Raw genomic sequence first — 50,932 nt, 5'->3', positions numbered from 1 at the left:
TTTGTTTCTTTTGAAATCTTAGTCATAAAAAATACCTCCAAAGCTAAAGTTTTTACTTTAACTTTGGGGGTATAGGTCAGTCGAAGATAACAAGGAAATCCCAGAAACGTGGGGGAATTACGAGGTGATGACTAGCGATGGAGAACCGAATTTCCTTAATAAGGCCCAGTACTTTCCATATATCATTGACGGCAAGACAGTTTACTTCCACCCAGACAATAGTGATGACTACGATGGTGGAATTGAAACCATTTTCGTCGATAATACCGGTAACCTCTGGAAGATCCATACTGATGACGAGTCACAGGACAAAACACTAGTCAAACTCAATGAAACCGAAACAACTGAATTCAACACAAATGTTCCTGATAAGTTCCGACAAACCACCTACCTAGAGAATTCTGAAGGTACACCTTCAAATGTTGAACTAACACCTGAACAGCAAGCAATTAAAGAGGCACTTGGAAAAGAGATTGGCGTAGATCAAACAAGATTTGTTCAAATAGGCGATGAATTATACATTGTAAAGAAGGATGGCACAAGTCTACCTGCCAACACCGCAGTCTATACACTCGTCAAGCCTCTCATAAAACCCAAAACCACAATTCCCGACCCCACCAAGAGTCTTCAGCAAGTTACGGAAGTGACAAACCCTGGAATCAATATCACATTAACAGATTACACTGTAACGGGTACAAGTGATGGAGATAATGGAGTTGGAAAAGATGGCTTAGCCGATAGGGAAGTCCGGGATGCCGGAATCAATAAAGACAAAAAATTAAAATTCTCTGATGGTGGATCAACCAAATCAGGGGTTGCAGCATACAATAAGAGCAATCCTAATGGATACCCTAAGATCGTTGCTTCTGAACTAAGTAATGGGTATCCAACGGTTGACGGGGAATCATTAGCATACCTATTCGATGGAAGCAGTACTACTGGTTCTAGTAACAATTACGTAACCAACCAGCCACTTAAGATGTTCATTAGTGATGGTCACGGCGGCTATTCATTCGATAGTAGTAAATACCATACCGTATTCGATGACAAAGCAGATGATCCGAACAATTTAGGGGATATGTTAGTTTATAACAAAGCTAATAAGGCGAATGATAACAGTGGTGGCCAATTCTTTCCCTTGGACAAAGACTTCAAATTCTTCAATGGAAACAATGCTCAAGGCTATAATCTAAAAGGCAAGAATGCCCCTAACCACTTCTTTGGGATGAAGATGGAGTTTTCTTATATGCACCCTGAAGGTGGTATGGTTGATGACAGTAATTCACTTACGGACAAAAAGATCCCAATGGTGTTCAATTTCAGTGGTGACGATGACTTTTGGTTATTCATCGATGGAAAACTTGTGCTTGATATTGGTGGAATCCATTCAAAACTAGATGGAGCAATTAATTTTAGTAATGGGGAAGTATCCGTAGGAAAAAGAAAGAAAGAACATTTGGATAATTTGTTAGGCCAAGGATGGGGCAATGCCGGCGATTCTCATGAGATCAAGATTTTCTACTTGGAAAGAGGGCACGGCCACTCTAATCTCAAAATGAGTTTCAACCTCCAAATTCCAGAAGACTATCATGCTGAGAAAACTAGCTATGGTGTACAAAAAATCCAAGGTGAAACTCAGTACGTCTATGGCGAACATGAAAACTATGCAAAAATTGAAAATTCTCTTTACACTTACGCAGAAAATGAGCGATTTGGCATTCGTACGATTGAAGATGAAATCACTCCTCCTGATCCCGGACCGGGTCCAGGCCCATCCACACCGGATCCAGATCCAACCCCTGATCCAGAGGTAACGCCACCAACTCCGGAAGCCCCAACACCAGAAACGCCAACTCCAGAAACCCCAACAACTCCTGAAGATGACATTGAGCTTCCACAAGCCTTGCCATCTGATGACAAGAAAGGTAACGACAAAAAGAAAACCAGTTCAAGCAACAAGACTGGCAAGGCTTCAACTAGCAAAAAGGACGGCGTGCTCTACCTCAAGAGTAACCCCGGTTCTGGTGCAAATGGTTCCGGCTCAACTGGCACTGGCCTTCAAGCATTGAACGCTAAGGGTGGCAGCACCTTCAAGTACAGTAGCAATGATGCTGTTAAACCAGCGTCCGCTTCTACTAATGCCACTCAAAAGGATCAAGAACTCAAGACAGCGTCCATGCTGCCACAAACTGGTGACACGCACACCGCAAACTGGTTAGCAGTCCTTGGATTGTCTATGTTAGGATTGCTTGGCTTGGCGAAATTCAGACGTCGTCGCAACTAAATGCTCGTACAAAAGGCTGAGACATGTGTTAATTTTCAATCAGTGATCATCATTTGGATTACCACTGATACTCAGATAAAAGCTGCGACAAACGACCGATTCGGGCCATTTAACAAGAAAAACCAGCTATTCCAGCCTCAGGAATAACTGGTTTTTTCTTGTTGGATTCTGGGTTCAAAATACTTATTATCCCAGTCTATGTGCTTAGTAATATTGCTTCATTGGTTTCACAAACTGCCAACCCGTCTGCTTATAGGCTTGATCCCAGAACCGCCACTCCATTTCACAGCTCTTGAGGAATTCTTCCTTAACAATGTCCAAACGGTGCTGGTCGTACTTCACGGCTTCTCGGTCGATCAAATCATACATTTGCTGGAGAATACTGTCCTCGCTATCGCCCATATCTGCGTAAAAATCAATCCACGGTTTGAAGACATTATCGTCAGTATTCTTCCCTTGCTTCACAAACCGGTTTGCGATTTCCAAATACGTCCATGGACACGGCGTCATGGCGGCCACAATATCGATCAGGTCGCCAGTTCGCGCTGCCCGATACATATGCTCATTGTACAAATAAGTGCCGGGTGCTTGGGGCTCGTGCTGCAAAGTTTCGTATTTCACCCCGGCAACGTTACAGAAATTGTGATGGGGGTGAATTTCACTATTTAGGATAAAATCAATTTGTTTGGCAAAGATCGCCATGTCCGCGCGAGTTTCCGACTTTTCAATGGCCGCCGCGTAGACCTTGATAAAGGCATTCAGGTAGTTATAATCCTGACCGACATAAAATGTCAGGGCCTCTTTAGGCAAATTACCATTGCCGATACCTTCGACAAATGGATGTTGGTAGATTGCCTGCAAAATTGGTTGACCAGCTGCCAGTAACTGTTGTGAAAATTTCATTGGATGAAACTCCTCTTGCAAAAATTTTCAAATAAACCGTTACCGGATTTGGTACCTGTCATTCTCAATTCTGTCACTTCCCTACGTTGGTATTAACCAAATCAGGTTCAAAGGGATTGGCACTGCGCCATCTCAGCATATAGCACCCCTAGTGGTCTCATTTGAATACCCAAAGTGTACCACGGTTGCGGCGTTTGCAACAATCTGGTTATTCATGATACGCTGTTAACAACTATTTTGAGGGGTTGGGGAAATTTTTTACAGAGAGGTTCAGTGTTATGAAATTCGATTTAAAATATGCCCTAATCACGAACTATTTATTGTATGTCATTTTAATCTTATACCCGATTATCCAGTTATTCGGGATCAACGACCTGATCAACCTGGTCATTCTGATTGCCGCTACCACTATTATTGAAGTGATCATTAGCAAATCGTTTGGCCAACAATACCTCAAGCAGCATTCCGAATACGATCGAACAAATCGAACGTTCACGTTGGCCGCCAACTTCAGCCTAATCGTTGGGGCGATCATTTTGGCGGTTCTCGTTTCGTTTTCACTGCTTCAAAACGGCGAATTGTTCTTTCTAGTCTTCACGATCATGATGATTTTCGTGGAAGGGTTTAAAGCACCCGTTAGAAAGAAGGGAAACGCATGAGAGTGGCTTGGAAATACAGCCTTCTCCGCAACATCCCTGTCCTCATCATTTTTGGCATCCTAAATGTCCAAGAATGGGCCAACCAGACTTTTCCCGGTGTTGAGGGTCTCCAAACGCTAACCAATATATCTAGTATTTTGCTCTTAATTGCCATTATGATCTGGCCAATTCATTACTTCAGCTTCAAATATTGGTACCAAAAACATCTCAGTTATGACCCCGACCACCACCAAATCACCAAAATAGGTGCTGGCCTCACCGCAGTCGGCATTCTGGTTTCCTTTTACTTATTTTTCGGCATCGTTCCCCAAACCTACTGGCCGGGAACCATTGCGATTGTTATCACGTTTTTTGTGAAGGATGCCTTTACCACCACATCCTGAATAGAGAGGAGTAGCTTTAATGCCTTACAGCTATCTTGACGTCAAATTACCCAACCCCCAATCTGAAGGAAAACTGCAAGCCGCCCTATATCAAGTAACAGTTGGACTAGGCAGCCTGGTTGATGAAATCCAACCCGAAAAGCTCCAATTCAATCGACCCGGGTTCTTCATCGAAAATCTCCATTTAACGAAGGCAGAACACCAAACCCTAACGATCTTTTTTAACAACCACCATCACGACAACCTAATTACTAATCAATCTTGGCTTAACAATTGGCTCAAAGACAACATTTATGAAATGCCAGCTGACTTTGTTTTCCGAATGACCCGTGCTTATCGAAAATGGTTCATGCTTAACTATGAGGAGGTCGAATTCATGCCTAATCACTGGCAAGAGATTCAGTTGCCTAATCCCAAAAGTCAGGCGGCATTGCAAGCAGTTCTATTTCAAATTAATAGCGCTATGGTCGATATCGTTGATCAGCTTAAATCAACTGACTCAGACTTTGAATTGCCTTTCCAGTTAACAATTGGGCTGAGTCAGGACGAAAGTGCCACTATCCTGCAACATTTTCTCTTCCATAAAGAGGCCAGTCCTGATGAAAACACTCAATGGCTGGCGAAGTGGTTGAATCAAAATGGCTACTCGGTGCCTGCCAACGAAATTACCAAAGCAGCCAGTAATATTCAGCGGTCAATTCAGTTGATGGATTAATGCGGTTAAGGTCTCAGCCAAAGAATTCATTCACTTATGAAACATTTTTAATGACTTAACTTCACTACTTATATAGCAACTTTGGTTAAAATCAGCCAAAGAGGTGATAAAGATGGCGGCCAAGAAAACAGAAACCCTTAAAGTCAGAATAAACTCCCACCTAAAAACAGAAACTGAAAAGCTGTTGAGCAATATGGGGTTAACTTACTCAGATGCAGTCACTCTATTTTCAAGAGCGATTGTTAATGAAGGAAAAATCCCTTTCGAAATACAATCGGATCCATTTTACTCGGCAGAAAACCAGGAGAGCTTGCGTAAGTCGATCAATCAATTGGAAAACGGGACAGGAAAACAGCACAATTTAATTGATGAAGATCAATAAGCGACCATCTCTCCATGAAAATAATAAGGATCGAAATCTCGGACAATAAGATTTCGGTCCTTTTATTTTCAGTGTTTTAGCCAACCACCAATTCTCAACCCTTATCCAAATCAGCCAGCGTCGTCTGCTTCAAAGTCGCCAGCATTGCCGTTTCTGCTTGTTTAAGCACTTTGGAACTATTTTCCAACCAATTTTCAACTTTGCCTTGATTAACAAACGCTGTCTTATCTACTTCTGAAGGCAACTTAAATAACGGGGTTGTCCCCTCAATTGCAACTAGAATATCATAAATCGTAATTTCTTGAGGCGCCTTAGCGAGCCGTAACCCACCGTTAACCCCGGTCTTCGATGTCAGAATGCCCGTCTTTTTGAGTGTTGCCGAGATCTTTTTAACGCTGGGAACCGGAATGTTGAGCATTTCAGAAATTTTTTGAATAGCTAAATAATCAAAATGCTCATCCTGTGATTTGGCGTTCACATAGCCAGCAATTTCTAACGCTTGTGAGAAAGCAACCGAAAAGGACATTGAATATACCTCCGATTAATTCATTGTATATATTCTATTATACCAATTATCCGGTTACAATCAGTGCTTTTCTGCCGGTACGATCAATATAACCACTAACACGAGGCCGATAAACGTCAGTCCGGCCCCAATCAGCATTGCTTGGCCGAAGACATCGGCAATTTTGGTCAAATGCGCTGTTGTGGCCGCAAAGATTGCCAGCCCCAAGGCACCACCGAATTGACGGGCGGTATTGTACACACCAGACGCTGCCCCAGAAACTGCCAGGCGAATCCGCGCTAAGCCGGAAGTCGCCAAGGTGGCAAATGCCAGTGCAAACCCAATCGCAAACCCGAGTGTTCCAATCAATAGCAGCCAGTAATTGGTTGTGTGAGCTACCATTGCCAGTTCCACCAAAGATAGCAGTACCACAACAAAGCCAAGAATCATCACAATGGAATTATTCCAGCGCTCAACCAGCTTACCCGCTTTAACGGCAACAATGAACAATAGCACTGCCATTGGTAACATCCCTAAGGCAGTTAAAAACGGACTAAATCCAAATGCCCCCTGCATAAATTGCGGCGTGTAAAACCAGAAACCGATTCCGGCAGCGCTAAATAATAATGAACTAATATAAGAAGCCATTCGTTCTCGATCAGCAAAAATCTCCAATGGCATCGTCGGCAGTGAAACCTTGGCTTGGCTAATAACAAATGCTACCCACAGAAATAATGAAATTAGGATTGTCGGAATTGGCCACGGACTGCCATCCAAACCATAAGAAATTGAATTCATTGCTAAAATTGACAGAATGGTTCCCAACCAATCAATTTTTCCAGCCTGTTGATGAGCCGTCGGTAAGACCCTACCAGCAACAATCACCATGATTAATGCAATCGGCCCATTAACATAGAAGCCAACCCGCCAATCACCAGTCCAACCGCCGCACCGGCCCCAATTACCGAGGCGTAGTACCCAATTGCCTGCTGGCGAGCTTTACCTGTGAAAGTATCCGTCAGCAATGCCAAACAATTTGGGGCCAAAATTGCCGCACCAATTCCCTGAAACGCGCGAAAGCTAATCATCGTCAGCGCATTCGTAGCAGCACCAACCGCTAAACTCCCAATTCCAAAAATAATCAGACTGGTGATAAACAGTCGTTTGCGACCATAGATGTCACCCAGCTTACCACCAACCAGCATGAAACCGGCATAGGTTAAAGCGTATGAAACCTGCACCCAGGATAATGCATTTGAATTTAGCTGTAACTGGGCCGCCATCTTAACGGTCCCAGTATAAACAATTGAGGTGTCGAGAACCCCAAGGAACGCGCCAATCAAGGCGAGGCCAAAGATGATTCTTTGAACATTGGTTGTCTTCGCTGCTTCGGTCGTCACATCTAGCGTTGCTTGAACTGCTTTATCTTCTTCTATGTTTGTAAAACCTTCTTATTTCAGTTTGATTAGTATATAAATAATATACTAATAATGCAATAGAAAATCGCTGATTTTCTGAAAAAACAGCGATCATTTGCATTCTCTTTATCCTATTCGTTCATTCCTGAAACAAAGCCTTGTACAAAATCAATAATTTCTGGAATCAAGATCAACCCCAGCCAAATAGCCCCCCAAATAATCGTCGGCTTGGTTAATGCTTTGTTAAACTCGCGCCACTTAACTGATTTGAGCATGAAGAAGAAACTAACAATAACCGGTATAACCAACCAACTTTCCAGGGTGTTCGCACTGATCCCAACTAGTTGATAACACGTATAACCCACAATGGCAATCACAATGCCAAATAATATGATCTTTGAAACCTTATTGACTCTGTTGTCCTTCTCTAATCTTTCCATTAACTGGACATCTCCTTTAATTAAGTCATCAAGCGAAATTCCAAACAAGTCACTAATTGCCACCACATTTGAAAAGCTCGGTAGGGTTGTCCCATTTTCCCATTTAGAAATCGATTGGCGGGAAATGTGTAGTTCATCAGCCAGGTCCGCTTGGGATAACCCATGAAGTTGACGTTGCCTTTGAAGCTGTTCCGCGATTTTCAAGATGATGCCTCCTTTGTGATGATTTCAGTATAAACATATTATATGATAGACGAGTAGCACTTAATGGTTGCATCAACACTTAATAACTTAATTCTCGATAAAACGCAAACTTTCCAGATGGGTTTGCAGTAACCCAAGCTCTAACTTATTTAGCGGTCTAAGCGGGCCTGTATGAAAAAACAATGCAAACTTTGGCAGACTAGTAACAGGTTTCTAGTGACGATTAACCCAATTCAACGTATATTGGGTGGTGACCAGATCCCCAAAATCATAAAGTGAGAGGCAGAGAGATGAAATTAAATGATTTGTTGAAACAGAAACGATTGGCTTCCAATTTAACCCAGGAACAATTAGCCGAGAAGATTTATGTCTCCCCCAAGACAATTTCTAATTGGGAGCGCGGCAAAACGTTTCCTGATATTGAAAGTTTGATCAATCTGAGTCAGCTCTATCATCTTTCGCTAGATAATTTATTAGTGAAAGGATCTGGTATCGTGAATGATTATAAGGATAAGGAACAACTCGCAGAACTATCGAGGAATAAGCTGTTTCAGTTTTTTGGACCAACGATGTCGAGTACAATATTGTTTATATTTCTATTCTTAAATGAGTTCATCCCCCAAGTTCTGCCGCAACAATTTCAAGTTGGATTGGGCATCCAAATAATCCTATTGGCGGCAATGCTCTTTAATGTCGTATCTGCTGTCTATATCCGCTTAAAAGGCCGCGAAATCAAGGCTAAGATTTCAGCTAATTAGCAAAACAGATTGTTATATTCCCATAAATGCGTTATAACCAGATATTGTGGTTATAGCGTTTTTTAGTATCTCAGCAGGTAACGCAAAGTGGCATTTTGGGGTGCCTAAATCAAAAAAATAAAAAATTTTTAGCCCGCCAAAACCGTGTCGGCTCGCCATTATGCTGGCTACAAGCAATTTGCGGTCAAACACCATATATTGCTTATTGGGAGTGTAGGAGATACTATATATAGTGTTAATTCAAACGAAACGATTTATAATAGGTACTGGAGGAACGCAATATGCAAGCTATGAAACTTTCGTCAGTTTCACTATCTGACGAATTTATAAACAAAATTAAAAATGAAGTTACACCTCACTGGGGAGAGCTTGGTTGGGTGACCTATAAACGGACATACGCACGCTGGATTCCAGAAAAGCAACGAACAGAAAACTGGGATGAAACCGTTAAGCGGGTCGTTGAAGGTAACATTAACCTTGATCCTCGTTTACATGAAGACAATGTTGATCCAGAAGTTATCGACCAATTGACTGAAGAAGCGCAAAAGCTTTACAAGTTAATCTACGGCTTGGGTGCTACCCCATCCGGCCGGAACCTGTGGATTTCTGGCTCAAGTTACCAGGATCGTAATGGTGATGCTCTGAACAACTGTTGGTTTATCGCCGTTCGTCCCCAACCATACGGTGACAGCCACATTGTTCCAGAATACTTGAATGGCCGTCAAAAGGCTGTTTCAATGCCTTACTCCTTCATGTTCGATCAATTGATGAAGGGCGGCGGGGTCGGTTTTTCTGTCACTCGCGATAATGTTGAACAGATTCCTCAAGTTGATTTCAAAATCAATTTGACTATTTTAATTAATAAGACTAGCAAGTCTTACGATGAATCCCTCAAGATGGGCGCTACTGACCGGGAAGACTGGTTAAAGAATCATTCAATCAAAGACGTTCGTTACTATCGACTACCAGATACCCGTGAAGGTTGGGTTATTTCAAACGCGCATTTGATTGACCAACACTTTAATGAAACTAATCCAACGCAACAATTGGATCTTGTCCTTGATATGAGTGACATCCGTCCAAAGGGTGCCAAAATTAAAGGCTTCGGTGGAACGGCTTCAGGCCCAATGCCATTGATCGAAATGCTATTTGATATTAATAACCTATTAAATGACCACGTTGGCCAGAAGTTGTCATCTGTTGACTGTACCGATATTGGTAATTTAATTGGTAAGACAGTTGTTGCCGGTAACGTCCGTCGTTCAGCCGAACTGGCATTGGGTTCAGCCGATGATGAAGCCTTCATTACGATGAAGCAAGACAAAGAGAAGCTCTACCATCACCGTTGGGCATCAAACAACAGTGTTGCCGTTGACTCTTCATTTACCGATTATGGCCCCGTTGCTGATTCTATCCGTCACAATGGTGAACCCGGCATCGTTAACTTGGAACTTTCCAGAAACTACGGCCGGAAGATTGATGGTCGTCAGGAAAATATCGATGGCAGTGTTGAAGGCACCAACCCATGTGGCGAGATTTCCCTTGCCAATGGTGAACCTTGCAACTTGTTCGAAGTCTTTCCAACTGTTGCTGAACAAGAAGGCTGGGACTTACACGAAGCCTTTTCACTGGGAACCCGTTATTCTAAGCGAGTTACCTTCAGCAACTACGATTGGGAAGTTTCCCGTAACGCCATCGAAAAGAACCGTCGAATCGGGATCTCAATGTCAGGAATTCAGGATTGGATTTTGTCACGCTTTGGTAACCGAGTAGTTATTGGTTACGAAGACGCTACTGACCCTGAAACTGGTGCAGCAATCAAGAAGCCAATCTACGACAAGCGTGCTGTTAAAGAATTTGATGGTTTATACAAGGCCGTTGTGAAAGCTGATAAAGATTACTCTGAAACTTTGGGCTGCAACCCATCAATCAAGCACACAACTGTTAAGCCTTCAGGAACGGTTGCCAAATTGGCTGGTGTTTCAGAAGGGATGCATTTCCACTATGCAGGCTACTTGATTCAACGAATCCGCTTCCAAGATACCGATCCATTGTTGCCAGCTCTTAAAGCAGTTGGCTATAACGTTGAACCAGACGTTTATACCAAGAACACGATGGTTGTTGAATTCCCAGTTAGAGCGGCTCACGCTGACAGCAAGGACTTTGCTTCAGCTGGAAACGTCTCAATTGCAGAACAGTTTGCAACTCAAGCATTCTTGCAGACATACTGGTCAGACAACGCCGTTAGTTGTACTGTTACCTTCCAACCAAATGAAGGCGACCAAATTGCCCCATTGATGACCCAGTACCGTCACACAACCAAATCAACCTCATTGCTTCCATACACAGGTGCCGGCTTCAAGCAAGCCCCTAAGGAACCAATTGATCAAAAAGAATACGAAAAGCGCGTTCTCCAAATCTCAGGAGATGTCGCAAAAGTCTTCGCCCAACAAAATGGCAACCATGACAAGAAAGACGTTGAATTGGTTGACCAAACCGATTGTGCGGGTGGAGCGTGCCCAATCCGTTAGTGAGTGGAACCAAGCGGTTAGCAATCGGAGCATAAGTTGCCATTAACAGAAATCCCGGTTTTGGATTTTTGTTAATGGTGCTTATGTGCAGATTGCTGCTTGGTGGAGCGGTCCTAATACAAGTGAGCGGAACCAAGCGGTTAGAAACTGGAATATAAGTCTCCTTTAACGGAAATCCTGGTTTTTAGGATTTGCGTTAAAGGTGCTTATATGGAAGTTTCTGCTTGGTGGAGCGGTCCTAATACAAGTGAGCGAAGCAAAGCGGTTAGGGATCGGAGCATAAGTCGCCCATGTTGAAAATCCTGGTTTTGGATTTACAGCATGGGTGCTTATGTGCAGATCCCTGCTTTGCGGAGCGGTCCTCAGCCATGCAGCCTAGATCCAACTCCCAAGTTCACTAATCCCAACGATCGAGCGCTGACCCCTCATCTCATCTCGATCAATTAAGTTATCACACATTTTAATTCAGCTGGTCATTTTAGCTGACTCCCCCGTTGGCTAAAATGATGGCAGCCATTGTTTCAACGAAATAAAAGCGACCAAAATACCTTTGTTTTTGGCCGCTTTTATTTGTAAAATAGAGTCGAAACTGGAGGAGATAAAAATGGTTAAAATCTATACAAAAGTTGGCGATCACGGTAAGACCAAACAAGTTACCGGTAAGATGGTGCCAAAGTATGACCTACAAATTAGTGCCCTAGGTTCACTTGATGAACTGGAATCATGGATTGGCTACGTGATTTCTGTTCTGTCCCCCAAGACGCAGGAACTAGCGCCTAAATTAAAGCAAATGCAGCGTAATCTGTATGAACTCCAAGCAGACATCACCGTTAAACGGCATCACAATATTACGGCTGAGACAACCAAAGCGCTTGAAGATGAGATTGATGATATTTCAACCAAGTTTCCCCGGATTAAGGCCTTTATTTTACCTGGTGGTATGCAAACAGGTGCAGCTCTCCAATATACCCGCTCACTTGCTCGCAAAGCTGAACGCCAAGTCATCGAATTAAACGACAAGGAACAAGAAATTTCCGATGATAGTCTGAGTTATTTAAACCGACTGTCTGATTACCTATTTATACTGGCAAGGTATGCCAACTTTTTGGATGGGTATGACGAAGAATTGAGTAAGTTAAAATAATAGCGTGGTCAAAAGACGCTCTGATTTCAGAGTTTAAGTAAAGAACGCAATCATTCCGGGTTTGGAGTGGTTGCGCTTTCTGTTTAAATGGCAGGAGTCAGCTTTTTGACCACGTTTCCACGAGGTAATCTTACTCAAACACTGGCGGCTGACCTGTCAACTTCCACCCAGCAATCACTAATGATATTAAAGCTGTGCCAATGCTTATTTACCCACTTGATTCTCAAATGTAGTACGATTCAACTAAACAGCTCTTTAAGGAGGCCATTCTATGACAAAATAAATTATTGGAATTCCCGCTGAGGACCGAATCGTCAATGGACTTCACCGCAATAGTGTCAATCAAGCTGATGTGGCTGCAATCACCACTGCTGGCGGGGTTGCGCTACCAATTCCAACTCGTAACCCGGAATTAATGGCTAACTACATCGGCCTGTGTGATGGCTTAATGTTCCCTGGTGGCCCAGATATCGCTCCCATATTTTACGGCGAGGAACCCATCCCGGAACTTGGCGATACCGATTCACTATTGGATGAAAGCGAAATTCAACTGGCTAAGCTTGCCGTTATTCAGAGCATCCCCATTCTCGGATTATGTCGCGGCATGCAAATTATCAACGTAGCGCTTGGTGGCACCGTCTACCAAGATTTAAAGCAGCAACGGAATCGCCAGACCTTCCAGCATTACCAAAAGGCGCCGGTGGACCAGGGCACCCACAGCGTTTCCGTGACACCAGAAACCCGGTTAGAATCGATCGTCGGTAGTGGCGATCATTTGGTCAACAGCCACCACCACGAAGCCGTCAAAGCCCTTGCATCAGGGCTCAAATTGTCAGCGTTGGCCAAAGATGGCGTCATCGAAGGCATGGAAAGTGAAGATAATGACCTCATTCTAGCCGTTCAGTGGCATCCAGAATTTATGTTTGAAAGCAATGAACAAATGGCCGCCCTGTTCCGCGACTTCCTGCAGCGAGTTGATCATCACCAGAAAGAAGCCGCCAATCAAGATAATGACAATTAATCTCTAGCGGACCATCACCAGTTGTTACAGTTTAACAAGGCTTACAGTAAACGGCTGATCTCGGCCATTTAACAAAAGGACCAACTATTCCAAAATCAGGAATAATTGATCCTTTTCATTAAACTCTGGGATTAAATCGCTTTTCGTCCCAATTTTTTCAATCCACTAAACGGCATTAATGACATGATCACTGGGTTCGCCAGAAATAAGTTTCAGCGTGTCATCCAGCGACTGTTTGACCATATTTTCAACCGCAATGTCCGTATAAAAAGCCACGTGGGGCGTCAAGAAGACGTTATCGAATGACTTTAAAGTTTCATAAGCCTTCAACGGAATGCCAGCCTGTCCTTCAAACGTTTGGTTGAAAATCTTGGTTTCATCTTCGATCACGTCGATACCGGCACCGGCAATTTGCTTATTTTTCAACGCCGTAATCAGTGCATCTGTGTCAACGACTGGCCCTCTTGAACAGTTGATTAGAAATGCGGAAGGCTTCATCAGCGCGAACTGATGCGTGCTGACCATATGGTAATTGTCTTCGCTCATATACACATGCATCGTCACAATGTCTGCGTGCTGATAAATATCTTCCTTAGTGGTGTATTTAACGATCCCTTTCAAATCAGGATTCTGCTTAAAATCATTGCCAAGCACGGTTGCCCCAAACCGGCTAAAGATTCTGGCAACCGTACTGCCGATGCGGCCGACACCGATAATTCCAATCGTCATTTCAGACAATTCACGGGATCTCAAGCCTTCAACAATATAATCATTTTTATGTATTCTCGCTTGGAACTGGGGGATGTGACGGACTAAATTCATTGCGTGAGTGAGCGTCATTTCGGCGACAGCTTCAGGCGAATATGATGGCACGTTGGTAATGGTCAGTCCATATTGTTTGGCCCATTTCAAATTGCAGGAATCCACTCCAGCTGATCGCAATGCCAACTGCTTAATGCCATAATCATGTAACTTTTGGTATAGATCCGGCGTCTCACTGAGCTTGCTGCGCTGACGGTAATCAATCCCATCATAGCCTTCCGCGAGGTGAACCGTGTCATCGTGCAGTTCAATTTGGTTAAAGTCAACCTGAACGTCGGGATGTTCGGCTGCCCATTGACCAACGAATTCTTTTTCGTAATCCAAAATATTAAAAGCTAATATTTTCTTCATCATTTCACCCACATCAATGTATTTTTTCGTCATTTCATTTGGTTGTTTTTTAATAAATTATAAAATGATGAGAATTTGTCAACAATATACCTCATTTATCGTTGGATGTCAAAAACACTTGAGTCCCCATTTAGGTTGACCAGCCACTGATCCCGACCATTCAGACAAAGAAATGCCCTGCATTCCAAAAACCAGCGTGCAGGGCATTTCTTAATTAAATCCTGGGATCAAATTGCCTTTCATCCAATCTCAATACTTTCCAATCACAAATTTCTTATTACTGGTAATCCAATGACCACTAGGAGTATAGAATCTAGTGATCTTCCCATACTTCTTGATTGCCTTAATCTTAATTCGGGTTCCCTTTTTGACATGCATTGTCTTTTGGCGATTGGCGAACTTCTTGTTAACGTGATAATAAATGCCTTTATTGTTAATCACTTTCACGGTCTTAGGCTTAGTCAGGTAATAGAGTGACCGAACATACTTAGGATTTGCGGTAATGTAACCACCTTTCACCTTGTACCGTTTAACCCCATGCATAGTTCGAACATCCCCACGCGAGTAATCCCACTTATTGACCTTGAAAACAGATCGCTGGGTTCGTGGCTTATTCGCATAATGGCCAAGCTTACCGTTCAAGTTAACAGTCTTGTATTGATTGATTGCCTTAATATTGTAAACTTTGTAAGGCGTATATGGTGCTTTAGTTGAAACAAATAGCTTATTGCCAGTGATATAGGACCCATTTGCCAAATAGAACCGGGTAGCAAACTGACCATGACGAACCACTCTGACAATATTTTTCACCGTCGTTCCTTGTTTCAAGAAGGTTGCTTTCTTCCGGTCACTTTGCTTAAAACCCGGTCCCTTGTGTAGGTAGATGCCCTTCGGACTGATAACGGTCACCTTCCGTTGCTTGCCACTGTAATATACTGGGGCAACGAAATCCGGATTAGCGGTAATGTAGCCGCCTTTTACCTTGTACCGCAGCAGGCCATTCTTCGAGTAAGCCACCCCGGTAACTTTGAAGACTGGCGCGTAAATTCTTGGCTTCTTTTGATAGAAGGTGCCCTCACCTTTCTTGAAAGTCGCATTCTTGTGAACCCTGATCGCCTGCTTAGCATAAACTAATTTCACGATCTTCTTTTTAATGGTTGCTGCGGGTTCAACCGCCACAGTCTGGTTGTCAGGAACGGTTGGACTAACTGGCGTGCTTGGCGTCACCGGCGTATCAGGAGTCGGTGGGGTTGGCGGTGTCACAGTCTTCTTATAAACGTAGATAACCGTCCCGCCATCCTTGGTCAAAGTGCCATTAGCTGCTAATCCAGCAGTCGAAATTTTGTCAAATGTGTAGCCGGCAACTGTCATTGGGTTGGTTTCATATTGATGACCCGTATATTGACCATCTGGATAAGTTGCATTTCCAGCTGGGGCAATCGGGTTATGTTGTTCATCAACATAATTGACTTTCACGCCAGCTGAATTTTGATAATAAACGAAGGTGATCGTCCCAGTCACCTCATTTTTGAGGGTTCCAACCACTTGATTGCCACTCATAGTGAAGCTAAGTCCATCACTGCCGTTCACCACTTTGAACGTATATCCAGGAATCGTCAATTGATCAGCCTCATAAGTTTTGCCATCGTATTGGCCGTCCGGATAAGTTGCTTCATTTGGGGTACCGCTTGGAGCGATGTTGTTTCCCTGTTCATCAACGTAAGCAACTTTAATTTGGCCGGCTTTCACGGCGTCAGCGACCGTAATTTTTGCCTGGCTCTTTTGGAGGACAAACTGCAATCCGGTTAACCCTTCTTCGGATCGTTTGTCGTATTCAATGACACTCACCGTATAGGTATGCCCGGCGACCTTATTGGCATTAAAATCAGCTTCGGAAGTAAATACCTTGGTTGGATCGGCGTCATCTGTAATTGCAACTTGAATTTGATCCTTATTTGTCAGGGGATCAGAGTCACTAACCACCGTCACGCCATCCGCATCTTTGGCAGTTAACTGGGAACTATTATCCCCTGAACCGGAGATTGTCCACGTTCCGTTGGCCGTTACTGTCGCATCCCTAATGGTCATTGAAGAGTTATCGTCAACGTAAATAAATGCCAAATTAGAACTAGCATCACCATAGTGGTAAGTGGCCGCAAAATAACGAGGGATTTTGCTACCATTCGTGTCCCTAGCAAATTCTGTGTTGGTTGCATCAGTATAAGTCCAGGTGGTGGCATTATTATTGAAATCATCGGCATCTCTAAACGTTCTAATTGGTCGCGCCGCAACTACTTCGCCATTATTATCATAAACCAGCGTAACTTCTTGTATCGTTACCCCAAGTCCTGGAACAGGTTGACCATTCTGACCGTAATAACTGGTAATCTTCGTTTGATTGGCATCGTTAATGGTTGCCCCATCAAATCCGGAACTCGGATCCCAAACATGGCCTTGGAAAACTTCGGAATTCTTGGCCGAGATTGAAATAATCCCATCATTAACAAAAGTCACATCGGTTGAGGCCACCATCGAATAACCGGTCTGATCTGGATTAACGAAGCCACCCATTGACCCAGTCCCATTACTTGAGCCCCCATCAGGTGCGTTTTGATTGTAACGACCACCGACACTGAAATTCAAACTATAAGTCTTGCCAAGATTACTGCCATCAGGAGACCACTCTCTTGGTAGCAGGATAACATAATAGTAATTTCCCCTACCATCATTCATTCGGGCAACTGTTGCTTGATCTAAATAACTATCGTTTTGAACAACACCATAAGGATCCAGATAGGGATATTCGTTCATTGGCTTACCATCAGGTCCACGAGTCGTGATATAGCCGACAGTTAAGACATCATTGGTTGCACCATACATTCCGCCCCAATAACCATTCCCATAATTCCAGGAATTTTTACTTGGTGCCGTATATTTGCCGGTATGATCAGTTCCATCAGGCCAATTAGTTGGATAATGAACAAATTGTTGCACAATAATCCCATCTGGATCAGTTTGCCCATTTGAAAGATGACCTGGTCCGGTGTAATAATAATCATTTAAGGTAATGAATTGGGAATCGTTAATCTTCTGGTCATCGAGCGGATTTACCAGTTGGCCGCCAGTGATATTGAACTTATTAGAATTATACGTAACCACGTAATGATCTGGGAACTTAATCACCTGACTAAGCACCTGATCCTTAGCTGGATTCCAGCCTGGTAAGACATACGCTTTATTAACCGAATCCCAAATCTCGTTTTGTGGAATTGAATTTTGGTTACGGTAAGTCCCATAGGAAGGATAGTTGGACAGGTAATTATTAAAGTTAACCGAGAAGTTTGGGTTCTTGACCAAGTCGCCAATGGCTGCTGGAATAATCTTAAATTTGTTATTTCCAAGCCGAAGATCAGTTAATTTGGTTAAGGCCGCATAACTTGCGGGCAAATCGACCAAATCATTACCAATCAAATTCAAATGAGTCAAATTAACCAGCTGGCTCCAAGCGTCCGGCACGGCCGTCAAATGATTATAATGTTCAATATCTTTCCAGTTAAAGACATCCGCATAAGCATAAAAACCATTGCCGGTGTTATCAATCAAGGTGAAGTTATTGACTTTTGCGGTTGGGTCATAATTTAAATGAACGTTATTCTCCCCTTGTGGGACAGGATCATAAGGGTCATATTGTTCTGGGTTATTGCCAGTATTCAAATCTGCCCCAAAGCCATTAATCCATTCTGCATAATTAAGGCCGTCGTAACTCCCAACATTCAGCGTTGTCAGGTTAACCAATTTTTCAATTCCTGCCTGGCTCACATCGGTTAACCGGTTATTGTTCAGGTCCAGGGTCGTAATCCCTTGAAGGGCCGACATGTCAGGTAACGTGGTAAAATTGTTACCATTTAAAGCTAAGGTGCCCTTGAGGTTCGTTAACTGATTAATTGAACTAGGTAAGGCAGACAAGAATGGGTTGTTGGTAATTTTGAGCGTTGTTAATTTGGTAAGGCCGCTCAAGTCGCCAATTGAAGTTAGTTTCGTGTTTCTCGTAATTTCCAGCGATTCCAAATTGGTGAGCTGGGTAATTTCGTCAGGAATCGTTGTAAACGAATTATCGGTCAAGATCAAATCTTTAAGGCCGGTAAAATAGCCAATCCCTGTCAGGTCAGCAACTGAATGAGTCTCATCAGCCGTATAAACATCAGGTGATTCGGCACTTTGACCCGTATAAGGATTATGATAGGTCGCTGTTTTATGAGCCCCTAACTGTAATCCGACAATCTGGGCCACATTTTCCTGGGTGATATCATTGACAGTGGCATTGCTTGCCAAAATGTTTTCGGAAATCAACAATGCCAATATCTGTGATTGCATATTTTTGTCAGGCATCCAGCTATTAATGTCAACTGCTGCCATTGAAGAATTGGTCTTTTTTAGTGCCGTTGCTGATTTGGCAACTGGCGTTTGGTCAACTGACTGGCCGATAACAGACTGATCCTCTGGCTGAGATTTGGCCGGTACCGGCTCAGTCGCCTGGTTGCTGGATTGACTTGCCTGATTTGAATTGGTGGCAGTCGCTTCTTCAACGTCACTTGCTTGTGGCTGTTGAGCTGTCGTCGCCCGTTCTGGTTGAGCGGGTGCCTGTTGAGCAGCCTGGGAAGCTGGCTGTTGCACGTGTCTAGAAGCCGATTGGGTTGATTGTGTGCTTGCCGGTTCATCTGCAATCACTTGTTGACCAGAACTCGGCTGAGTTTCGGCCGGCCGCTGGTCAGGTGTTTGACTTTGACTGGTTGCTTGTTCCTGTACCGCTGATGATTGCTCACTGGTTACAGTCGCTGCCGTTTGGTCCGTTGTCTTCGTCTGCTCAACTGATTGCTCATTCGCCACACCAGCATCTTGATCAGCTGAGGAAGGTTCCCCCTGAGAATCTCCAGACTGATTTTCTTGTACCGCTACCGTTGAAATTTGGCCCTGCTGCTCATCAGCACGAACATTTAGCGTCCCAAGACCAAGGGTTAACGCAGTCATCGTCGCTGCAGCGAAAACCCACCTCTTGCCATCTTTATACATTCGCCAATGTGTTTTCATCATTGTCTCCCCCCTCGAATCCAAGTCAATAAGTTTACGCATTAATGGTAGCGCTTACAAAGGAGGAATGCCAATAATTTGACTTACTACAAACGCCGTGATAGCAATCATTACAGTCAATTTACGCGGAGATATTTTACTATAACAAAATAGTTAATTTTCCGATAATTTAAACGTCACTTCTCGAATCTGCTTAATAATTTTTGCTTGGGAAGGACTAAAAACGGTATTTTTCCGAGTCGCTAATCCAAGCTTGAACGTTGGTTGAGGGATATCCGTCAGTTCAAGTAGAACAACATTGGGATTCGTCGCTCTTACGGCATTGCTGAGCAGACCAATGCCGACGTTTTGAGCCACCAAATTAACAATGCTTTGGGTCTCGATTGACCGAAATATCACTTGTGGCCGCATATGGTTTGTTTGCGCCAGCGTGCGGAATACCTGATCGTGAACAAAACTATTTTTAAACAAAATAAATGGCTGCCCCTTTAGTTCTCGAAAGGCAATGGTGGTACGCCTTGCCAATGGATTTTGTTTAGCCACCAAGATTGAAAATGGTTGGCGGTCAAACTCGTCAATCACGATTTCCGGATCGTTAATTTCACCAACATATCCCAAAAAGGAAAGATCGAGTTTACCATATTTGAGGTCCTTCAAGGCCGATAACGATCCTTCTTCCACCGTAGCTAAGTTCTCTAAATAATGACTTGGGAGCCGCTTGGCAATCTGGGGAAAATAGTTAGTCTCAATGATGGGTGGCATCCCCATGACCAAATGCTGCCGGTGACTATTTTGGATCTCAACGGTCGCCAACCGATAGTGATAAAGCATCTCATTAGCGTGGGCCAAGAGTTGTCTCCCAGCTGTGGTCAAGGTGATCGACTGGTGGGGATTACCTCTAACCAGCAATTGACTGGCAAATTGCGTTTCAAGACGTTTAATCGCGGCCGAAACGGTTGGCTGGCTAACATGATATTGCTGAGCAACTTTTGAAAAGTTTTTTTCTTGTGATAATGAGACATAATATTGAAGATCGTTGATATTCACGTAATTCACCCTGCTTTTATCGGATATTTGTTAGTTACTATTACTAATCATAATAAATCATAAGCGTTTTGACTATACAAAGTTGGCAAGATTATCCTTAAGAAAAGTCAAAGGGTGCGATGAGATGACAAATGAAAAATTAACCGATCCATTTACCAATAAGGGTACCGCCTTTACAGCAGCCGAACGCAAACAATTTGGCTTGGTGGGCATGCTGCCACCGAGGATTCAGAGCTTAGCAGAGCAAGCAGATGAAGTCTATCGCCAATACCAGCAACGCTCGACTGCTTTGGAAAAGCGGTTGTTTTTAATGACCATCTTTAATGAGAACCGAGTCCTCTTTTTTAAAGTCTTCAGCCAGCACGTTGCCGAATTGATGCCAATTGTTTACGATCCAACCATTGCAACGACGGTCGAAAATTACAGTCGGTTGTTCGTCCAGCCACAAGGAGCCGCCTTTTTATCAATCGACGACCCCGATTCAATTGAAACGTCCCTCAAAAATGCCGCAAATGGCCGCAAAATTAGTCTCCTCTGTGTGACCGATGGCGAGGGCATTTTAGGAATCGGCGATTGGGGCACCCAAGGCGTTGATATCACTGTCGGCAAGCTGATGGTCTATACTGCTGCTGCCGGCATCGATCCCAGTTCTGTATTGCCCGTCGTGATCGACGCTGGCACCAATAACGAGAAACTCCTGAACGATCCCCTTTATCTGGGAAATCAATTTAAACGAGTCCGTGGGAAACGCTATTATGATTTTATCGATCGGTTTGTGGCCGCCTTTGAAAAAACATTTCCCGACGTCTATCTCCATTTTGAGGACTTTGGCCGTTCCAACGCAGCAACAATTTTGAATCAGTACAAAGAACGCAACCTGGTCTTTAACGATGACATCCAAGGAACTGGAATCATTGTCTTGGCTGGGATCATTGGCGCGCTCAATATTTCCAAGCAACAATTAACCGATCAGCGCTATCTTTGCTTTGGCGCGGGCACAGCCGGGGCTGGTATCACCCGCAAGGTTTACGATGAAATGGTCAGTGCGGGGTTAAGCCCTGCAGAAGCCAAAAAACACTTCTATTTGGTTGATAAACAGGGATTGTTATTTGACGATATGACTAATCTCACCCCTGAGCAGAAGCCCTTCGCCCGTTCACGAACGGAATTTGCCAACGCCGATGAGTTAACCAACTTGCTGGCGGTGGTCAAAGCCGTTCACCCAACCATTATGGTCGGAACTTCTACTCAACCGGGTGCCTTCACCGAAGCGGTTGTGAGGGAAATGGCAGCTCACACTAAGCGGCCAATCATCTTCCCAATTTCGAATCCCACTAAGCTAATTGAAGCCAGCGCAGAAGATCTCATCAAGTGGACAAATGGCCAGGCATTAGTGGCCACTGGAATTCCATCGGCTAACGTTGACTATAGCGGTGTGACTTACCAAATTGGCCAGGCCAACAATGCCCTAATCTATCCAGGACTCGGACTGGGGGCAATCGCCGCTCGGGCTTCAGTCCTCAACGACCAAATGATTTCGGCGGCCGCCCATTCCCTTGGTGGGATTGTCGATGTTAGCCAACCCGGAGCTGCTGTTTTGCCACCAGTCACCAAGCTCAACCAATTTTCGGATACGGTTGCGGCTGCCGTGGCGCAAAGTGCAGTTGGTCAAAAATTGAATCAAAAACCAATTGGGTCAGTCACAGCGGCAATCAATGAGGTAAAATGGGAACCAACCTACTAATAAGGAGCATTCGTCATGACTGAATATCGAATTGAAGCAGATACCTTGGGACAAGTAAAAGTCCCCAAAGATGCATTATGGGGACCGCAAACCGAACGGAGCCGAAATAACTTTCCAACTGGGCCCATCATGCCAGTTCAATTAATTCGTTCACTGATTAATATCAAGCTGGCCGCCGCAACTGTAAACGAAAAGCAGAATGGTCTGCCAACCCAAAAGACTGCCTTGATTGAACAAGCTTGCCGCCAATTGCTCTCGTTGGCTGATCATGACCTCATGGCCGATTTTCCGTTGCACGTTTTTCAAACGGGGTCTGGAACGCAAACCAACATGAACGTTAATGAAGTCATCGCGAACCTGTGTAAACAGCTTAATTCGGATATTGAAATTCTGCCCAACGATGACGTTAACCATTCCCAGAGTTCCAATGACACTTTCCCAACAGCTATGAATATTTCTGCCAGCCAGGCGCTAACCAAGTTGAAGCCGGAAGTCGAACACCTGATTGCGACTTTGCAACAGAAACAAAAACAATACTGGCAGGTCGTCAAAATTGGGCGGACACATCTTCAAGATGCCACGCCGTTGACGTTTGGCCAAGAAATCAGCGGCTGGGTGAGTGCCCTGAAACACGATCTTCATTATATTCAAGAAACCAGTGATACCTTGTTGGAATTGCCAATCGGTGGTACTGCGGTGGGAACTGGTTTGAATACCTTACCCGGCTTTGACATCGAAATGGTCAAAACTTTAACAGCTGAATATTCACTGCCATTTAGAACGCAAAACAAGTTCTTCGGGTTGAGCAGTCATTCTGGGTTGTCGGTTACTCACGGCGCCATTCGAACCCTCGCGGCTGACCTATTAAAAATCGCCAACGATATCCGCTTCTTAGCCAGTGGTCCGCGAGCCGGCTATGGTGAGTTGACCATCCCTGCCAACGAACCCGGTTCCTCGATTATGCCCGGCAAGGTTAATCCGACCCAAGCTGAAGCCATTACGATGGCCGCCACCCGGGTGATGGGTAACGACACGACAATCGAAGTTGCAGCCAGTCAGGGGAATTTTGAAATGAATGTCTACAAACCAGTGATTATCTTTAGCTTTCTTGAATCAACCACGCTATTAACCGGCATTATTCACAACTTCACGGATAAGTTGGTAGCCGGTATTACCGTTAACGCCGATCGCATGCAAGACTTGGTCGACAATTCATTGATGACCGTCACCGCATTATCGCCACACATTGGCTATCACAAGGCCGCTGAAATCGCTCAGTTGGCTAACCAAGATGGCACCAAACTGAAAACGGCTGCCATCAAATTAGGCTATGTGAATGCAAGTGATTTTGATGACTGGATGAAGCCACTTGATATGACGAATATTGATCGAAAAGATTCATAATAATTTGATTTTATGAGCAAACGAAAACCGCAATCATTCCTAATTAAGGAAACGATTGCGGTTTTCAATTACATAAATATATTTAAGTCAATTCTCTTGGTGCGTCTATTTGCGAATCCGTTGCAGGGTTTGTGCAAATGCCGCCTGATTCTTTTGATTCTTCAAAATAAGAAAGACAACGATAAGCTCGATGATTCGGGTGATGATAATAAATTCGACCATATATGGTGACATCCCCCCAGCAAACACGCCGGCGCTCGTCATCGGATACCCAATTAAATCAATCATGGCATGTAGCGTGATGCCAATCCAAATTGTGCCAGTATATAACGTAATAACGCTAAACAGCATCCCAATCCCAAAGGCGGCAAAGATTTGCAACAAGGTTGGAAGCAACCCCTGACCACTCAATAGGTTTGAGGCATGAAACAAGCCAAATGCGCCGGAACTTATTAAAGTGGCCCACACAATCCTTCTTCGATTCGATTGACCTTTAACAGTCAACAATGGCCAGAGAAATAGGTACCTAAAGATAAGTTCTTCTTTAATGCCAACCCAAATAATGGTTGCGGCAATAAAGATGAGTGAATGGGAGCTCAAAACGAGTTGGAACTTCGTAAACAATCGTACCCAACTGCCAGCCGTCATCCCTAGATTTAAAAGGGCAGTTGCCACTGCCAATCCCAGCCACCAATAATTGACGGTTGAATTAATTCGGAATCGAGGGAACCGGTAGTCCCATCGATTCATCCCATCAATCGCAATGCCAAAGGAGCCAAAATATGATAACCATAAAACGGGATTACCTTGATTAACCGGAAAGTTTAAAAATTGCGAATTAAACGCGGCCAAATAAAACGTGACCATCAAGATAACCATCCCAGCGATTTGCCAGCCAATTCTCCGAAGTGAATACAAAACGACCTTCAAGAAAGGAGACAACATGATGCCAAATAAGATCAGCCCAATTACCACGACCAACCAGTTAGAAACTGCCAGCTTAATAACTAATGGTGATCCCAGCAGACAAAGGGCGAGGCCTAACGAAAAGGGAAACAAGCAAACTAATAATAGCTTTAACACGTTATTAATGAACGTCAACCATTGATTATGATCGGCCCCCATCAACAAGCTACCTGCCAACAAGTTGATGCCAACAGGAATTAGCGTACTAGCGTGAAGTGTTAAATAATCTAGTTTCAGTAAATATAACGTCGTAACAATGACTGCGATCAATAGGCACTCCGCCTTAAAGATCAATAAAAGCGATTTCTGTTTCATAATGGGTTCCTCAATTTCTTTGGATGATGTTTGCCGAATTCCAACTGAAGAATAGCCCCGACCAAACTAAAACCGGCCCAAATGACCAGACCGCTTGAGACCTCAAATTAATCTCATTTTAGCTACACCTGGCTAATTGGCTTTCGTAACCGCACCCTGCCAAGCGTTCATCCCACCTTTGACGTTAATAACGTGATAGCCGGATTTACTCAAAATTTTAGCAGCCATTTTACTTCTACGGCCTGAATGGCAGATGAGGTACCAAGGTTGGGGATAGTCTGGTTCATCGATGCCACGGGTAATTTGGGATAACGGCCAGTTCTTGGCGCCTGGAATGTGCCCGGTTTGAAATTCGTTTTCTTCACGAACATCGACAATCGTTGGCGCCGTCGGTGATTCTTTCTGCAATTCAGCGGTTGAAATCTGTTTGAATTTTAAAAATAGCATGATTGTTCCTTCTTCCAAATTAATAGATCAATCACACTTTAACATCTGTGGAAGCTTTTTAAAGGTTTTGATAGAAATATCTATCGTTGGCAAAATCACTTTTCCCTGGAAACAGTCTCATTATCATTCGACCAGGACCGATTACGAACCCGGCATTTCAGTTGAATAGCAACGTCAATCAACATGACCCAACCAACAACGCAACAGGTCGTGTAAAAGCCAAAGCCCATGTGAAAGGCATGCAGCCAGCCACTAATCAGTGCCAAAAATCCAATCGTCATTTCAGCCATAATAAAAGCTAATTGAGATTTGACAATCCACCCGCCGCGCTTAGAGATCAACACCCGCAAGCCAATCGTTGCCAGCAACAGCAAATTCATCCACATTAAGCCTTGGGTGGTTGAAAGCTGCGTAATTCGTTCCACAATAATTACCAAAATCAAAGCATTAATAATCATCACTGACGACCTGTGCTGACCTATCGCCTTAGGCTTGACAGGTACCTTTACAACGCCATTATTGCCCAACAAATCATCCAGTGAGATTTGAAAAATGGCCGCCAATTGTTTTAATGTGTCAATATCTGGTCGATTCCGGCCAGTTTCCCAACTGGAGATTGTTTTCCGTGAAACATGTAATTTGTCTGCCAGTTCTTGTTGTGTAAGAGCGGCCTCACTCCTTCTGACTTTTAATTGTTGTGCAAAATACGTTTCGATCATCGTGATCCTCCTTAAGGTAATGCTAACCCGTCCGGACGGCAAGCTATTCATGCTAGCATCAACACAATGGCTAGTGAATTCAGTGATTATAAATTGAAATATATGTATGATTTAAGATGATTGAAAACCGAAAACTGGTAGTTATCGATCTGACCTCTAAAATATTTTATACACGTAATTATCAGCTACTTCAAGCCAATACTGGATTTTAGCCACTATTTACACATTCTTTACACACGGTTACGCATTCTTTGCACATGTGATTTCAGAAATAGAAGTATGCTTCCTTTTATCACCAAATTTATATTATATGGAAGTATACTTCCATATTTTTACCAACCCATCTATAATAGAACTATATTTCCACAGGAGATGATTTCGTATGATTCAACGCCCAACCTACTTAAAAAAATTGATTCAGTTCAAAGATAACGAAAACATTAAAATAATCACTGGTGTTCGTCGTGCTGGTAAATCCGTCCTTTTGATGCTTTACCGGGATTATCTCATATCACAGGGAATTCCGGAAAAAAATATCGTCTATTTCAATTTTGAAGATTTTTCTCTACTAAAAGTTCAAACAGCTGATCAACTGCAAACGTTACTCGCAAATCGATTAGATAAAAACGTTCGCACCTATCTGCTTTTAGATGAAATCCAAATGGTGGACGGCTGGCAACGCGTCATCAATGCCGTCCGGGTAAGCTATAACAGTGACATCGTGTTAACAGGGTCAAATGCCCATATGCTTTCTGGGGAACTAGCAACCCTCCTCAGTGGCCGTTATGTAGAAATTCCAATTTACCCATTTTCTTTTAAAGAATTCTTGCAGGCCAAGGAGATCGACCCCGACTCCCGAAAAGTTGATTCAGCCTTTAATGAATATGAACAGTATGGCGGTTTTCCCTCAGTCGTATTAGCAGATAACCAAATTAAAGATACAATTTTATCAGGAATATACGACACCATTATTTTGAACGATGTTTCAATGCGAGCTAACGTCCGAGACACCGATATCCTAAAATCGTTAGTAGCGTTCCTCTCAGATAATGTTGGTCAGCTTATTCAACCGGCTAAAGTTGCCAGAACGCTTTCTAGCAAGGGTATTAAGACAAGTAATCACACCGTCGAACGCTATTTATCACTACTGGAAAACGCCTTTCTCTTTTACCGCGCCCGTCAATATGATATTCGTGGGCGTGAGTATCTAAGAACAAGTGGAAAGTACTATATTGTGGATGCGGGATTAAGGCGGAATGCGACCGGCCGGCGCCCTGGAAATTATGGCGGTCAGTTGGAAAATATCGTATATCTGGAATTAATTCGTCGGGGTTACACTGTGAACGTTGGCAAACTGAACACCAAAGAAGTTGATTTTGTTGCTAGAAAAATAGATGAAGTCTTGTATATCCAAGTGACTTATGAGATCCCGCACAATACCCACGAAACTGATAACCTTCTTAATATTAAAGATAATTACCGCAAACTGGTTATCACCCAGCACTACTACGAATTTAAGGAAATCGATGGCATCCCAATCATCAATATTGTTGATTGGTTACTGGAAGATTATTAATATACGCATTGAAGGGAGACCTAATCATGCATAATAGAAAAATTAAAATTTTATCGATTATTTTACTGGCCTTTGGCATTGGCCTAGGATCGCAACAAGTCACATCACACGCTTGGTCATCAACTAACAAATACACTTGGAGTTCTGGAAAGTCCGATGCAGCAATCTACTATACAAACACCAAGAAGAATGCTTATATTTGGAATTATCATTTCACTAAAAAGTTGCATAATTTAAAGCATTATCAATACACAACTTGGTATGTAACCCGGTCTTTCGTTCATAAAAGCCGGGTCTATTATAAAATTAGTAACTTCGGCGGTAAGGCTCAAGGTTATGTCTGGAATCGTTATCTTACCCCGGCAGTTGTCAAAGATATCAACGGGTTTAGTTCCAATAAAGACTACACAAACTATTTAAACACCGATAAATCACAAAAGTTAACTAGAGCATTACTTAAGCTAATTCCCGATGCACAAGTTAGTTTGCGATTATCTCAACAAGCTGCCAACAATCAAATCAACGATTATAAAAACGTCATTGACTTAGGGAAAATTCAGGGAACTGCAACCGAAGGCTTAATTACTCATAAAACGACGGTTCATGATTATTTAATGTCACCAGCAGCAAGTAACGCCAGTAAAGCAGCTATCGTCAAAAGAATGCTTGCAGCTAAAGGATATACAAGCAAAAAATTAGGTAACTTAATAAGTCAGGGCTACCATGTTGGTATTTACATCAATGACGGCGCTGCAACTTCAGTTGATAAGTCTGGTTACCCAAGTACGATCAGCTATACGACTATCCAGAATAATTACGCGCTAGTGCTTGCTCAGCCGAAATAAGTCATTTTGATTTCTTCTTTTAGTATCTTGAATTTACACTTTATTGATAACCAAATTTAGTCTCACAGCCCATCTTTAACAGTTGTCTCAAAATCTTAGCCCACAAACTCATTGTATTCGGGGAACTTTCGGTGTACATTCTGCTTAGCAAGAAGGACTTTCCTACCAGATTGGATTCGACAAACCACACAATCGTCTGATAGTATTATTACTGATTTCTAAACCATCCAGAGATCCACCAGCAAAATTCTGAGGAGCTAATGATCATTATTCGGGGGACAGTATCCTGTTTTAGAAACCACTCGTTGTTGAAAAGGAGACTCACCCATGATCGAATTTAACCACCTGCAAAAAGTTTACAATTCAACCGTAGCCCTAAGAGATTTATCCTTAACAATTCCCGATGGCAAAATTTTCGGCTTTCTTGGCCATAACGGTGCTGGTAAATCGACAACGCTCAAAAGCTTGGTTAGTGTTATCGAACCAACTTCAGGCACCATTAATGTTGATGGAATCAGTTTGGCCGACCACCGCTTGGCAATTAAGAAACGAATCGGTTACGTCCCAGACTCCCCTGATATTTTTCTGGAACTCACTGCTAACGATTATTGGGACCTGATCGCATCAGCTTACCAAATTCCAAAAGAGTTGCGGGCCAAACGACAATCCGAGCTGACTGATCTATTTGACATGACTGCCCACGCTGATTCGCCAATCGGTGATTTTTCCCATGGCATGCGTCAAAAGGCCATCGTCATTGGCGCCCTACTTCCCGACCCAGACATTTGGGTGTTGGACGAACCCATGACCGGTTTGGATCCTCAAGCCATTTACGACCTCAAACAACTCATGCGAAAACACGCTGCTAAAGGCAAGACCGTGGTCTTTTCAACCCACGTTTTGGCAACCGCTCAGGAACTTTGTGACGACTTAGCAATTCTTCGCCACGGTGACCTCATTTATAATGGCTCGGTTAAGCACCTGCTCAGTACGATGCCAAATGCCACCCTTGAAACCATTTACCTCAAGATGGCTGGCAGGGCCGCTGACCAGCAGACGGTTAACGATCCTGAGGGGAGCGATCACAATGATTAATCACCAGTTATGGCAGCTCATGAAGGTCAACCTGCTATACGCAAATCCCCAGCTTACTCGGCGCCAACGGGAGAAGGGCAAGAGCGGTGGTACCCTATACCGCTCGCTGATGTTGCAATATGGCTTAATTGGTATCCTTTTCATACTGATTTTTGGCAGCACCATGCTCGTTGCCAATTTGTATCAAAATGTGGGTATTTTCACTAATCTACTTGCCTTGTTTACGGTTCTTGGCTTGGGACAAACCATCACAGCGCTTGATAACGTCTTCTTTGAAAGTAAGGATCTCAAAGATTATCTACCATTACCGTTAAATCAATGGGCAGTGTTCATTGCCAAGTTTTCGATTGTCGTTTTGATCATTTTGCCAATGGAACTGCCAACGTGGATCCTCTTTGTGATGGGTGGTGTTCATTCAGGCCGCTTTATCGGCATTAGTATCCTAGTCGGCACCTTCATATTCATCCTGTTTTATCTTTGCCTGTTCTTAATTTGTTCCGTTGGGATTTTCAGTTTTGCGCAAACCAAAGTCTATCGAAGCCACCAAAAATTAATGACTTTTTTGATGACTGGCTTATCAATGATTGCGATGTTTGCGGCCATCTTCGTCATGAACACTGGTGATGACAGCCGATCAACCAATTCATTCATCATCCCCGGATTCGCGCAACTTCACCAAACAGTTGCCGACCCATTGAGGATGGAAAGTCTCATCACCATTGCAATTATGCTCGTAATCGTTGTGATATTGGGCTTGTTTATGCAAAAGGTGCTGTTACCAAAAGTGCTCAGCGGGGAAAATGTTCAACAGGTTCGCAAACCAAAACGAAAATCTCATCAGGGAACTGGTATGAACCGCCAATTCATTCGTTATAATTTGGGCCTCTTAGGGAATCCAACCTTGCTCATGCAGTCGTTTTCGATGACCATTTTCCCAGTTTGTATCTTTACCCTGATTTTTGTCTTTCAAGATGGATTGAATTTGTCAGAATTAACGGCTCAAGATGCTGGCGTAACCTTCTTAGCCGGAATTGTTGTCGCCATTATGGCTATCAATCAAGGTTCGTTAGCTGGCATTTTCATTTCCCTAGACCGCCAAAATTTGGCATTCATTAAATCATTGCCCATCGAGTTTAAAAGCTATCTTTGGTTGAAATTTAAGCTGATTACCTGCCTCCAAGGAGCCGTCTTGGTTGTTCTATCAGTGGGACTTGGCCTTTTAACCAAATTGGCCTGGCTTGATATTTTGACACTCGCCCTCGGCGTCATTCTTGGTAATATTCTGGCAAGTTCGTACAACTTTACCCGCGACTGGCGCTTGCTGGACTTAACATGGACCAATGCGACCCAATTATTTAACCGAGGCGGTGGCAATATGCTAATTGGCTTGGTGACCTTTGGCTCGATCGTCGTCGGCGCTAGTTTAATTGCCGCCTACATTTTGCTGGTTCACGCTTACGCACCAATGATTATCAATGCCGTGGCGTTGATCGTGATTGCTATCCCATCAGTTGCTATGTTGTGGCATTACTATCGTTATTGGCAGAAGGTGAGCTTGGCTTTGTAGGTCTGACCCATGCTAAAGTTATAATGGTTCTGATATAGACTATACATCTTCTAAGTTCATTATTTTCATACATTCAATTTTATAAACTTGGTATACTATTAAGGTCGCCTACCTAGCGTCAGTTAGGAGGTGTTCTTATTGATTCATGATTTCCTTGCCCCACTTGCGGTAGCATTGATCACCGCGTGGTTTGTTGACTGGCTGAGTCACAAGCATCGCAAGTAAAGAGAATAGGCGATAATCAGCCCACAAAAAAGCCCTTAACAGTTAACTGGCCAGTCACTGTTAAGGGCTTTGGTGTTCTTATTGACATGATTTCTTTGCAACATCAATATATCATGGAAATCTTGAAATGTAAACTTGAACACTCAGCCAATATTAAGCGCTACTTATGACCTATTATCACTTACATACTCACTGAGCAGTTGATGGTGATATTCTTTCGGCCCCATTGACCGCTTAACCCGACCCCAGAGAATCGCAGCAACTTTCATTTTATTTGGGAATTGCTGACTGGCGGGATCCGCGCAAAAATCCTTCACAAAGTTATTCCACTGATAGGTCTTTTCTTCCTTTGTCTGATTGACCAGATCATCGTTTCGCTGATATTCTCGAATAAGATCGCCAACCGTCATTGTCAAATCATTCTCTGCTTCAGCCTGACGTTTGATCACGGCCATCTTCTTTTTAAACGAGAACTTTGCCACCCCAAAATAGTTAGCGAAGAACTTTCTTGCCTCATCATCAAACACAAACCCTGAACCGACAAGCGGTGTCGCCAGTGAAATGTCTGCTTGGGTCAAGTGCTGCCGTTGGTTGTGTTTCCGAATTTGGTGAATATCGCGCTTGGGGATTCCAGATAAGTACTGCAGGATATAGTGATTTAATTCTGCTTTAGTCCCATAAGTGGGCAGCCCATATTTTCGACATAACTTGATTAAGTCAGTTTTGTAATAATAGTTAGCCTTAAATTTTGCTAAAGTGAGTTTCATATACCCTCCAACAGCAATCGCTTTTTCTTAATTATACCCTTTTCGTCAGCAGGTATTGCCAATTACCTAAAATGGGATATGCTGTTAGTAATTATCTTTAACCGAAGAAGGGGTTGCAGAATGACTATCAGCTTCTGAATCGATAACCTCTAATTGGAAACCGGGGCAACTGGTTTCCGATTTCTCCTATGTAAACTACTGGCTTCTTGTTCAGTAGTCGTTGATATGCTATCGTCAAAATATACTATGATTATTTCTTGACCTCAAAGGAGCATTTCACATCTTGAAGAAGCACCTATTTTGGATCATATTTGCCATTTCGTTTGTTTTCGCAATTATGAGTTGGGGGCTCAGCCAAGTTTGGCTTCATTTATTTCCAGCAGAAGCGCCACTTCTAACCGCCACCACCATTATCATATTTTCACTGATTGCGATTCATATTACCGATTCATTCGAAAACAGTTAGCATTATTGGAGCTGTCGTATGAAACTCTGGGAAGATCCCATCACCAAACGCCCAACCAAATACACCAAGATTAGCGGAATCTTCGGCTGGATCTGGTTAAGCTGCATTCCAATTGTATTAGTCAGCACCTATCTTCATATCGCCCCACTGTCAATTATTTTGAGCTTCATCTGTGGGCTTGCTGCCATTGCTGATAGTGTTTGTATATTCCTAGATCTATGGCAGCGTCACAAAAAGGCCGCTAAAGAGGATCCCCATCATGAAACAAGTAGCCAGGAAAAGCACCCGAGCCGCTAATACGTGGTTTGCAGTTGTGGTTGCTGTCAATATTATCTTTATGCCAATTGATTGGCTATTCCATAAATCAAACAGTTTAGTTGGCTTTATCCAAATGATCATCCAGGCTGTTCGCAACCATCACTTCATGATTTTTGGCGTCATTTTGCTCACCCTATTAGCCTGTTGGTTGGTAATCTTTTTGGTCGCGTTATTTTTTTACTGGCTAAATTACGAAATCGGCAAAAAGGACTATTATCATAAATAAGGCGGTATCATGACTAAACTGCGTCGTTTCCTAATTGAATTTAAAACCCATCCAATCGGTACCTTGGCCTTAATTGCTTGGATTGTCGCCTTGAATTGGACTATTTCTGCCAACAACGTGGTCAGTTGGATCGTTATTTCTCTGCCAGTGCTTTACTGGTTGTTTATCTTTTACGAATTCTGGAGGTCCCAACGGGATGAAAAGAGCAAATAGTCGTCGCCATCGCGCAGCTGAAAAGTCCCATCGCTTCTTGGTTGTTTTTCTCGTCATCTTATTGCTAACAATCGCCTTCTTTTGTGATTACTACAAAGGAACCGTTCGGCAAACACCGTTATTTTATTTATTAACGTTCGTTGAAGTCGGTTGTGAAGCGCTAGCTGGTGGCTACATTGGTTGGCGGATTGTTAACCGGTTTCTTAAATAAGGAGGCCACACTGATGAAAGTAAATCGTTCTCTAAGGCAGCACGCCGATAATTATCGTCAAGCCGTGCTTAACCAACAAAGCATCAAAATTGGCCCCCTTTCGCTTCGACTATCGGTACTTTGCTGGTCGCTAATCATTATCGCATTAATTTTGATCATATTCTCTCAAACGCGGAACTTGGGTTTCTCAGTTGCCGGAATCGCATTTATAGGTTTTATTGATGTGCTAAATGCCTGGTTGGTCAACCATCGGGTGGGGATCATCGTCAGTGTTTTACTGAGTACTTTTACGATATTTATTCTATGCACCATTGCCCTGTTTGTCGTCAGCGCACTCTTTCACCTTTAACGGAGGATTTCCTTATGGAAAGCTATACAAAAAAGTCTTTACTGCTAGATGTCCTTAACGAAGTTTGTGGTCAACTCAACATTAAAGTGAGTTCCCTCATCTTTTTGAACTACGAATTTACAAACGAACAAATCCGAGACCTTTATCAATACCTAACTTTGAAGGACTCATTAGCACTCACCGTCGAAGCCTTCGAACTTTCCCAAGAATTAATCAGTATTAAACCCAATTTGGGTGAGGATCAGGCAGAGGACATGGCAAGCCAATTAATCGACGCCTTACGAAAAGAAGGCCGCTTTGAAAATGCCTGGGTCTAAAAACAATCTAAGGGTAACTTCGACTGGCAACGTGTAAACGTTCAGCCAGAGCTATCCTTAGATTGTTTTATTGTCCTTGCCGTTTTATTGTCCTTGCCGTTTTATTGCCCTTGCCGCTTTATGGATTGCAAGTGGATTAAAATCAGCGTCTTCGAATAACCACCTTGTCGCAGTTGATCATCACTTAGTTGATTAAGCTGGGTGAAAAACCACAAACTAAGCTTAAAGTAGCTTTCGTGAGGAATCGCAAATTCTAATCGGGATAAGCGTTCCGCAGCTTCTCCATACTGGTGGTCAGCAATCAGCTTTTTTAAATCAGCCTGATGAGGTAATTGTTCGGCCTGCTTTTTTGGAAACACAATCTGGGTTGGCCCACCATTCTTACCACTAATGGCCACGCCCAGTCCCTGTCCAATTGCCCGAATTTGTCGAGTTAAAAAGTCTTCATCTTCCTGCATAAGATCACTCCTCATCCTACCTATCCATGCTTGTCACCAAGATATCATGATAAGATAAGGATTAGAAGTGGTCCGACTAACGATATGAGAATTGTAAACGGCTTTTACCACCCGAATAATTCGAATCGAGAACCAACCAGAAACTAAGGAGCTGAGGTTTGCATGTATGTCACAAACCAATTAATTCATTTGCGGAAACAATTTGGTTTCACCCAAACTGATGTTGCTAACAAAATCCACGTTTCAAGGCAAACCGTCTCCCACTGGGAAAATGGGCGCACCTATCCCGACATTCAAAGTCTCCAATTACTTTGTGACTTATATGGGGTGTCATTAGATGATCTAGTAAATGGGGACATTCAATCCATGCGGGGCAAGCTCTTGAAACGTGGCATCCAGTGGCAAATTTTCGGTATCCTGATTTGTGTCCTGTTCACCTATCTTTCGTTAATAAGTATGCGGTGGTTGCCAGCTGGCATTGCAATGATGTTGGTCGCTGTTTTTGCGACGTTGGGGGTTGTCCTGTCGATTACCTTAACCACCAAAACCAGAAATTTTGAGCTCAACACTTACCAGCAAATCCTACACTACTTAAAGACCGGTGAGGTTGCTCCGAATCAAACAGGCACCAAGCAACGCACCGTTGTCATCATTTTCTCGGCGCTGCTTGGTGCTGTCGTTGGACTTATCCTAACCCTATTAATCGGGATCTATCTGCTCGGTTGGTCCTTTTAAGGCTATTTAGTTTGAACAAATGCTAAAGCCAGCTAGTGGATAACCATCCAAAACAGCAGTGGCTGCGAATATTCAGGAATTGACATCTTTAATGCTCGAATCCACCTGATCACGTAATGACTACTTTTGCTGTACTGATTATTGTGAATGGTTCGCAGGGTTATCTTCGATAGGAAGTACAGAATCATGGCAAATGTGATCATTTGCAACAGTCCTGCCAGCAAGCCGCCAATATTGCCATTTATTAAAAAGATGATTGACCCCAGTAAGTCCATCAAAACAACTGGATAGAATAAGAATGTCGGCACCACCAGGATCCATCTTATGGGGATAAGCGAGACCACTAAATAAACGAGGACCAACTTGCCCAAAACCACGACTGGGTCGATCAACGAACCAAGCGAGACGCTAAACGTTAAATGAATGGGCGGTTGAAAGAACTGTTTCCCAACCGCACTCATCAATAACAAGATTACAAACATGCCATAGGCAATCAGGCTAATCATGATCCCCTTTGTCATCTTAATTTTTGGAAACATCCAAACCACCTCTTCAATATGTATTTTGCTGAAGAATCGAGATGATATATATTGTTAAACAAATCGACGAAGACAGAATTAAAAACGGCAAGTATCCCTTAACTGACAATTGATTAAGCTTAAAACGCACCTTTACCAGTAAACCAACCAATGCGGCAACAAGGGTCACAATCACCAACAGCCAAAGCACCAAATTAGCCTCCCTTCTCTATTCAATTAATGTTTTAACCTTATCATAATCGGAAACCCAACAAAAGAACTTCTTGGTTTACATCCGGTTTACGTTTGCGATCTAATTTTTTCTTCGAAAACTTATTAATAAATGCTATATTGTATATAGAAGAATTTAGAAAGGTGGGATTTACATGGAGGATTTAGCCAGACAACTCAAAAAAGCCCGCATCAATCGCGGGTTATCGCAAAACGAAGTCGCAACCATCCTACATATCTCCCGTCAGTCAATCTCTAAATGGGAAAATGGCCGTGGCTACCCAGACATTGACAACCTCGTCTCATTAAGTCGAATCTATCAAACTTCAACGGATCAGCTGCTCCAAAAAAATAACCAACTTAAACAGGAAATTCAGGAACAGCAAACCATCCCCATGGGAGACGACAAACCTAAACCGGTATCAATGGAACTTTATCAAAATAACGATGAGGGCATTATCCTCCTCATCCTCTCGTTGGTGTCCGCACTGGTACCAATAGTAGGGATTTTTCTGCCAATGTACGTGCTTTGGCGGAATAACAAATACAACAGCCGAAACCACAAAACAATTATTGTGGTTTCGGCTGTTGTCATCTTAATTAGTTTAATTAGCGTTTACGTGATTATCAGTGATAATTGGATTCATCCATCTGGAACGAAAATATACAAAATTAATTAGCGGTCACGTGAATTTTATGGTCGGCAACCTTCGTCTTCAAGTATGTGCGATAGACAACGTTGCCGACTTTTCTTGTCATATGTAACGTCACTTTATTGTTGGCGGGTTGGGAAACGTACTTTTTGACGATTGACCCCACTAACCCTTTCGCCTTCACATGAGAAACATCCGTAATCCGATTGCCGTGAGTGGTAACGTCATACTTGGCTTCCCAAGACAGGGCGGATACGTGCGAAACTCGATAGGTCGCCGCATTGACGTGAAGCTCTGCACACATCACTAACATAAAGCAGCCTGCGGCAATAATCAGCTTTTTAATGTGATCCATCTCCTCAATCTAATTGTTGCCTTTAAAGATACCGCAATTAACCAGTTTGCGCAAACTGACTCAGTTTTGAATCTGTTGAAACGTTCCGACATCAAGAACCAACGTGATGGTCACCACCAGAATAATCTGATACAAATCGCTCTCTTGGAACTGACGATTAAAAATTGCCATGATTGGACTCATTAAAAGTAGGAGTGCCGTAATGTTCAAAATTCCGAATATAATTGAAAAGAAAATTCGTTTCAAATTCATGGCAATCACCCTTCTTTAAGCATGTAACGTCAATAAGCAATGGTGTTAGCTAATTGTGAAACATTATCGCTTAACAAACTTTACTTCTATCGTATCACCTGTCGGTTTCAAGCCAAGAAACCATTAGTTTACGTTATCCAATTTCTGGTTTACATGACGAAAATCCTAGTTTCCGATAAGTATAATTTGATGTCGGTTTATGAATTATCTTATATCAAGTCAAGCAATTGGGCTTTTGATTATTTTTTGTGCGTTCAACTAGCTATTGCTTAAACATATTTCGACAAAAACTGGGTTAATAACAAATGACCGCTCATTTGTCTAACCCAGTTGTCATCACTATTTAGTTCTAAACCGCCATTAATCAAGGTTGGAACGGCGCTTTTGCGTTTTAACTTCCTTAATGATCTTCAATGCCCGTTTGCGAGTCTTGATGTTCGGACTTTTTAGTCGCCGGTAGGCACTTGCTAAATCTTGCTTTTCCATTGCTTTCTCCTTATGAATTAGATTGTCGTCGATTACCAGCTGGCCTTGTGAACGCCAGGAATTTGACCAAGGTGGGCATACTTTCTAAAGTTCAATCGCGACATATCAAACTTGCGCATGTAACCTCGGGGACGACCATCTAGATGATCTCGGTTGCGATGCCGGTTCGGGTTGGAATCCTTAGGTAACTTGCGCAAGGCTTCATAGTCGCCCTTTGCCTTTAATTCACGTCTCAATACCGCGTACTTGGAAATCAACTGCTTTTGTTTTTCTGCTTTTGCAATTTTAGACTTTTTTGCCACTACTCATTCCTCCTAATTATTTAACTTCTCGAAAAAGTGCCTTTCGGCGTAATTTTGGTGAATACTTCTTGAGTTCGAGTCGATCTGGATTGTTAGTTAGGTTCTTGCTGGTCAAGTAAATTCGCTCTTTGGTCTCAACGCATTCCAGAACAATATTTTTTCTCATGCCAACCACCTCTCCTTCCATTTTTACATTTTTGTTTAAACAGTAATCATTACGTTTTACAATTATGCCACGATCAGAATTTATGTCAAGGGCATTTAGATAAAAAATAGGACAAAACATTTCTGCTTTGTCCCAAAGTTATTAAACAACCTAAGTTTTCGTTTTGCCATCCGATAACCGATACACTATACTAAAGGAAAAATTTGAAGGTGACCTCATGGAAACTAGTGAAATTAAAATCCGTCCTTTACAATCTAATGAATTGCAGTCCTTTTGGCAATTGGCTTTTAGCAATCCCCATGCTGAATGGACCAAGTGGAATGGACCCTACTTTCATGATCAACTGCCTTCTCAAGCTAAATTTATCACGACCATTGGCCCTAAAAAATGGCTTCATAATGATTTTCACTGGGTAATTACATTTAATGATGAAATAGTTGGCTCTGTTTCAGCTTATTTTGAAGACGGTCGCTTAAAACGATGGCTGGAAGTGGGCATTGTTATTTATCGAGATGACTTATGGGGCAAACACATTGGTCAAATCGCCCTCCAACTCTGGATCAGCCACCTTTTTAATCAGGTCACCAACTTACCACATCTCGGCTTTACCACTTGGTCTGGCAATCAACGGATGATCGCCCTTGGTGATAAGGTAGGCATGAAGCTCGAGGGTCGCATTCGTCAGGTCAGGTTCTGGCAGGGGCGGTATTACGATTCAGTGAAGTACGGCGTTTTGAGGACAGAATGGCACGAACGCACAAAATTATTTTAATTAAATTATCGACTTTAAAACGGTTCTTGAACAAAACTCTGCTCAAGAACCCTTCTTTAACAACCAAACTTAGCTTTCAAAACACTTGTTGTTACTTGTGACAGATTCAGCTCATGCTCACGAGCCAACTGATCCAAGTATGCTGGAATCTTAACAGTAATCTTCGTCACTTCTGGATGTTGCATTCTAAATTCCGTAAGATCAACTGAAACATAAACAACCTGCTCATTAGCTTTCAGCCTAATAGTCCTAATTTCTGAAGGCTTCGGGTAGTTTATTTTATCTTGTAATAAGTTACCGATTAGGTCCATCGCCATTTTAATTGCATCGATCATGTTATCTCCTTGGGTAAAGCCATTAGGAAAATCGGGAGCTTCAACAAAATAATGGCTTGCATCTTCGACTAACACGACGGGATAAATCACGATATCTGACTTCATAGACGGTTCTCCTAAATTCATAATTTCACCTCAGCATTAACTATGCCACAATGCGGCGACTTCTCCTAGCAAACCGCCTCACTTGCCAAGCATTCACTGCCACAATGAAAACGAGCATCGCAATAAATAACCACATTGGCCAATACCACGTGGAAGCGATCGATAACTGGCGGGTGTTTTGGGTATTGATCACAATTTGTTTCACAGTTAAATACAATGGCAAATTGCCCACCACGGCACAAATTAGGAAAGTGCCTGAATAGATCACGCTTTCCCAAACGCGCTCGACGAATAGACCGGCTGGAGTGAATCCCAATAATGACATTAAATCTAAGTCATTAGCTTGTTGCTTACTGACAATCATGGTGATGGTGAGCACATTGGCCAAAATAATAATCATTGGCGCCCCTAAATAAAAGGCAAATGAGAGAATCGCATCAATAAATTGGTTTTTATTCCCGTTTCCCGGAAAAGTCATCGTCAGGTAAGTCATCCCCGTTAACAGAAATGAGCCACCGAACAGTGGACCAATCAGTGACGCTGCATAAGACCGATTTAACAGCGTGTTGCGATAAGCCAAATTCGTGGTGGCGACTCGTTTCCTTGGCAGTAAAGTTGTCCAGCCTTTAATTACCCAAGGCAGGATAATTGGCGTAATTGCAACGAAGAAGACAATCCCCCAAAACATGATTTCCATGACTGGACCAACGTATTGGGCAACCGCTTCTAGATGATACCCGTGCCGAATTGTGGTGCGGATTAAAGGGGTGATGGTTAAGGAACTTCGAAATCCTAATAGCAGAAAGACACCAGAAATGATCACAACTGCCAATCGAAGCCACGAGTAAGGTCGATTACTGCTTTGTTTGAACTTAAGAATCTCATTACGGGCATTCGCAAATAATTTGTGGGAATGGGCAAACCCCGCCCCACCACTAATAATGGCAATTGATAATACAGTGGCCAAAAACGCTAACCACGAGAATGTAAGATGTCCATCTGGAAACCAAGCTTTGCCGGTCAGCCCTTGCGCCCAAGCGTAAAACGACTGAATTGCGGGAACCGAAATCAGATAACCAACGACGCCGCTAATGGCACCAACAATGCCAACCTGGCCACCAATAATCATCGATAATTGCCGTGGGTTAGTCCCCAGAATTTCCCACTGAACGTACTCGCGACTCAGGCTTTGAACTACCAACCGGACCACGCCGCTTAATGCCATAAATAACGTCATCAACCCAAAGATTGCCGGGAAAATAAAGACTGGTGTTGGGTTGTGTGGCCCTAATACCGCTTGATTCATCATCGCAAACGTAATCAATCCGGTCAGGCTCATCCCCATCAAAATACTGGCGATCACAAACACAACTCCTGCACCTAACCAGGCTCTCCAAGAATATTTAAATTGCAACCAAATCATCTTAATCATGACGATCACTTCTTTTCAGCGTTCAATGCTTCAAACAGCTCTTGCGCGTTTGGCTTATCCAGTATCTGGCGCAGCTGACCATCCCGTAAGGTAATTGCTCGATCCGTGTGGGCAGCCATTTCAATATCATGGGTCACCATGACGACACAAACCCCTTGCTTGGTCAGATCTCGCAATAATCCGAAGATAATCTTGCCAGAAACTGAATCCAGTGCGCCAGTTGGTTCATCAGCGAAGATCACCCGACAGTTGGAAACCAGTACCCGGGCAATGGCCACCTTTTGTCGTTCACCACCAGACAGCGCGGTGACAAAGTTGGCTGGATCCGCGTTAAAATTAATGTCTTTCAATAATTGATCAATCTTTTGTTTATCAACCTTTTTTCGGGAGAGTCTTAATGGCAACACAATATTGTCGAACGCCGGTAGGGCTGGAATTAAATTGTACGACTGAAAGATAAAACCAACTTGGGTTCGGCGAAAAATTGCCGACTTAGCGGGGCGCAGCTTATAAGGATCCACCCCGAGAATAGTCACCGAACCAGAAGTCGGCTTGGACAATCCCGACATACAATGTAACAGCGTCGATTTTCCAGATCCGGAGGGCCCTACAATACTTAGAAATTCCCCTTGATTAGCTGTTAACGAAACACCATGAAGAATTTCTAAATTTTTCTCCTTGCCACCAGTTGTAACTGTTTTCGTGATATTTTGAATGCTAATGACTTGTTGGTTCATGTTGCTCACCCTTTCTGTTAATCTGCGCTTAAATTCGACATCAATTAGGCCACTTTTGGTCTATCATCTATTCAGTGAAATAACAATTAAGTTGCTTAACGCATAACTATTCAAGAATTCCATTACCAGGTTAATTATCCATTAATCTGTTAGAAACAACCCTAACTTGCCAACTACCAACCAGTGCAATAAAAATTATCATAATCAGCCACAACCAAAGCGGCCAGGTAAAAATCGACCACTCTGATAAGGCAATTGTCCGATGGGTCATCAACACAATATGATTCGTCAGTAGGTTAAATGGTAAAATTCCCAGTACGGCACAAATGAAAAATGTTGTGGCATAAATCAACGCTTCTTGAACCTTTTCTACAACTAAATTCCTTCGGGCAAAGCCCAATCGAGAGAGTTGCCTTATCCCAGCCCGTTTTTGGGCACTGGTGAGAATCGTAATGGTTAAAACGTTAGCGAGGATGATTAATAAGGGCACCCCAACAAAACCAATGACAGATTCACGGGTATTAGCTGCAGCAGCCGCATTGGGGCCACCATTACTGATCTCTCCAGCAATGCAAGTAATCCCGGTCAACATAAATGAGCCAGCAACCAGTGGAGAGATCAAGGAAGTCAAATATTCCCTGTCAAAAACGGTACTCCAAAATGCATCATTGACCGTTGCCGATGATTTTCTTGGCAGCAGCCACGTCCATAATTGAATCACCCAAGGTAAAACAATTTTTGCAATCAAGGCGAATAAGATAATTGAAAACAATAAAATCAACATTAAATTGGGAATATAGGTTTTGCCAGCTTCATAAAAATGACGCTTTTCAAGATAGGCTTGAGCTTGCGGGGTGATGCTCAATGAATTCCAATAGCAAAATGCCAACCCGGCTGCACTGGCAACAATCAACAATGCTTGGCTAAGGCGCTGAAAAGCAGACCGGCTCTTCTTAAAGGTTAATAAATCATCTTGGGAATTCACAAATAGCTTATGAGCATGTAAATAACCGGCCAGCCCAGATACGCCGACAGTAAACAAAACGGTTAATAGACAAGCTGTCAGCGAGAATGATTGCGGTATCTGAGGGATTTTGGACGTCCACTCGCTGCCGAGCAATGTAACGACAAACCACTGATCAACTGGCACCATAAATGGCACTGATAAGATAAAGCCAACCAGGCTGCCAAGCGCGGCGATTAGCGCCATTTGCCCGCCAATTAATCCGGCAAGCTGACGGGGATTGGCCCCCAGAATGGTCCACAAAGCGTACTCTTGACTCAAGCTATTGATGACCAGCTTCACAACGCCACTGGAGACAAGCAAAACCGTAATCAAGCCAAAAACCAAGGGGTACAAAAACAAGTCGGTTGGATTATGGGCTTTAGGCAGGTTGGGGTAGTAGTCCGCAATCGCAAAGACTGCGTTTAAACAAGCCCCAACCAGAATTCCCGTGACAACAAACAGCAGCAACGTTAACAGCCACACTTTAAATGAGTGTTTAAATTGCAACCAAGTAATCCTGAGCACGGTAACCATCCCTTTCATCAGCAGTTCGATCTACCGTCATTTTTTTGCCCGCTTGACCGGCGTCATCTCATAAAAGATCGAATTGACGTTATAACGGTAGTAAGCTTTTAAGACGCGCCAGATGTAGGTGTTCAGTTTCCATCAGATTGGCAGAACAGCCACAGCGATAACAGCTAAGAGACTGGCGCTCCCAAACCGCAGCCATTCAAACGGTCGAATATCGGCAACTGCTTGATAAATGACGACTAACGGTGAAATGATGCAGCCGCCGATCATCCCCCAATTGGTCAAGAAGATCGTGACAAGCGAAACGGCTACCAACCAGAAGAACAACAGATTAAAGACCATACTGCCAAAGAAGGCAAAGAAATTAAATTTGTGCATCACGACTTTTTCACCCCCAAAGAAGTCAGCCACATCGACATCAAAGAGCTTCGCCAGATCTTCCAAAGCGATGATGGGTGGCAAGTGCTTGTCACCTTCCCAACGGGCAACCGTCTGTTGGGTCACAAATAATTTCTCGGCCACTTCGCTTTGGGTTAACCCCAGTTCCATCCGTTTAGATTTGATTCGTTGCCCAATTGTTTCTGCCATGATCATTCGCCTCCTCATCTGGTTTCACCTTTACTTAACCACTAACTGGGATGAATTACTAACAATTTATTTGATCGTGGCTAATTTGAGCATAACGGCGCCACTTTTAGAGACAAAAAACTGCTCAGTAACTTGACTGAACAGTGACGATCTCTTTATTGGTTAGTGATTATTTGCAAACCTTTAGCTTGGTTTCCGTTTCGGTTTCTAAAAGCGCTTCTTCCTAAATATGAGATACCCACAGGCAAAGAATACGAGAATATAAGCCAGGGCACCGGTTGCTAATTGAGCATTTGATAATAGTGTGGTGTCGTAATACCCAGCATAATTAACATATTGATGAGTAAGCATCGTCATATTAAACGGATTCCATTTAGCTAATGGCGTCAACGCCGAAGATCCGCGCGTTAAATCGCTTGAGATTGCCTCACCAAAGAACATGACTGCTAAGCCAGCGGTTACCACCACCGCATTTGAGTTGATCAAGGTGGAAATCAAAAATGCCACACTAATGATCAGTGTCGTTGTTAAAATGTCCACGCCAGTTGCCAAAAACATGTTCACGATTAGCGGCTGATGATACTGATAAACCGCAAACCAGGAAACTGGGTTGATCGTTGCGGCGAGGGCAAAGGTGAAGATAATTGCCAGGGCGTGCAAGATCAAGTTATAGATAAAAATCGTAATGAACTTGTCTAAATAGACAGACAACGTCCTGGGTGATTTATAGAGCAACGTTAAAATCGCATTGTTCTGAAATTCCATCGAAAACATAGTGGCCCCGACGATCACCAGAATGATCATAATTGCATCCGGAGAATCGTAGGTCAACATGGCCAACAAGCGGTTAGACGGATAATCGCTGATCAAAATCATGAACACTAATAATAACAAAGGGGCAAACCACGTCAGCTTCTTATGACCAAATTTGTAAAATTCGCGATATAAACTTTTACTCATGATATTCACCTTCCTCAACTAAACCCGTCTGCTTTTAAACAGAACATCCCCAATGGCAATGAAGATAACTGCATAAATCAAATTACCAATGATAATCTGTGGCAAACTGAGGTTGGAATATTTCTCATAACTACTGTTAGCGAACTGGTTAATCACAAAAACCATATTGAGCGGATTCCATTTGATGATTGCGCTAAAATGCGGCAAAGCACTCATGACGAGCGAAGAAAATTCAGCGCCCATGAAGATAATTACGAGCCCAATACCAACGACGGCCGCATTGACGCGAATCAATGTGATTAAGAGAAAGGCGACGGCAATAATAAATAACAGATAAATATAAAATCCGGCAGTATTCAGAAGTAGATCAATCAGCAAACTATGCTGACCATACATTGCGCCCCACGAATACTTGCTACCCACCATAACTGCCTTTAAGACAAAGGTCAAAACCAATCCTAAAAGTGACATTAAGGCGCCGTAAATCAGCATTACAATGAATTTAGCAAAGTAAATTGCTGATTTATTAGAGTTCTTATAAAACAACGTCATAATCGTGCGGTTCTGATACTCCATCGCCACAAAGGTTGATGCAATTGCAATCATAATAATCGTGAGCCACTGGCCGGCACCAAAGCCTTGGGCAATCAGCATTCGGCTGGGGTTAGACGATGATACAGCACTGTACAACATCAAAACGACCAATGCAATTCCGCCATACAACGGAATTCGTTGGTGCCTAAATTTATAAAGTTCCTGCTTTAGACTATTTTTCATGGTTTTGCCTTCTTTGCTGCTGAAGCAAACTAACAACCGTTTGCTCGAAACTCAATCCCTGAGGCGACAGCTCCACTAAGCGAATGTGGTGAGAATAGAGCAGATCTTGAACTTGATACGAAAGCTCGTGAGGAATTACCAGATAGTCATCTGATTTGGTAACTGGAATTTGATTTTCAGCAAACAACTTCTCAGTCGCTGGCATATCTTCAGTTAACAAGTGGTACTGCTGCCGGCTGACCCGGTTAAATTCATCGATTGGTTCATCGACAATAATTTTTCCCTCGGTAATCAGCAGAACATTAGTCATCACTTTTTGCAATTCACCGAGGACGTGGCTCGAAATTAGAAACGCCGATCCCTGAGCTGCATATTGCTTGATAATCTGGCGAATTAAAATGGTGGCTTCAATATCGAGGCCATTCATCGGTTCATCCAAAATAACCAGCTGGGGCTTGTTAAGCAAGGCAATCGCAATGCCCAATTTTTGCTTCATCCCCATTGAATACCCCTTCGACTTGGTATTGATATAAGTATCCATCTTGAGCATTGAAACGATGTTGTTCATATCGGCTTCGTCCAAAGAATACAGCTTTAAGTTTTCCAGGCCCGTTAAAAACGGGTAGATGGCTGGATGTTCAATTAACGCCCCCACTCTGGTTAGCGCGGCGTGGTTATTTTCGGTGACATTTTTATCTTCGACCGAAATGTTCCCGGTAAACTTGGTTAATCCAAGGATCGTCTTCATAATCGTTGTTTTTCCAGCGCCATTTGGTCCAATCAAGCCGACAATTGAGCCAGGGTTTACTTGAAACGAAACGTCTTTGATAATTTTCTTTCTACCAATAAAGGTATTGATATGACGAACTCTAAGCATAAAATCATCCCCATGATCATTAAAGTATCCAATCCCTAATTCTGGAATTTAAGGATCAGTTAACTAAAGAAAACAAGAGTGATCGATTTAACCTGCTCAACATCACGACGGATTCATTGTAATTTGCGGTGGATGATCACATCTCGGCCAATAATCACGAAATTGATGATTCCCACCAAGCTAACGACCACGAACACAAACTGAAATACAAACCCCATCGTAAATAGATTAGTAAGGGCGCTATAGAGCAGCACCGCAATTAACAGCGCATACCCAATTAAAAACACCGGTGAATGGACAGAGTGAATCAATTTTAGCCCCCACTGACTGACCAACAGTCTCAGTATCACGCCAAAGACAAATATCCAGTCAATCAAAATGAAAACATTATAATGAGTTGTGTCTTGGGTGAACCGCTCAATTAGCAGAATTGCCAGCATAATATCAAGCAAGGTGGTCGTTAGCCGATTAACTGATGAGATTGGCACTCTGTTTACAACCTTTTGCCGTTCAGACACCTGCGCACCAGATACCAACTCATCGAGGGACAGATGATAAATTCTGGCCATCTGCCGCAGCATATCAATATCTGGTCGATTCCGGCCAGTCTCCCAACCCGAAACGGTTTTTCTGGAGACATGGAGTCGGTCGGCCAATTGCTGCTGGGTGATCGCCAAATCACTTCTTGTTTTCTTCAGTTTTTGAGCAAAATGACTATCGATCATCTTGATCCCCCTAAACGTAAGTCTAAAATCCTCATTTGGCTAGCTTTCCTTTAGAGCAACGTTGCTATATCAACATTTGTAAGTATTTAGGTAACCTGTTTTCGGAAATCGAAAACTAGTAGTTTGCATATTTTTATTAAGTGATTTGCACATCATCGAGTGATCCTTACCTTCATCCTCTTGGCTCAATTGTCTTACAATATCGATCTTAAGCCAATACTGAATCTATTGTCTAAATTACACCTGTTGGCTAAGACAATATAATATTCATCTACTATGGATTCAACCCCCAACCTCTACTTTGTAGACGTTCGGGGTTGTTGTTTTATCATCCTAATTTTCAGTTTCCACCCAATGCTTCAACAGATAAACACTGGCCGCTGACTCCACTAATGCCATGACATAAAAGTAACCAATCCCAAGGAAAAATTGCAGATAGAAATTATTAAAGTTAAACAACTTATAGTAGTTGGTAAAGAACCCGATCAGGCCAATAATATAAGAGGACAAATACAGGAAGCCAACAATCACGACGACATACAGGATAAATTTAAAGAATTTTTGCCGGCCATCTGGCAAGAAACTCGTCAATGAATTACCAATCAAATGGATTAGACTGATTGTGGCCCAGAGAAGCAAGACCATCGCGATTGCCAATAGGATGCCCCCGATAATCATGAAAGTTAAATTTTCCCCAAAGTGGGCTTTGTCGGAATGTTGATAAGTGTCAGAAATCATTTGCCGAGTTTGCTTCACAATTTCTGGAAAGTTCAGGGCTGAGGTAATCAATGCCAACCCAGCTTGGGTTAATCCTAAGTAAAGCATTCCAATTAGGCCTGATAAGAGGTTAGCGGAATATAACTTGGTATCACTGACGGGAATCAGTCGATAAGCACTGCTGATGTAAACATGTTCCATATTTCTTGATAGCAGCACAAATGCCGCAAAGTAGGCAATCATTGAATAGGCCAAGGAAATTTGTAAGGGATCGATCCCGCTCAACGTCCCTTTGTAAACCTCAAACAGAATTGTCAACACAATCGCCAAAACATCGACGACCAAAATCCGATTGATAATTGAAATTTTGGGTCGCGCCAGTGCTTTGGTTATACTGGTAAAACTAGTCATTCAGATCATTCCCTTCATAAATACTCTCGTAATACTGTTCAATGCCTTCTGCGTATTGAGCGCGAATTTCTTCAGCGCTTTTCTTAGTGTAAATCGTCTTATCTTTAATAATCACCACTTCATCTAGGATACTGGCAATTTCGGAAACATAGTGATCGGAAACCACAATCACGGAATCCGGGGATTTCCATTTGATGATACTTTGGATAATCTTCTTGCGGCTCATACTGTCGATGCCGCCAAAGGGCTCATCCAGCAAGTAAACCTTGGTATCTCGAGATAAGGTCAAGCCAATGACTAACTTTTCCTTCATCCCTTTGGACAAAGCCGATAACCGCAACCCCTCATCAATCTGCAGGAAACCAGCAATTTGATTATATCGGTCAGTTGAAAAGTCTGGATAAACGTCTTCATAGAATCGGATGATTTTGTCAATTCGCATGCTTGGGTTAAAGCCGTCCAGCTGGCCGCTAAAGCTCACTTCCGCTTTCTTGGCGGCCACTTGATCTTCACCGTCAATCTTAACCGTTCCATGAGCACCTTTGGCAACGCCAGCAATCAATCGCATCAAGGTCGTTTTCCCAGCCCCATTTTCACCAAGGAGACCAACCGTCTTACCTTGCTCAATCTGTAAGTTGATATTTTCCAAAATACGGCGGTAATTCTTGTGATACGTTAAATTCTCAATCTCAATTGTATTGGCCATCTTTAGTGGTCCTCCTATCCTTTATATACTGTCTAAGATACTGAACAATTTCATCATCCGTGACGTTTAAGTCATGTAAATTCTCGTACATCTCATGCAACCGTTCCATAATCAGTTTATGTTTCATTTCTTCAATAGTGGCCTGATCTTCGGTTACAAAGTTCCCTAAACCGCGTCTGGATTCCAGAATACCTTCAGAAATCAGCTCCCCTAACGCTCTTTGCACTGTATTGACATTAACCGTCAAATCAATGGCTAGTTGTCTGACTGCCGGGATCTTTTCGCCGGGAGTCAGTTTACCGGTAATAATCTGACCATAAATGTAATTCTTAATTTGATAATAAATCGGGATCTTATCGTCGAATTTCATTGTGCCACCTCCCTAGTGTTATATTTTACTATTACACTATAACATGTCTCTTTTAAAATTGCGACGAATTCGTCAAAAAAAGATCCGTTTCAGCGGATTACCAAAACGAATCTCAATTAATTTCCTATTTAATTATGAACCAATCCCGGTAGTGAGTGGCCATTGGGATCGATTTCAAACCTAACCAAGACTACTTTATCCGCATCAACTGGTAGGCCGTCAATGTAGACTTCCCGATGTTGATCTGCATGGAGGCGCTGATAGTCACTGCTCTTAATGGCTTCGTCTAGGACTTGGAACGCTGGTGCATCAGCTGTGACTGCACCATAGTTAATCGTCTGAATCTCGGTTCCTTCTGCCAGATGTTCAAAGTGAACCTCATCTTCATCAAAGTTATCGAAATCAATTTGGGTCATCGCAGCTGAAAAATCAGCTTCATCAATGAATAATGGCTGTTTAATCCAAATTTTAAAATGTTCATTGTTCCCCTGGGCTGTCCAGACTGCTTGAACTGGATATAGCACATATTCTTTAAATCCAGAAACTGGAATCCCTTTGTCGGGTCCACCACTAATTATCTTAGCAATTCGAGCGGCAGCGGCTGCTAACCTTAAAAAGTTAGGATCTGCAGAATGGTCATCAGCATCTCCTTCGGCGGTCACGTAGCTGCGCTTGGTCAACTCCACAAAGCTTGGCTTCTCATCGCGACTGTATTCGACTGGCTCAAATGTTTCCCAATTAAACATAATTATCACCCCTTATTTGCGGTCAATATAACCCGAATAATGGGTAAAAGCAACCAAATGGATTCCCTCAATATTCAAGCAATTGGCTACACATTTTGCCTACGGAATGACACTAATCCGATCGCCAAGAAGAGGGCGGTGTAGGCTAAACTGCCAATCAGTAATTGGGCATCTGATACAATTTATCATTACCTAATTGTCATTAAAATGCACGCGAATCATTGGCGCATGGGGATGCAACTAATGGTTGCGGAAAAGTTTCCGATCTGGTTCTCACTTAGTTAAATAAATTGGGATAATTAATAATCACTTTGATTGCTTTTGTTCCTAGCTAATTTATAATTATGGTGTAAGCGCAAGCGCTTTCAATACGCTTGAGGGTGATATGAATGAAAAAATCTATGTCAAGGTCTATGTCAATCTTGTTAGTAATTATTTGGTTGGTAACCATCATTCTCTTTATTACTTTTATTTTTGGCTTGAATTTACACTTTAAGTGCAACACTAATTAAATAAAGAATGGCCCATGGCCAAATTTCTGTAAAATGATGTTTGC

54 protein-coding genes, 1 pseudogene and 1 riboswitch are annotated in these 50,932 nt (G+C 42.8%); of the genes and pseudogenes, 25 read left to right on the top strand and 30 right to left on the bottom strand.

Annotation, left to right across the window (positions count from 1 at the left end; all coding sequences use genetic code 11):
* Positions 1-127 precede the first annotated feature (127 nt).
* On the top strand, positions 128-2,284 hold the full coding sequence (locus KTE19_RS02370) for a fibro-slime domain-containing protein (RefSeq protein ID WP_217341523.1): 2,157 nt from the start codon (positions 128-130) through the stop codon (positions 2,282-2,284).
* A gap of 204 nt (positions 2,285-2,488) precedes the next feature.
* Here KTE19_RS02370 and tenA read toward each other — a convergent pair whose 3' ends face one another.
* Complete coding sequence (gene tenA, locus KTE19_RS02365; RefSeq protein WP_217161551.1) at positions 2,489-3,187, bottom strand: thiaminase II; 699 nt, start codon at positions 3,185-3,187, stop codon at positions 2,489-2,491.
* 61 nt (positions 3,188-3,248) lie between these two features.
* Positions 3,249-3,347, bottom strand: a riboswitch (TPP riboswitch).
* A 118-nt stretch (positions 3,348-3,465) separates the two neighbouring features.
* Between tenA and KTE19_RS02360 the strand changes: the two genes are divergently transcribed.
* From KTE19_RS02360 to KTE19_RS02345, 4 genes are all read left to right on the top strand, one after another.
* Entirely contained in the window at positions 3,466-3,846 is a 381-nt protein-coding gene (locus KTE19_RS02360) for a hypothetical protein (protein WP_217341522.1), read from the top strand.
* On the top strand, positions 3,843-4,229 hold the full coding sequence (locus KTE19_RS02355; RefSeq protein ID WP_217161549.1) for a hypothetical protein: 387 nt from the start codon (positions 3,843-3,845) through the stop codon (positions 4,227-4,229). Before KTE19_RS02360 ends, KTE19_RS02355 begins: the two co-directional genes overlap by 4 nt.
* A gap of 19 nt (positions 4,230-4,248) precedes the next feature.
* Positions 4,249-4,944: a hypothetical protein gene (locus KTE19_RS02350; RefSeq protein ID WP_217161548.1), complete on the top strand. Its 696-nt coding sequence runs from the start codon at positions 4,249-4,251 to the stop codon at positions 4,942-4,944.
* Positions 4,945-5,056: 112 nt separating this feature from the next.
* Positions 5,057-5,326, top strand: a complete 270-nt coding sequence (locus tag KTE19_RS02345) for a type II toxin-antitoxin system RelB/DinJ family antitoxin (RefSeq protein ID WP_217161546.1) — start codon at positions 5,057-5,059, stop codon at positions 5,324-5,326.
* 94 nt (positions 5,327-5,420) lie between these two features.
* Here KTE19_RS02345 and KTE19_RS02340 read toward each other — a convergent pair whose 3' ends face one another.
* The 3 genes and pseudogenes from KTE19_RS02340 to KTE19_RS02330 all read right to left on the bottom strand — a co-directional run bounded on the left by KTE19_RS02340 (position 5,421) and on the right by KTE19_RS02330 (position 7,893).
* A complete protein-coding gene (locus KTE19_RS02340; RefSeq protein ID WP_217161544.1) occupies positions 5,421-5,852 on the bottom strand; it encodes an RrF2 family transcriptional regulator in 432 nt (143 codons plus the stop codon).
* A gap of 60 nt (positions 5,853-5,912) precedes the next feature.
* Positions 5,913-7,231, bottom strand: a pseudogene (locus KTE19_RS02335) (MFS transporter).
* A gap of 149 nt (positions 7,232-7,380) precedes the next feature.
* The gene (locus KTE19_RS02330; protein WP_217161542.1) at positions 7,381-7,893 is read right to left on the bottom strand and encodes a helix-turn-helix domain-containing protein; all 513 of its coding nucleotides are present in this window, start codon (positions 7,891-7,893) and stop codon (positions 7,381-7,383) included.
* A 290-nt stretch (positions 7,894-8,183) separates the two neighbouring features.
* On the opposite strand from KTE19_RS02330, the gene KTE19_RS02325 reads away from it, so the two are divergent.
* The 4 genes from KTE19_RS02325 (at position 8,184) to KTE19_RS02310 (ending at position 13,347) form a co-directional block, all read left to right on the top strand.
* Complete coding sequence (locus tag KTE19_RS02325) at positions 8,184-8,651, top strand: helix-turn-helix domain-containing protein (RefSeq protein ID WP_217161540.1); 468 nt, start codon at positions 8,184-8,186, stop codon at positions 8,649-8,651.
* Between the two features lie 281 nt (positions 8,652-8,932).
* Positions 8,933-11,182: a ribonucleoside-triphosphate reductase, adenosylcobalamin-dependent gene (gene nrdJ, locus KTE19_RS02320; protein WP_217341521.1), complete on the top strand. Its 2,250-nt coding sequence runs from the start codon at positions 8,933-8,935 to the stop codon at positions 11,180-11,182.
* A 604-nt stretch (positions 11,183-11,786) separates the two neighbouring features.
* Positions 11,787-12,326 (top strand): cob(I)yrinic acid a,c-diamide adenosyltransferase, encoded by a 540-nt coding sequence (locus KTE19_RS02315; protein ID WP_217341520.1) that lies wholly within the window; start codon positions 11,787-11,789, stop codon positions 12,324-12,326.
* A 283-nt stretch (positions 12,327-12,609) separates the two neighbouring features.
* On the top strand, positions 12,610-13,347 hold the full coding sequence (locus KTE19_RS02310) for a gamma-glutamyl-gamma-aminobutyrate hydrolase family protein (protein WP_347339390.1): 738 nt from the start codon (positions 12,610-12,612) through the stop codon (positions 13,345-13,347).
* A 165-nt stretch (positions 13,348-13,512) separates the two neighbouring features.
* On the opposite strand, the gene KTE19_RS02305 is transcribed toward KTE19_RS02310, so the two are convergent.
* From KTE19_RS02305 to KTE19_RS02295, 3 genes are all read right to left on the bottom strand, one after another.
* Positions 13,513-14,520 (bottom strand): D-2-hydroxyacid dehydrogenase, encoded by a 1,008-nt coding sequence (locus KTE19_RS02305; protein WP_217161525.1) that lies wholly within the window; start codon positions 14,518-14,520, stop codon positions 13,513-13,515.
* Between the two features lie 249 nt (positions 14,521-14,769).
* Positions 14,770-19,611 (bottom strand): DUF5776 domain-containing protein, encoded by a 4,842-nt coding sequence (locus tag KTE19_RS02300; RefSeq protein ID WP_217341519.1) that lies wholly within the window; start codon positions 19,609-19,611, stop codon positions 14,770-14,772.
* Positions 19,612-19,761: 150 nt separating this feature from the next.
* Positions 19,762-20,655, bottom strand: a complete 894-nt coding sequence (locus tag KTE19_RS02295; protein WP_217161521.1) for a LysR family transcriptional regulator — start codon at positions 20,653-20,655, stop codon at positions 19,762-19,764.
* A gap of 124 nt (positions 20,656-20,779) precedes the next feature.
* On the opposite strand from KTE19_RS02295, the gene KTE19_RS02290 reads away from it, so the two are divergent.
* Complete coding sequence (locus KTE19_RS02290; protein ID WP_217341518.1) at positions 20,780-22,399, top strand: malolactic enzyme; 1,620 nt, start codon at positions 20,780-20,782, stop codon at positions 22,397-22,399.
* A gap of 15 nt (positions 22,400-22,414) precedes the next feature.
* Entirely contained in the window at positions 22,415-23,803 is a 1,389-nt protein-coding gene (locus KTE19_RS02285) for a class II fumarate hydratase (RefSeq protein WP_217341517.1), read from the top strand.
* Positions 23,804-23,908: 105 nt separating this feature from the next.
* Here the strand turns inward: KTE19_RS02285 and KTE19_RS02280 are convergent, their stop codons facing one another.
* From KTE19_RS02280 to KTE19_RS02270, 3 genes are all read right to left on the bottom strand, one after another.
* Complete coding sequence (locus tag KTE19_RS02280; protein ID WP_249778559.1) at positions 23,909-25,084, bottom strand: CPBP family intramembrane glutamic endopeptidase; 1,176 nt, start codon at positions 25,082-25,084, stop codon at positions 23,909-23,911.
* Between the two features lie 132 nt (positions 25,085-25,216).
* Positions 25,217-25,531, bottom strand: a complete 315-nt coding sequence (locus KTE19_RS02275) for a rhodanese-like domain-containing protein (RefSeq protein ID WP_217161514.1) — start codon at positions 25,529-25,531, stop codon at positions 25,217-25,219.
* A gap of 95 nt (positions 25,532-25,626) precedes the next feature.
* Positions 25,627-26,250, bottom strand: a complete 624-nt coding sequence (locus tag KTE19_RS02270; RefSeq protein WP_217161512.1) for a helix-turn-helix transcriptional regulator — start codon at positions 26,248-26,250, stop codon at positions 25,627-25,629.
* A gap of 382 nt (positions 26,251-26,632) precedes the next feature.
* Between KTE19_RS02270 and KTE19_RS02265 the strand changes: the two genes are divergently transcribed.
* From KTE19_RS02265 to KTE19_RS02250, 4 genes are all read left to right on the top strand, one after another.
* Complete coding sequence (locus tag KTE19_RS02265; protein WP_217161511.1) at positions 26,633-27,826, top strand: ATP-binding protein; 1,194 nt, start codon at positions 26,633-26,635, stop codon at positions 27,824-27,826.
* 26 nt (positions 27,827-27,852) lie between these two features.
* Positions 27,853-28,671 (top strand): D-alanyl-D-alanine carboxypeptidase, encoded by an 819-nt coding sequence (locus KTE19_RS02260; RefSeq protein ID WP_217161509.1) that lies wholly within the window; start codon positions 27,853-27,855, stop codon positions 28,669-28,671.
* A 327-nt stretch (positions 28,672-28,998) separates the two neighbouring features.
* Positions 28,999-29,766: an ABC transporter ATP-binding protein gene (locus KTE19_RS02255; RefSeq protein ID WP_217341516.1), complete on the top strand. Its 768-nt coding sequence runs from the start codon at positions 28,999-29,001 to the stop codon at positions 29,764-29,766.
* Positions 29,759-31,333: an ABC transporter permease family protein gene (locus tag KTE19_RS02250; RefSeq protein ID WP_217341515.1), complete on the top strand. Its 1,575-nt coding sequence runs from the start codon at positions 29,759-29,761 to the stop codon at positions 31,331-31,333. The genes KTE19_RS02255 and KTE19_RS02250 overlap by 8 nt, the downstream gene beginning before the upstream one ends.
* 389 nt (positions 31,334-31,722) lie before the next feature.
* Here the strand turns inward: KTE19_RS02250 and KTE19_RS02245 are convergent, their stop codons facing one another.
* Positions 31,723-32,325, bottom strand: coding sequence for an SAP domain-containing protein (locus KTE19_RS02245; protein WP_217341514.1), 603 nt, complete (start codon positions 32,323-32,325; stop codon positions 31,723-31,725).
* Between the two features lie 283 nt (positions 32,326-32,608).
* Between KTE19_RS02245 and KTE19_RS02240 the strand changes: the two genes are divergently transcribed.
* Genes KTE19_RS02240 through KTE19_RS02210 form a run of 7 tightly spaced genes read left to right on the top strand, consistent with a single transcriptional unit; the run spans position 32,609 to position 34,425 of the window.
* A complete protein-coding gene (locus tag KTE19_RS02240) occupies positions 32,609-32,791 on the top strand; it encodes a hypothetical protein (protein ID WP_217341513.1) in 183 nt (60 codons plus the stop codon).
* Positions 32,792-32,809: 18 nt separating this feature from the next.
* On the top strand, positions 32,810-33,088 hold the full coding sequence (locus tag KTE19_RS02235; RefSeq protein WP_217341512.1) for a hypothetical protein: 279 nt from the start codon (positions 32,810-32,812) through the stop codon (positions 33,086-33,088).
* Positions 33,051-33,335: a hypothetical protein gene (locus tag KTE19_RS02230; protein ID WP_217341511.1), complete on the top strand. Its 285-nt coding sequence runs from the start codon at positions 33,051-33,053 to the stop codon at positions 33,333-33,335. The genes KTE19_RS02235 and KTE19_RS02230 overlap by 38 nt, the downstream gene beginning before the upstream one ends.
* 9 nt (positions 33,336-33,344) lie before the next feature.
* Positions 33,345-33,548 (top strand): hypothetical protein, encoded by a 204-nt coding sequence (locus KTE19_RS02225; RefSeq protein ID WP_217161497.1) that lies wholly within the window; start codon positions 33,345-33,347, stop codon positions 33,546-33,548.
* The gene (locus KTE19_RS02220) at positions 33,532-33,759 is read left to right on the top strand and encodes a hypothetical protein (protein WP_217161495.1); all 228 of its coding nucleotides are present in this window, start codon (positions 33,532-33,534) and stop codon (positions 33,757-33,759) included. The genes KTE19_RS02225 and KTE19_RS02220 overlap by 17 nt, the downstream gene beginning before the upstream one ends.
* A gap of 13 nt (positions 33,760-33,772) precedes the next feature.
* A complete protein-coding gene (locus KTE19_RS02215) occupies positions 33,773-34,108 on the top strand; it encodes a hypothetical protein (protein WP_217341510.1) in 336 nt (111 codons plus the stop codon).
* Between the two features lie 14 nt (positions 34,109-34,122).
* Positions 34,123-34,425: a hypothetical protein gene (locus tag KTE19_RS02210; RefSeq protein WP_217161493.1), complete on the top strand. Its 303-nt coding sequence runs from the start codon at positions 34,123-34,125 to the stop codon at positions 34,423-34,425.
* Between the two features lie 101 nt (positions 34,426-34,526).
* Here KTE19_RS02210 and KTE19_RS02205 read toward each other — a convergent pair whose 3' ends face one another.
* Positions 34,527-34,883 carry a DUF6483 family protein gene (locus tag KTE19_RS02205; protein ID WP_217161492.1) on the bottom strand — a complete coding sequence of 119 codons (357 nt, stop codon included), beginning with the start codon at positions 34,881-34,883 and terminating at the stop codon, positions 34,527-34,529.
* Positions 34,884-35,045: 162 nt separating this feature from the next.
* Here KTE19_RS02205 and KTE19_RS02200 point away from each other — a divergent pair, with 162 nt between their 5' ends.
* Complete coding sequence (locus KTE19_RS02200; RefSeq protein WP_217161491.1) at positions 35,046-35,618, top strand: helix-turn-helix transcriptional regulator; 573 nt, start codon at positions 35,046-35,048, stop codon at positions 35,616-35,618.
* A 32-nt stretch (positions 35,619-35,650) separates the two neighbouring features.
* On the opposite strand, the gene KTE19_RS02195 is transcribed toward KTE19_RS02200, so the two are convergent.
* Positions 35,651-36,157: a hypothetical protein gene (locus KTE19_RS02195; RefSeq protein WP_217341509.1), complete on the bottom strand. Its 507-nt coding sequence runs from the start codon at positions 36,155-36,157 to the stop codon at positions 35,651-35,653.
* 365 nt (positions 36,158-36,522) lie between these two features.
* Between KTE19_RS02195 and KTE19_RS02190 the strand changes: the two genes are divergently transcribed.
* Positions 36,523-37,047 (top strand): helix-turn-helix domain-containing protein, encoded by a 525-nt coding sequence (locus KTE19_RS02190; protein WP_217341508.1) that lies wholly within the window; start codon positions 36,523-36,525, stop codon positions 37,045-37,047.
* Here KTE19_RS02190 and KTE19_RS02185 read toward each other — a convergent pair.
* The 4 genes from KTE19_RS02185 to rpmG form a co-directional block, all read right to left on the bottom strand.
* Entirely contained in the window at positions 37,040-37,375 is a 336-nt protein-coding gene (locus KTE19_RS02185) for a DUF5626 family protein (protein WP_217161488.1), read from the bottom strand. The two genes, KTE19_RS02190 and KTE19_RS02185, sit on opposite strands and share 8 nt — an antisense overlap.
* Positions 37,376-37,987: 612 nt before the next feature.
* The gene (locus KTE19_RS02180) at positions 37,988-38,113 is read right to left on the bottom strand and encodes a putative metal homeostasis protein (protein ID WP_217161484.1); all 126 of its coding nucleotides are present in this window, start codon (positions 38,111-38,113) and stop codon (positions 37,988-37,990) included.
* A gap of 32 nt (positions 38,114-38,145) precedes the next feature.
* Entirely contained in the window at positions 38,146-38,415 is a 270-nt protein-coding gene (gene rpsN, locus KTE19_RS02175) for a 30S ribosomal protein S14 (protein ID WP_217341507.1), read from the bottom strand.
* A 16-nt stretch (positions 38,416-38,431) separates the two neighbouring features.
* The gene (gene rpmG, locus KTE19_RS02170; protein WP_217161479.1) at positions 38,432-38,581 is read right to left on the bottom strand and encodes a 50S ribosomal protein L33; all 150 of its coding nucleotides are present in this window, start codon (positions 38,579-38,581) and stop codon (positions 38,432-38,434) included.
* A 217-nt stretch (positions 38,582-38,798) separates the two neighbouring features.
* On the opposite strand from rpmG, the gene KTE19_RS02165 reads away from it, so the two are divergent.
* Positions 38,799-39,353 carry a GNAT family N-acetyltransferase gene (locus tag KTE19_RS02165; RefSeq protein WP_217161477.1) on the top strand — a complete coding sequence of 185 codons (555 nt, stop codon included), beginning with the start codon at positions 38,799-38,801 and terminating at the stop codon, positions 39,351-39,353.
* A gap of 56 nt (positions 39,354-39,409) precedes the next feature.
* On the opposite strand, the gene KTE19_RS02160 is transcribed toward KTE19_RS02165, so the two are convergent.
* The 13 genes from KTE19_RS02160 to KTE19_RS02100 form a co-directional block, all read right to left on the bottom strand.
* A complete protein-coding gene (locus KTE19_RS02160; RefSeq protein ID WP_217161475.1) occupies positions 39,410-39,793 on the bottom strand; it encodes a type II toxin-antitoxin system HicB family antitoxin in 384 nt (127 codons plus the stop codon).
* 40 nt (positions 39,794-39,833) lie between these two features.
* Entirely contained in the window at positions 39,834-41,225 is a 1,392-nt protein-coding gene (locus tag KTE19_RS02155) for a hypothetical protein (RefSeq protein ID WP_249778558.1), read from the bottom strand.
* A 5-nt stretch (positions 41,226-41,230) separates the two neighbouring features.
* Complete coding sequence (locus KTE19_RS02150) at positions 41,231-41,962, bottom strand: ABC transporter ATP-binding protein (RefSeq protein WP_217161473.1); 732 nt, start codon at positions 41,960-41,962, stop codon at positions 41,231-41,233.
* 130 nt (positions 41,963-42,092) lie between these two features.
* Positions 42,093-43,475 carry an ABC transporter permease family protein gene (locus tag KTE19_RS02145; protein ID WP_217341506.1) on the bottom strand — a complete coding sequence of 461 codons (1,383 nt, stop codon included), beginning with the start codon at positions 43,473-43,475 and terminating at the stop codon, positions 42,093-42,095.
* 159 nt (positions 43,476-43,634) lie between these two features.
* Complete coding sequence (locus KTE19_RS02140; protein WP_249778557.1) at positions 43,635-44,087, bottom strand: helix-turn-helix transcriptional regulator; 453 nt, start codon at positions 44,085-44,087, stop codon at positions 43,635-43,637.
* 207 nt (positions 44,088-44,294) lie between these two features.
* Positions 44,295-45,047: an ABC transporter permease gene (locus tag KTE19_RS02135; protein ID WP_217341505.1), complete on the bottom strand. Its 753-nt coding sequence runs from the start codon at positions 45,045-45,047 to the stop codon at positions 44,295-44,297.
* A gap of 18 nt (positions 45,048-45,065) precedes the next feature.
* The gene (locus tag KTE19_RS02130) at positions 45,066-45,824 is read right to left on the bottom strand and encodes a DUF2705 family protein (RefSeq protein WP_217161466.1); all 759 of its coding nucleotides are present in this window, start codon (positions 45,822-45,824) and stop codon (positions 45,066-45,068) included.
* Positions 45,814-46,701 (bottom strand): ABC transporter ATP-binding protein, encoded by an 888-nt coding sequence (locus tag KTE19_RS02125; RefSeq protein WP_217161464.1) that lies wholly within the window; start codon positions 46,699-46,701, stop codon positions 45,814-45,816. The genes KTE19_RS02130 and KTE19_RS02125 overlap by 11 nt, the downstream gene beginning before the upstream one ends.
* Before the next feature lie 113 nt (positions 46,702-46,814).
* Entirely contained in the window at positions 46,815-47,426 is a 612-nt protein-coding gene (locus tag KTE19_RS02120; protein WP_217161462.1) for a helix-turn-helix domain-containing protein, read from the bottom strand.
* 333 nt (positions 47,427-47,759) lie between these two features.
* Positions 47,760-48,554, bottom strand: a complete 795-nt coding sequence (locus tag KTE19_RS02115; RefSeq protein WP_217341504.1) for an ABC transporter permease — start codon at positions 48,552-48,554, stop codon at positions 47,760-47,762.
* A complete protein-coding gene (locus KTE19_RS02110; protein ID WP_217161458.1) occupies positions 48,547-49,260 on the bottom strand; it encodes an ABC transporter ATP-binding protein in 714 nt (237 codons plus the stop codon). Before KTE19_RS02110 ends, KTE19_RS02115 begins: the two co-directional genes overlap by 8 nt.
* The gene (locus KTE19_RS02105; protein WP_217161456.1) at positions 49,244-49,630 is read right to left on the bottom strand and encodes a GntR family transcriptional regulator; all 387 of its coding nucleotides are present in this window, start codon (positions 49,628-49,630) and stop codon (positions 49,244-49,246) included. Before KTE19_RS02105 ends, KTE19_RS02110 begins: the two co-directional genes overlap by 17 nt.
* Positions 49,631-49,758: 128 nt before the next feature.
* Positions 49,759-50,376 (bottom strand): hypothetical protein, encoded by a 618-nt coding sequence (locus KTE19_RS02100; protein WP_217161453.1) that lies wholly within the window; start codon positions 50,374-50,376, stop codon positions 49,759-49,761.
* Positions 50,377-50,932 lie beyond the last annotated feature (556 nt).

This window comes from Lentilactobacillus dabitei (genome assembly GCF_019061365.1).
In the GTDB taxonomy this organism is placed as follows: domain Bacteria; phylum Bacillota; class Bacilli; order Lactobacillales; family Lactobacillaceae; genus Lentilactobacillus; species Lentilactobacillus dabitei.
The sequence above is the reverse complement of the archived record's forward strand: the minus strand, read 5'-3'. Positions and strand labels throughout refer to the sequence as shown.

What these genes read in the sequence shown, in the direction of transcription:
- KTE19_RS02230 (WP_217341511.1), top strand. Translation starts at nt 33,051, where the DNA reads ATGAAACAAGTAGCCAGGAAAAGCACCCGAGCCGCTAATACGTGGTTT.
- KTE19_RS02355 (WP_217161549.1), top strand. Translation starts at nt 3,843, where the DNA reads ATGAGAGTGGCTTGGAAATACAGCCTTCTCCGCAACATCCCTGTCCTC.
- KTE19_RS02130 (WP_217161466.1), bottom strand. Translation starts at nt 45,824, where the DNA reads ATGAAAAATAGTCTAAAGCAGGAACTTTATAAATTTAGGCACCAACGA.
- KTE19_RS02325 (WP_217161540.1), top strand. Translation starts at nt 8,184, where the DNA reads ATGAAATTAAATGATTTGTTGAAACAGAAACGATTGGCTTCCAATTTA.
- KTE19_RS02105 (WP_217161456.1), bottom strand. Translation starts at nt 49,630, where the DNA reads ATGAAATTCGACGATAAGATCCCGATTTATTATCAAATTAAGAATTAC.
- KTE19_RS02190 (WP_217341508.1), top strand. Translation starts at nt 36,523, where the DNA reads ATGGAGGATTTAGCCAGACAACTCAAAAAAGCCCGCATCAATCGCGGG.
- KTE19_RS02215 (WP_217341510.1), top strand. Translation starts at nt 33,773, where the DNA reads ATGAAAGTAAATCGTTCTCTAAGGCAGCACGCCGATAATTATCGTCAA.
- KTE19_RS02285 (WP_217341517.1), top strand. Translation starts at nt 22,415, where the DNA reads ATGACTGAATATCGAATTGAAGCAGATACCTTGGGACAAGTAAAAGTC.
- KTE19_RS02360 (WP_217341522.1), top strand. Translation starts at nt 3,466, where the DNA reads ATGAAATTCGATTTAAAATATGCCCTAATCACGAACTATTTATTGTAT.
- KTE19_RS02210 (WP_217161493.1), top strand. Translation starts at nt 34,123, where the DNA reads ATGGAAAGCTATACAAAAAAGTCTTTACTGCTAGATGTCCTTAACGAA.
- KTE19_RS02120 (WP_217161462.1), bottom strand. Translation starts at nt 47,426, where the DNA reads ATGATCGATAGTCATTTTGCTCAAAAACTGAAGAAAACAAGAAGTGAT.
- KTE19_RS02340 (WP_217161544.1), bottom strand. Translation starts at nt 5,852, where the DNA reads ATGTCCTTTTCGGTTGCTTTCTCACAAGCGTTAGAAATTGCTGGCTAT.
- tenA (WP_217161551.1), bottom strand. Translation starts at nt 3,187, where the DNA reads ATGAAATTTTCACAACAGTTACTGGCAGCTGGTCAACCAATTTTGCAG.
- KTE19_RS02225 (WP_217161497.1), top strand. Translation starts at nt 33,345, where the DNA reads ATGACTAAACTGCGTCGTTTCCTAATTGAATTTAAAACCCATCCAATC.
- KTE19_RS02305 (WP_217161525.1), bottom strand. Translation starts at nt 14,520, where the DNA reads ATGAAGAAAATATTAGCTTTTAATATTTTGGATTACGAAAAAGAATTC.
- KTE19_RS02260 (WP_217161509.1), top strand. Translation starts at nt 27,853, where the DNA reads ATGCATAATAGAAAAATTAAAATTTTATCGATTATTTTACTGGCCTTT.
- KTE19_RS02265 (WP_217161511.1), top strand. Translation starts at nt 26,633, where the DNA reads ATGATTCAACGCCCAACCTACTTAAAAAAATTGATTCAGTTCAAAGAT.
- KTE19_RS02165 (WP_217161477.1), top strand. Translation starts at nt 38,799, where the DNA reads ATGGAAACTAGTGAAATTAAAATCCGTCCTTTACAATCTAATGAATTG.
- KTE19_RS02250 (WP_217341515.1), top strand. Translation starts at nt 29,759, where the DNA reads ATGATTAATCACCAGTTATGGCAGCTCATGAAGGTCAACCTGCTATAC.
- KTE19_RS02160 (WP_217161475.1), bottom strand. Translation starts at nt 39,793, where the DNA reads ATGAAGTCAGATATCGTGATTTATCCCGTCGTGTTAGTCGAAGATGCA.
- KTE19_RS02180 (WP_217161484.1), bottom strand. Translation starts at nt 38,113, where the DNA reads ATGGAAAAGCAAGATTTAGCAAGTGCCTACCGGCGACTAAAAAGTCCG.
- KTE19_RS02155 (WP_249778558.1), bottom strand. Translation starts at nt 41,225, where the DNA reads ATGATTAAGATGATTTGGTTGCAATTTAAATATTCTTGGAGAGCCTGG.
- KTE19_RS02115 (WP_217341504.1), bottom strand. Translation starts at nt 48,554, where the DNA reads ATGACTAGTTTTACCAGTATAACCAAAGCACTGGCGCGACCCAAAATT.
- KTE19_RS02150 (WP_217161473.1), bottom strand. Translation starts at nt 41,962, where the DNA reads ATGAACCAACAAGTCATTAGCATTCAAAATATCACGAAAACAGTTACA.
- KTE19_RS02125 (WP_217161464.1), bottom strand. Translation starts at nt 46,701, where the DNA reads ATGCTTAGAGTTCGTCATATCAATACCTTTATTGGTAGAAAGAAAATT.
- KTE19_RS02195 (WP_217341509.1), bottom strand. Translation starts at nt 36,157, where the DNA reads ATGTTTCCAAAAATTAAGATGACAAAGGGGATCATGATTAGCCTGATT.
- KTE19_RS02255 (WP_217341516.1), top strand. Translation starts at nt 28,999, where the DNA reads ATGATCGAATTTAACCACCTGCAAAAAGTTTACAATTCAACCGTAGCC.
- KTE19_RS02275 (WP_217161514.1), bottom strand. Translation starts at nt 25,531, where the DNA reads ATGCTATTTTTAAAATTCAAACAGATTTCAACCGCTGAATTGCAGAAA.
- KTE19_RS02220 (WP_217161495.1), top strand. Translation starts at nt 33,532, where the DNA reads ATGAAAAGAGCAAATAGTCGTCGCCATCGCGCAGCTGAAAAGTCCCAT.
- KTE19_RS02135 (WP_217341505.1), bottom strand. Translation starts at nt 45,047, where the DNA reads ATGAGTAAAAGTTTATATCGCGAATTTTACAAATTTGGTCATAAGAAG.
- KTE19_RS02235 (WP_217341512.1), top strand. Translation starts at nt 32,810, where the DNA reads ATGAAACTCTGGGAAGATCCCATCACCAAACGCCCAACCAAATACACC.
- nrdJ (WP_217341521.1), top strand. Translation starts at nt 8,933, where the DNA reads ATGCAAGCTATGAAACTTTCGTCAGTTTCACTATCTGACGAATTTATA.
- KTE19_RS02345 (WP_217161546.1), top strand. Translation starts at nt 5,057, where the DNA reads ATGGCGGCCAAGAAAACAGAAACCCTTAAAGTCAGAATAAACTCCCAC.
- KTE19_RS02300 (WP_217341519.1), bottom strand. Translation starts at nt 19,611, where the DNA reads ATGATGAAAACACATTGGCGAATGTATAAAGATGGCAAGAGGTGGGTT.
- KTE19_RS02185 (WP_217161488.1), bottom strand. Translation starts at nt 37,375, where the DNA reads ATGGATCACATTAAAAAGCTGATTATTGCCGCAGGCTGCTTTATGTTA.
- KTE19_RS02110 (WP_217161458.1), bottom strand. Translation starts at nt 49,260, where the DNA reads ATGGCCAATACAATTGAGATTGAGAATTTAACGTATCACAAGAATTAC.
- KTE19_RS02350 (WP_217161548.1), top strand. Translation starts at nt 4,249, where the DNA reads ATGCCTTACAGCTATCTTGACGTCAAATTACCCAACCCCCAATCTGAA.
- KTE19_RS02370 (WP_217341523.1), top strand. Translation starts at nt 128, where the DNA reads ATGACTAGCGATGGAGAACCGAATTTCCTTAATAAGGCCCAGTACTTT.
- KTE19_RS02200 (WP_217161491.1), top strand. Translation starts at nt 35,046, where the DNA reads ATGTATGTCACAAACCAATTAATTCATTTGCGGAAACAATTTGGTTTC.
- KTE19_RS02140 (WP_249778557.1), bottom strand. Translation starts at nt 44,087, where the DNA reads ATGGCAGAAACAATTGGGCAACGAATCAAATCTAAACGGATGGAACTG.
- KTE19_RS02205 (WP_217161492.1), bottom strand. Translation starts at nt 34,883, where the DNA reads ATGCAGGAAGATGAAGACTTTTTAACTCGACAAATTCGGGCAATTGGA.
- KTE19_RS02245 (WP_217341514.1), bottom strand. Translation starts at nt 32,325, where the DNA reads ATGAAACTCACTTTAGCAAAATTTAAGGCTAACTATTATTACAAAACT.
- KTE19_RS02315 (WP_217341520.1), top strand. Translation starts at nt 11,787, where the DNA reads ATGGTTAAAATCTATACAAAAGTTGGCGATCACGGTAAGACCAAACAA.
- KTE19_RS02280 (WP_249778559.1), bottom strand. Translation starts at nt 25,084, where the DNA reads ATGAAACAGAAATCGCTTTTATTGATCTTTAAGGCGGAGTGCCTATTG.
- KTE19_RS02100 (WP_217161453.1), bottom strand. Translation starts at nt 50,376, where the DNA reads ATGTTTAATTGGGAAACATTTGAGCCAGTCGAATACAGTCGCGATGAG.
- rpmG (WP_217161479.1), bottom strand. Translation starts at nt 38,581, where the DNA reads ATGAGAAAAAATATTGTTCTGGAATGCGTTGAGACCAAAGAGCGAATT.
- KTE19_RS02290 (WP_217341518.1), top strand. Translation starts at nt 20,780, where the DNA reads ATGACAAATGAAAAATTAACCGATCCATTTACCAATAAGGGTACCGCC.
- KTE19_RS02270 (WP_217161512.1), bottom strand. Translation starts at nt 26,250, where the DNA reads ATGATCGAAACGTATTTTGCACAACAATTAAAAGTCAGAAGGAGTGAG.